Origin of the sequence: Shewanella septentrionalis (assembly GCF_025370265.1) — a bacterium.
In the GTDB taxonomy this organism is placed as follows: Bacteria; Pseudomonadota; Gammaproteobacteria; order Enterobacterales; family Shewanellaceae; genus Shewanella; species Shewanella hafniensis.
Genome location: NZ_JAMTCC010000001.1, coordinates 173,015 through 230,685, shown reverse-complemented (window position 1 = coordinate 230,685; position 57,671 = coordinate 173,015). Strand labels below are relative to the sequence as shown.

General features: G+C 46.3%; 51 protein-coding genes (2 of these 51 running past the window's edge). 28 read left to right on the top strand and 23 right to left on the bottom strand.

Annotated features, from left to right (window positions below):
* A protein-coding gene (locus NE536_RS01060; RefSeq protein ID WP_261271513.1) for a glutathione peroxidase crosses the window boundary here: on the top strand, positions 1-232 show its end. Its footprint begins 308 nt before the window's first position; only the last 232 of its 540 coding nucleotides appear in the window; its start codon lies beyond the left edge, outside the window; it ends in the stop codon at positions 230-232.
* 32 nt (positions 233-264) lie between these two features.
* Positions 265-1,278 (top strand): ferrochelatase, encoded by a 1,014-nt coding sequence (hemH, locus tag NE536_RS01055; RefSeq protein ID WP_006085703.1) that lies wholly within the window; start codon positions 265-267, stop codon positions 1,276-1,278.
* A gap of 88 nt (positions 1,279-1,366) precedes the next feature.
* On the opposite strand, the gene ruvX is transcribed toward hemH, so the two are convergent.
* The 4 genes from ruvX to NE536_RS01035 all read right to left on the bottom strand — a co-directional run bounded on the left by ruvX (position 1,367) and on the right by NE536_RS01035 (position 3,277).
* The gene (ruvX, locus tag NE536_RS01050; protein WP_006082513.1) at positions 1,367-1,792 is read right to left on the bottom strand and encodes a Holliday junction resolvase RuvX; all 426 of its coding nucleotides are present in this window, start codon (positions 1,790-1,792) and stop codon (positions 1,367-1,369) included.
* 29 nt (positions 1,793-1,821) lie between these two features.
* Positions 1,822-2,385, bottom strand: coding sequence for a YqgE/AlgH family protein (locus NE536_RS01045; RefSeq protein ID WP_006082512.1), 564 nt, complete (start codon positions 2,383-2,385; stop codon positions 1,822-1,824).
* A gap of 66 nt (positions 2,386-2,451) precedes the next feature.
* Positions 2,452-2,781 carry a stress response translation initiation inhibitor YciH gene (yciH, locus tag NE536_RS01040; protein ID WP_261271512.1) on the bottom strand — a complete coding sequence of 110 codons (330 nt, stop codon included), beginning with the start codon at positions 2,779-2,781 and terminating at the stop codon, positions 2,452-2,454.
* Positions 2,782-2,959: 178 nt separating this feature from the next.
* Positions 2,960-3,277, bottom strand: a complete 318-nt coding sequence (locus NE536_RS01035; protein WP_063884591.1) for a hypothetical protein — start codon at positions 3,275-3,277, stop codon at positions 2,960-2,962.
* Positions 3,278-3,455: 178 nt separating this feature from the next.
* On the opposite strand from NE536_RS01035, the gene NE536_RS01030 reads away from it, so the two are divergent.
* Positions 3,456-4,016 carry a DUF4136 domain-containing protein gene (locus NE536_RS01030; protein ID WP_220592407.1) on the top strand — a complete coding sequence of 187 codons (561 nt, stop codon included), beginning with the start codon at positions 3,456-3,458 and terminating at the stop codon, positions 4,014-4,016.
* A gap of 361 nt (positions 4,017-4,377) precedes the next feature.
* Positions 4,378-5,019 (top strand): trimeric intracellular cation channel family protein, encoded by a 642-nt coding sequence (locus NE536_RS01025; RefSeq protein WP_106649937.1) that lies wholly within the window; start codon positions 4,378-4,380, stop codon positions 5,017-5,019.
* Between the two features lie 72 nt (positions 5,020-5,091).
* Here the strand turns inward: NE536_RS01025 and tpx are convergent, their stop codons facing one another.
* The 3 genes from tpx to NE536_RS01010 form a co-directional block, all read right to left on the bottom strand.
* Positions 5,092-5,685 (bottom strand): thiol peroxidase, encoded by a 594-nt coding sequence (gene tpx / locus NE536_RS01020; protein ID WP_261271511.1) that lies wholly within the window; start codon positions 5,683-5,685, stop codon positions 5,092-5,094.
* A 123-nt stretch (positions 5,686-5,808) separates the two neighbouring features.
* On the bottom strand, positions 5,809-6,636 hold the full coding sequence (locus NE536_RS01015) for a mechanosensitive ion channel family protein (RefSeq protein WP_261271510.1): 828 nt from the start codon (positions 6,634-6,636) through the stop codon (positions 5,809-5,811).
* A gap of 32 nt (positions 6,637-6,668) precedes the next feature.
* Positions 6,669-7,259: an OmpA family protein gene (locus NE536_RS01010; RefSeq protein WP_261271509.1), complete on the bottom strand. Its 591-nt coding sequence runs from the start codon at positions 7,257-7,259 to the stop codon at positions 6,669-6,671.
* A gap of 343 nt (positions 7,260-7,602) precedes the next feature.
* Between NE536_RS01010 and ltaE the strand changes: the two genes are divergently transcribed.
* Positions 7,603-8,616 (top strand): low-specificity L-threonine aldolase, encoded by a 1,014-nt coding sequence (gene ltaE / locus NE536_RS01005; RefSeq protein WP_261271508.1) that lies wholly within the window; start codon positions 7,603-7,605, stop codon positions 8,614-8,616.
* A 191-nt stretch (positions 8,617-8,807) separates the two neighbouring features.
* Positions 8,808-10,283, top strand: coding sequence for an HDOD domain-containing protein (locus tag NE536_RS01000; RefSeq protein WP_261271507.1), 1,476 nt, complete (start codon positions 8,808-8,810; stop codon positions 10,281-10,283).
* 143 nt (positions 10,284-10,426) lie between these two features.
* Here NE536_RS01000 and NE536_RS00995 read toward each other — a convergent pair whose 3' ends face one another.
* From NE536_RS00995 to NE536_RS00970, 6 genes are all read right to left on the bottom strand, one after another.
* Positions 10,427-11,077 carry a nuclear transport factor 2 family protein gene (locus tag NE536_RS00995; protein ID WP_261271506.1) on the bottom strand — a complete coding sequence of 217 codons (651 nt, stop codon included), beginning with the start codon at positions 11,075-11,077 and terminating at the stop codon, positions 10,427-10,429.
* A gap of 24 nt (positions 11,078-11,101) precedes the next feature.
* Positions 11,102-11,926 (bottom strand): M90 family metallopeptidase, encoded by an 825-nt coding sequence (locus tag NE536_RS00990; RefSeq protein WP_261271505.1) that lies wholly within the window; start codon positions 11,924-11,926, stop codon positions 11,102-11,104.
* 133 nt (positions 11,927-12,059) lie between these two features.
* The gene (locus NE536_RS00985; RefSeq protein WP_261271504.1) at positions 12,060-13,799 is read right to left on the bottom strand and encodes a GGDEF domain-containing protein; all 1,740 of its coding nucleotides are present in this window, start codon (positions 13,797-13,799) and stop codon (positions 12,060-12,062) included.
* Positions 13,786-15,189: an ABC transporter substrate-binding protein gene (locus NE536_RS00980; protein ID WP_261271521.1), complete on the bottom strand. Its 1,404-nt coding sequence runs from the start codon at positions 15,187-15,189 to the stop codon at positions 13,786-13,788. The genes NE536_RS00985 and NE536_RS00980 overlap by 14 nt, the downstream gene beginning before the upstream one ends.
* A gap of 250 nt (positions 15,190-15,439) precedes the next feature.
* Complete coding sequence (locus tag NE536_RS00975) at positions 15,440-15,907, bottom strand: CopG family transcriptional regulator (protein WP_261271503.1); 468 nt, start codon at positions 15,905-15,907, stop codon at positions 15,440-15,442.
* Complete coding sequence (locus NE536_RS00970; RefSeq protein WP_261271502.1) at positions 15,867-16,709, bottom strand: AAA family ATPase; 843 nt, start codon at positions 16,707-16,709, stop codon at positions 15,867-15,869. The genes NE536_RS00975 and NE536_RS00970 overlap by 41 nt, the downstream gene beginning before the upstream one ends.
* Positions 16,710-17,236: 527 nt before the next feature.
* On the opposite strand from NE536_RS00970, the gene NE536_RS00965 reads away from it, so the two are divergent.
* The 5 genes from NE536_RS00965 (at position 17,237) to NE536_RS00945 (ending at position 19,874) form a co-directional block, all read left to right on the top strand.
* Positions 17,237-17,707, top strand: a complete 471-nt coding sequence (locus NE536_RS00965; RefSeq protein ID WP_106649948.1) for a GNAT family N-acetyltransferase — start codon at positions 17,237-17,239, stop codon at positions 17,705-17,707.
* A gap of 155 nt (positions 17,708-17,862) precedes the next feature.
* Positions 17,863-18,072 (top strand): DUF3820 family protein, encoded by a 210-nt coding sequence (locus NE536_RS00960; RefSeq protein ID WP_006082494.1) that lies wholly within the window; start codon positions 17,863-17,865, stop codon positions 18,070-18,072.
* A 125-nt stretch (positions 18,073-18,197) separates the two neighbouring features.
* A complete protein-coding gene (locus tag NE536_RS00955; protein WP_006082493.1) occupies positions 18,198-18,500 on the top strand; it encodes a hypothetical protein in 303 nt (100 codons plus the stop codon).
* Positions 18,501-18,672: 172 nt separating this feature from the next.
* Complete coding sequence (locus tag NE536_RS00950; protein WP_261271501.1) at positions 18,673-19,182, top strand: GNAT family N-acetyltransferase; 510 nt, start codon at positions 18,673-18,675, stop codon at positions 19,180-19,182.
* Between the two features lie 167 nt (positions 19,183-19,349).
* Entirely contained in the window at positions 19,350-19,874 is a 525-nt protein-coding gene (locus tag NE536_RS00945) for a GNAT family N-acetyltransferase (protein WP_006082491.1), read from the top strand.
* A gap of 238 nt (positions 19,875-20,112) precedes the next feature.
* Here the strand turns inward: NE536_RS00945 and NE536_RS00940 are convergent, their stop codons facing one another.
* Positions 20,113-20,823: a pirin family protein gene (locus NE536_RS00940; RefSeq protein ID WP_261271500.1), complete on the bottom strand. Its 711-nt coding sequence runs from the start codon at positions 20,821-20,823 to the stop codon at positions 20,113-20,115.
* Between the two features lie 12 nt (positions 20,824-20,835).
* Positions 20,836-21,279, bottom strand: coding sequence for a DoxX family protein (locus tag NE536_RS00935; RefSeq protein ID WP_261271499.1), 444 nt, complete (start codon positions 21,277-21,279; stop codon positions 20,836-20,838).
* Between the two features lie 230 nt (positions 21,280-21,509).
* Here NE536_RS00935 and NE536_RS00930 point away from each other — a divergent pair, with 230 nt between their 5' ends.
* Positions 21,510-22,403: a LysR family transcriptional regulator gene (locus NE536_RS00930; protein ID WP_259513595.1), complete on the top strand. Its 894-nt coding sequence runs from the start codon at positions 21,510-21,512 to the stop codon at positions 22,401-22,403.
* Positions 22,404-22,573: 170 nt separating this feature from the next.
* Here the strand turns inward: NE536_RS00930 and NE536_RS00925 are convergent, their stop codons facing one another.
* Both NE536_RS00925 and NE536_RS00920 read right to left on the bottom strand, forming a co-directional pair.
* Positions 22,574-24,319, bottom strand: coding sequence for a bifunctional metallophosphatase/5'-nucleotidase (locus NE536_RS00925; protein WP_261271498.1), 1,746 nt, complete (start codon positions 24,317-24,319; stop codon positions 22,574-22,576).
* Positions 24,320-24,463: 144 nt separating this feature from the next.
* Complete coding sequence (locus tag NE536_RS00920; protein ID WP_261271497.1) at positions 24,464-25,555, bottom strand: CNNM domain-containing protein; 1,092 nt, start codon at positions 25,553-25,555, stop codon at positions 24,464-24,466.
* Positions 25,556-25,705: 150 nt separating this feature from the next.
* Here NE536_RS00920 and rlmN point away from each other — a divergent pair, with 150 nt between their 5' ends.
* The 8 genes from rlmN (at position 25,706) to der (ending at position 34,695) form a co-directional block, all read left to right on the top strand.
* A complete protein-coding gene (gene rlmN / locus NE536_RS00915; RefSeq protein WP_006082485.1) occupies positions 25,706-26,827 on the top strand; it encodes a dual-specificity RNA methyltransferase RlmN in 1,122 nt (373 codons plus the stop codon).
* A gap of 32 nt (positions 26,828-26,859) precedes the next feature.
* Positions 26,860-27,648: a type IV pilus biogenesis/stability protein PilW gene (pilW, locus tag NE536_RS00910; RefSeq protein ID WP_261271496.1), complete on the top strand. Its 789-nt coding sequence runs from the start codon at positions 26,860-26,862 to the stop codon at positions 27,646-27,648.
* The gene (locus tag NE536_RS00905; protein WP_261271495.1) at positions 27,645-28,715 is read left to right on the top strand and encodes a RodZ domain-containing protein; all 1,071 of its coding nucleotides are present in this window, start codon (positions 27,645-27,647) and stop codon (positions 28,713-28,715) included. The genes pilW and NE536_RS00905 overlap by 4 nt, the downstream gene beginning before the upstream one ends.
* A gap of 48 nt (positions 28,716-28,763) precedes the next feature.
* Positions 28,764-29,879, top strand: coding sequence for a flavodoxin-dependent (E)-4-hydroxy-3-methylbut-2-enyl-diphosphate synthase (gene ispG / locus NE536_RS00900; RefSeq protein WP_006082482.1), 1,116 nt, complete (start codon positions 28,764-28,766; stop codon positions 29,877-29,879).
* 145 nt (positions 29,880-30,024) lie between these two features.
* A complete protein-coding gene (gene hisS / locus NE536_RS00895; protein ID WP_006082481.1) occupies positions 30,025-31,305 on the top strand; it encodes a histidine--tRNA ligase in 1,281 nt (426 codons plus the stop codon).
* Positions 31,306-31,329: 24 nt separating this feature from the next.
* On the top strand, positions 31,330-31,950 hold the full coding sequence (locus NE536_RS00890; protein ID WP_261271494.1) for a tetratricopeptide repeat protein: 621 nt from the start codon (positions 31,330-31,332) through the stop codon (positions 31,948-31,950).
* 11 nt (positions 31,951-31,961) lie between these two features.
* Positions 31,962-33,149, top strand: coding sequence for an outer membrane protein assembly factor BamB (gene bamB, locus NE536_RS00885; RefSeq protein ID WP_006082479.1), 1,188 nt, complete (start codon positions 31,962-31,964; stop codon positions 33,147-33,149).
* Between the two features lie 79 nt (positions 33,150-33,228).
* Complete coding sequence (gene der / locus NE536_RS00880; protein ID WP_106649962.1) at positions 33,229-34,695, top strand: ribosome biogenesis GTPase Der; 1,467 nt, start codon at positions 33,229-33,231, stop codon at positions 34,693-34,695.
* Positions 34,696-34,777: 82 nt separating this feature from the next.
* Here the strand turns inward: der and xseA are convergent, their stop codons facing one another.
* Positions 34,778-36,124: an exodeoxyribonuclease VII large subunit gene (gene xseA / locus NE536_RS00875; RefSeq protein WP_261271493.1), complete on the bottom strand. Its 1,347-nt coding sequence runs from the start codon at positions 36,122-36,124 to the stop codon at positions 34,778-34,780.
* Positions 36,125-36,244: 120 nt separating this feature from the next.
* Between xseA and guaB the strand changes: the two genes are divergently transcribed.
* Both guaB and guaA read left to right on the top strand, forming a co-directional pair.
* Complete coding sequence (gene guaB, locus NE536_RS00870; protein ID WP_106651111.1) at positions 36,245-37,711, top strand: IMP dehydrogenase; 1,467 nt, start codon at positions 36,245-36,247, stop codon at positions 37,709-37,711.
* Between the two features lie 119 nt (positions 37,712-37,830).
* Entirely contained in the window at positions 37,831-39,408 is a 1,578-nt protein-coding gene (gene guaA / locus NE536_RS00865; RefSeq protein ID WP_220590772.1) for a glutamine-hydrolyzing GMP synthase, read from the top strand.
* Between the two features lie 49 nt (positions 39,409-39,457).
* Here the strand turns inward: guaA and NE536_RS00860 are convergent, their stop codons facing one another.
* Positions 39,458-40,105, bottom strand: coding sequence for a GGDEF domain-containing protein (locus tag NE536_RS00860; protein ID WP_261271492.1), 648 nt, complete (start codon positions 40,103-40,105; stop codon positions 39,458-39,460).
* 393 nt (positions 40,106-40,498) lie between these two features.
* Between NE536_RS00860 and tadA the strand changes: the two genes are divergently transcribed.
* Entirely contained in the window at positions 40,499-41,017 is a 519-nt protein-coding gene (gene tadA, locus NE536_RS00855) for a tRNA adenosine(34) deaminase TadA (protein ID WP_261271491.1), read from the top strand.
* Positions 41,018-41,434: 417 nt separating this feature from the next.
* On the opposite strand, the gene mltF is transcribed toward tadA, so the two are convergent.
* Complete coding sequence (gene mltF / locus NE536_RS00850) at positions 41,435-42,865, bottom strand: membrane-bound lytic murein transglycosylase MltF (RefSeq protein ID WP_006082473.1); 1,431 nt, start codon at positions 42,863-42,865, stop codon at positions 41,435-41,437.
* Positions 42,866-43,145: 280 nt separating this feature from the next.
* Here mltF and purL point away from each other — a divergent pair, with 280 nt between their 5' ends.
* The 4 genes from purL to cydX all read left to right on the top strand — a co-directional run bounded on the left by purL (position 43,146) and on the right by cydX (position 51,146).
* The gene (purL, locus tag NE536_RS00845) at positions 43,146-47,027 is read left to right on the top strand and encodes a phosphoribosylformylglycinamidine synthase (protein WP_261271520.1); all 3,882 of its coding nucleotides are present in this window, start codon (positions 43,146-43,148) and stop codon (positions 47,025-47,027) included.
* Between the two features lie 1,271 nt (positions 47,028-48,298).
* Positions 48,299-49,855: a cytochrome ubiquinol oxidase subunit I gene (locus tag NE536_RS00840; RefSeq protein WP_106651106.1), complete on the top strand. Its 1,557-nt coding sequence runs from the start codon at positions 48,299-48,301 to the stop codon at positions 49,853-49,855.
* A gap of 15 nt (positions 49,856-49,870) precedes the next feature.
* A complete protein-coding gene (gene cydB, locus NE536_RS00835; protein ID WP_261271490.1) occupies positions 49,871-51,010 on the top strand; it encodes a cytochrome d ubiquinol oxidase subunit II in 1,140 nt (379 codons plus the stop codon).
* Between the two features lie 19 nt (positions 51,011-51,029).
* Positions 51,030-51,146 carry a cytochrome bd-I oxidase subunit CydX gene (gene cydX / locus NE536_RS00830; RefSeq protein WP_006082469.1) on the top strand — a complete coding sequence of 39 codons (117 nt, stop codon included), beginning with the start codon at positions 51,030-51,032 and terminating at the stop codon, positions 51,144-51,146.
* A gap of 263 nt (positions 51,147-51,409) precedes the next feature.
* Here cydX and NE536_RS00825 read toward each other — a convergent pair whose 3' ends face one another.
* Entirely contained in the window at positions 51,410-53,413 is a 2,004-nt protein-coding gene (locus NE536_RS00825) for a methyl-accepting chemotaxis protein (RefSeq protein WP_261271489.1), read from the bottom strand.
* Positions 53,414-53,672: 259 nt separating this feature from the next.
* On the opposite strand from NE536_RS00825, the gene NE536_RS00820 reads away from it, so the two are divergent.
* Positions 53,673-53,918, top strand: a complete 246-nt coding sequence (locus NE536_RS00820) for an HP1242/YdcH family protein (RefSeq protein WP_107948475.1) — start codon at positions 53,673-53,675, stop codon at positions 53,916-53,918.
* Here NE536_RS00820 and NE536_RS00815 read toward each other — a convergent pair.
* Both NE536_RS00815 and NE536_RS00810 read right to left on the bottom strand, forming a co-directional pair.
* Positions 53,915-56,983: an efflux RND transporter permease subunit gene (locus NE536_RS00815; protein WP_261271488.1), complete on the bottom strand. Its 3,069-nt coding sequence runs from the start codon at positions 56,981-56,983 to the stop codon at positions 53,915-53,917. The two genes, NE536_RS00820 and NE536_RS00815, sit on opposite strands and share 4 nt — an antisense overlap.
* Positions 56,984-56,985: 2 nt before the next feature.
* On the bottom strand, positions 56,986-57,671 hold the 3' portion of the coding sequence (locus tag NE536_RS00810) for an efflux RND transporter periplasmic adaptor subunit (protein ID WP_261271487.1). 421 nt of this gene lie beyond the right edge of the window; the window shows 686 of its 1,107 coding nt (coding positions 422-1,107); its start codon lies off the right edge, out of view; the stop codon is at positions 56,986-56,988.

The window sequence follows — 57,671 nt, the reverse complement described above, 5'->3', positions numbered from 1 at the left end:
TAAGGTGTGTTACATCAATTATGGTGTCACTTTCACTATGTTGTCGACTTCAGCTGTGCGTGGCAGTGACGCCAATAGCGTATTTAAATACTTAGCCGAAAAAACCGGTGCGCCTAAGTGGAATTTTTATAAGTATGTCGTTAGCGGCGATGGCGCAGTTGTGCAACAGTTCAATTCTAAAGTGAAGCCAGATAGCGAAGAGCTTAAGCAAGCAATAGAATCTGTACTTTAATTTTATAAGTATTTATTAATTAAGAGGCTGTTTTGGCTAAATTTTCAGGCTTATCCAAAGAAGTTGGACACGGACAGCGCGGCAAAGTGGGCGTGCTGTTATTAAATTTAGGTACGCCAGATGCACCCACAGCATCGGCTGTTAGGCGTTATCTAGCTGAGTTCTTAGCAGATCCCCGCGTAGTCGAAATTCCTAAATTAGTGTGGATGATGATTTTACACGGAATCATTTTGCGGGTACGCCCAGCAAAATCGGCGGCGTTATACCAGAAGGTATGGACAGCGGCCGGCTCACCGTTAATGGACATTAGTTTGCGTCAAACGGCGAAGTTAGCCGATAAACTTAACGCCGATAACCATGATGTTTCTGTCCATTTAGCAATGCGTTATGGCAGTCCATCGGTCGCCAGTACATTGCAAACTATGCATCAAAATGGCATTGATAAAATCGTGGTGTTACCTCTGTATCCCCAATATGCGGCGCCAACTACGGGTTCTGCTTTTGATGCGATTGCGGCTGAGTTGTCCAAGTGGCGCTATATTCCATCGTTGCATTTTATTAATACTTATCATGATAATGCTGATTTTATTAATGCGTTAGCGAGTTCGATCACGGCTGATTTTGAAGCCCATGGTAAACCGCAAAAATTGGTGTTGTCTTATCATGGTATGCCTGAGCGTAATTTGCATTTAGGCGATCCGTATTATTGCTTCTGCATGAAAACGACTCGACTGGTTACCGAAAAGCTTGGGTTAGGTAAAGATGAGTTTGTGATGACATTTCAATCGCGTTTTGGTAAAGCCAAATGGCTACAACCTTATACCGATGCGACTTTGAAAGCGTTGCCGCAACAAGGTGTGCGCGATATTGCTATCGTTTGCCCCGCTTTTAGCGCCGATTGTTTAGAAACGCTGGAAGAAATTGTTGGTGAGAATGGTCATCTCTTTGCCGAGGCGGGTGGTGAGAAGTTCCGTTACATTGCTGCACTAAACGATGATGATGCACACATTACTATGATGGCCAACTTAGTGAAGCCACATTTTTGATGCGATAATTTATCGGGTTAAACATCAAACTGAAAAGGATAAGGAAACTTATCCTTTTCTTTTTTCTGTGGTTTTATTTATTGTGGCATTACTTGCTGAAGTTATTTTCGAAGTAGCTTTCAATAATCAGTACGGCAGACACAGCATCGACTTGGCCTTTGGTGAGCGCCTTGAATCCGCCTAACTCGAATAATCTCGCCTTAGCATCGGTAGTGGTTAATCGCTCATCTTGAGTGGCTATTTTGACTTTGAACTTAGCATTGATACGGTTCGCAAATTTACGCGCCCTGTGGGTCATATCTTGCTCAGTGCCATCCATGTTTAAGGGCAGGCCAACAACAACTAGGTCGGGTTGCCACTCTTTGATTAAATCGCCTATCTGATCCCAGTTGGGGATCCCATCGACGGCTTTGATTGACAATAATGGCGTGGCGCTAGCGGTGATTTCTTGGCCTATAGCCACACCAATACTTTTAGTGCCAAAATCAAAGCCTAATACGGTTTTCGAATTCATAGTGTGCTGACTTATATTAAGAAATAGGCTTAAGCGTGACCCGCTTGAGCTGAAACCTGCCAAGCATCAAATCCAAGAGCTCGGCTGGCCTGTGGCCAACGGTCTTCGTGTTTAATGTCAAACAAGAGTGCATTGGTTGCTGGAATCGTTAGCCAAGAATTATCGGCAAGCTCTTGTTCGAGCTGATCTTTGCTCCATCCAGCATATCCTAATGCGACGAGGAATTTCTCTGGCGATCTGTTGCTTCCTATCGCGGTTAACACATCGCGTGAGGTAGTTAGCATTAAACCACAACCCAGATCTGTGCTGTTGGCCCAATAGGGCTGAGAGGTATGCAGTACAAAGCCGCGATCTTGGGAAACGGGTCCGCCCATCATGACATTGGCATTGAACGCTAAATCGGTGGAGACTTGCTCAGCTGGCAAATCCATTTGTTCTAATAGCGAATTAACTTCGATACCGAGCGGTTTATTGATCACCAGTCCCATGGCGCCTTTGGCATCATGTTCACAGATATAGATGACTGAGCGTTCAAAAAACGTATCGTGCAGTGAAGGCATGGCAATTAAGAAATGGTTCTGCAAACTCTCCATTAAACTACTCCGTTCGATGTGGCTAAGTTGATCTAGCATGCTGCTATATTGCTAAGTCGGGCGAGATTAACCGCCAGCTAATTTAACTTTGTAGTTCTGCTTCTCAAGCAATAGCTTTAATTGCTCGCGGTTATCGGTTTGGACCTCAATAGTGAAATCTTTAACCGTGCCACCACAACCACATTGTTTTTTAAGGGTTTGAGCCATTGCTTTTAACGCGGTTTCATCGAGACCTAGGCCTGAGATAATCGAAACGCCTTTGCCTTTGCGGCCCTTACTGTCTCTATGGATCCTGACTATACCGTCGGATTCAGGAATCGCTTTAGTGACGGGCTCTACATTAATACGGCCTTTGTCGGTGCTATACACTAAGGATACATTAGGATCTGCTTTCATAGGTTTCATTCATAGGTGTTTAAAGATGACTTACACCCGTTGAGTTTATCAAATTTGCAGGGGTTCTGGGAGGTAAAAAAAGACCACTTGAGGATTATCCTTAAGTGGTCTGAACAAAATGCTAACTCTTTGCAGGGAAGTAAGCATATTTTTGAAAAAGGGAGCGTTATCAGCCGTTTTAATTTATACGCATCAAGACCATGACGACCAGTGCTACTGCGGTCACTAAGGCGCTTGGCATAATAAATTTATGCAGTTTAGGTAACGCAATCAAACAAGCGGTGGTCACAAAGCCGAATGCGGCGACTGTCGCATAGTTAGTGCCATTCGCGACGGTATCTATGACCAACCAGCCAAGTACAAGGAGAGGTAAAATCAGTAAGCTGACAGGCAAATGACGCTTTATCTTGGCGTTATTGGCCTCGAGTGAGATTTTTTCTGGCGCAAGGAAAAAAATAGCTGTTGCAACCAAAAACGCGCTAATAAACCAGTACATTTCATTACTCCCTTAATCTCAATTGATAATCATTATCATCTTTGATTTTGCTGAAGTCAAGCTGAATGAGATGCTGCTTTTTAATCAATTGAGTTGTAGATCAGATGATTGCTCTGTAAGCTAAATTCATATCTCTGATACTTGTCTTTGTTCAGTTTGAACATCTGAGGAAATTAAGATGAAAAATATTTTTGTAGCTTTAGCCGTGCTGGCATTAAGTGCCTGTAGCTCGATGAAGTCAGGTTGGGACTATGATCCTAGCGCCAATTTTACTCAATATAAAACCTATGCCTGGGTTGCTCAGAAAGCTGATTCTGCCGGATATCATCTTGATGGCTTGATGGATCAAAGAGTAAGAGAAGCGGTGAATAGTCAGTTAGCGAGTAAAGGCATGACATTAGTCGATGCGAAAGACGCTGATGTATTAGTTAACTACCTGACCAAAGTCGATAAGAAAATCAATGTTGATACCTTCAATAGTAATTTTGGCTACAACCCATACTATGGTCCTGGATGGGGGTGGGGCGGCAATATGCAGACCCAAACAACAGTAAGAGAATATGAAGTCGGTACTCTGATTATTGATTTAGTCGATAATAAAACCGCTAAACTTATCTGGCGTGGTTCTGTTGCCGATACCATTCGCGACAAAAATACCCCTGAAGAAAGAGTACAGATCATCAATCAAGCTGTGGGAAGTGTGATGGCAAATTATCCCCCTAAGCCTGACACTAAGTAGTGCTAATTCTGTTTGAATGAAAATTAAGCGGCCTGAGGGCCGCTTTTTTGTGGCTGATTTTTATGCGTTTTGCCCATTCGATTAGATGATCTGCAGTTATTTATCATCTGATTGAATTTACGTTATTAATACTTATCAAAAATTTTGGTTATCTAAATAGTCGTGGGATGTAGTTGCGTGCATAACTGGCTATTTTATTTGCAATTTACACAGTAGATTTTTACGGCGTTGGGGCTCAAAGAACTATTATTTATTAAATGATGAATTAATTTTTCTAATGATTAATTCAAAATAAAATCATTATAGAACTGAGGGTTTCTCAGGCAGAATCTGTTTCTTTACCTAGTTGGCAGTAGTAAAGATGCATGAGACGCAAATTATTGGATTACTTTGGCTGATTGGTATTATTGCCGAGGCTATGACGGGTGCTCTGGCGGCGGGTCGTAAGCAGATGGATTTATTTGGTGTGGTAATTATTGGCTGCGCAACGGCGATTGGCGGCGGCACACTAAGGGACATGATGCTCGGTAATTATCCGTTAATTTGGGTTGAGCATGTGCACTACCTCATTGCGATTGCGTTTGCTTCGTTGCTCACTGTCGCTATCGCCCCTGTGATGCGTTATTTATCCAAGTTGTTTTTGGCTATCGATGCCTTAGGCTTAGCCGTGTTCTCTATCGTGGGGGCGCAGAAGACCTTAATGCTGGGATTTAGCCCAACAATTGCAGTGGTGATGGGATTGGTGACGGGTGTCTTTGGTGGTGTTATCCGCGATATCCTGTGTAACCAAGTGCCTTTGATTTTTAAGAAAGAACTCTATGCGGTGATTTCACTACTGACGGCAGGCTTGTATATCGTTTTAAAAGCCTATCAATTAACCGAGTGGATTAATCTGGTTATTTGTCTGAGCGTTGGTTTTAGCTTGCGGATGTTGGCGCTGCGTTATCATTGGTCTATGCCGACCTTTGATTATCAGGCCAATGGCGATCAGCACACACATTAGATCGTAAAAAATCGTAGATAGACAATCGTAAAACAAAAGGGCAGCAAAGGCTGCCCTGTTTTTAGTGGTAAATTACTGCTGGGCTTGAAGGGTTTTCAACGCTTCAAGTGCAGCATCATAGTTAGGATGCTCGGTGATATTAGGAACTAACTCTTGGTATTGGAGTTTACCTTCGGCATCTATGATGAAAATGGCTCTCGCCAGCAAACCGTAATCTTGAATCAACAAGCCATATTTTTCACCAAAATCACGCCAGACAGAATCGGATAGCACTTTGATTTTATCTACGTTTTCTACTTTGCAGAAACGTTTTTGTGCGAAGGGTAAATCGGCACTGATGGTTAGCATGACCACGTCATCAGAAAAATGGCTCACTTCGCTGTTGAAACGTTTAGTCTGTAGTGCACACACGCCCGTATCTAAGCTTGGTACGGCACTTATCAGCACGGTTTTACCCTTAAAGTCACTCAGCATGACTGGCGAAAAATGATCATCAACCACTTTGAATCCTGGTGCCATTTGCGACAGCTTAGGTAACTTGCCTTCCAAGGTGACGGTTTTTTCACCCATAAGAACCTGAGTTTTCTCACTGGCAAGCGCATTGGGACTCATCAGCACTAAGCCATAAATGCAGCTGGCGGCTAAAAATGAAACGTATTTTTGCATTGGATTTCCTCGCACATGAATATCTGTGCCTTCGCTAATATCTGTCCTTTAAGGTACGCTAAAATGCGATGCAGAACCATAAAAAAAGGCCGGCAATTGCCGACCTTTGTTATTCATTTAGAGTTATTTGTTGAGTGGCAATTCTTTGACATGAATATCCATTTGTGGGAATGGAATACCGATATCGGCTGCATCTAATGCATTTTTGATTTGCTCAAGCAGTTGGAAACGAGCCGTCCAATAATCAGCCGTTTTTACCCAAGGGCGAACCACGAAATTAATTGAAGAGTTCGCTAATTCAGCCAGTCCAACTGTATATGATGGATCTTTTAACACATATTGGTTGTTGTCTAAAATCTCAGTTAAGATTTTCTTCGTGAGTGCGATATCGGCAGAATAAGACACGCCAATCACTAAATCGATACGGCGAGTATCCATTGCCGAATAGTTAGTGATAGTGCCATTCATGATGGATGAATTTGGCGCCACAATAACCTTGTTGTCTGGTGTGCGAAGTTTGGTTGAGAATATAGTAATTTCATCAACAGTACCGGCAATGCCAGCGGCTTCAATATAGTCACCAACGCGACAAGGGCGGAATAACACCATTAACACGCCTGATGCGAAGTTAGACAGAGAACCCTGTAGCGCTAAACCCACAGCTAAACCAGCGGCACCGATAACGGCGACCAACGATGCGGTTTGTACGCCAATTTGGCCTAAGGTGGCAATCACTGCGAAAACAAACACAATTGCCCAAGCGAGGTTTGCGACAAATGAAACAACGGTCGGATCAACTTTACGGCTGTTAAGTAATTTACGAACCAGCTTTTGCGCTACGCCAGCAAAGTATTTACCAACAAAGAAAATGATAATGGCAAATAAAACTTTTAAGCCATAAGTCACAATCAGATCCGGTGCTTGCTTTAATAAACCTTCAAGGTTTTCCATTAAATAACTCCCTAAATATACGCTAACTAAAACTATTTATTATTGACGATAAATTGTACTCGTCGATTTAAACTGCGCCCTTCGCTAGAACGGTTGTCCGCTACAGGTTCAGATATACCTTTACCCATTACGGTAAAGCGATTTGGATTAAAGCCATAATCTTCAACCAAAATACGTTTCACATTTTGAGCGCGCTGAAGTGACAGCTGATAATTAAACTCAGGCGTGCCAACGATATCCGTGTGGCCCACTAAGGTTAATGTGACATCATTCGCTGCTAAATATGTTTTCACTAAGGCTAAAGTTTTCCATTGCGAAAAGTCAACTTCGGCAATGGCAAATTCAAAATACACCACAGCGGTAGAAATATTATGACAATCTGCGCTGAACTCAGCATTGGGATTACTCGAACTACAATCTGCTGATGCAGTCGCTTCCACCTCGACCTCTTCAACACAGCCATTGGCCATTACTTGCGTGTCTGGCGCTGTGTTAGGGCAGGCATCTTTGATGTCAGGCACGCCATCTTGGTCAGTATCAGACCAAGCGAATACCTGCGATGTCAGGCTTAAACTTAATAGTAAAAGTACCAGCTGGATCCATCGAGATTGGGAGTTTTTCACTACAAATCACCTATTGAACGATAAGTACTAGTCAAAATTACTAAAGTGATCGCATGGTTGTAGCATGACCATCTTAGTGCGGCATTCTATCGACTTAGGCGCATTTCGCCAAGTGAAACGCGCTCACGTGTCGACTCGTCGACAGACATATATCGGCAATATCTTGAGTATGTTTATGTTTTTATGAGTTGAAGCCAATATTCAGATCATCACTTCGCCCATGTATTCACGTTTGGAGTCAGTAACATGATGAATAAGCATGATGATAAACTATACAAAATAAGCCTTTGGCGCTAGAGTCTTGAGCCCATTAAGCGCCAACCAAACCTAAGTTGAGGACGAGATGATAGATTTACGCAGTGATACTGTTACCCAGCCAACAGCAGCGATGCGATTAACCATGTCCAGAGCCGAAGTAGGTGACGATGTTTACGGTGATGATCCCACGGTAAATAGTCTGCAGGATATGGCCGCAGAGATGTTTGGCTTTGAAAGCGCATTATTTACCTGTTCAGGTACGCAGGCGAATTTATTGGCTTTGATGGCCCACTGTGAGCGTGGTGATGAGTACCTGTGCGGCCAGCAGGCCCACAATTATAAATTTGAGGGTGGCGGAGCCGCCGTCTTAGGCAGCATTCAACCCCAACCTTTGTTGAATCAAGTCGATGGCACCATTGCCTTGGCCGATATTGAAGCCGCCATTAAGCCTGACGATATCCACTTTGCCCGCACGCGTTTGCTCAGTTTAGAGAATACAATTGGCGGTAAAGTGATCCCGCAAAGCTATTTAGCGGACGCGCAGGCATTGGCCTTTCATCGCGGATTAAAAATCCATCTCGACGGCGCGCGAGTTGCTAATGCTGCGGTGGCGCAGAATATCGCGATAAGTAAGATTACGGCGCATTTTGATTCTGTGTCGATTTGTCTGTCCAAAGGGTTATGCGCGCCAGTTGGCTCATTACTCTTAGGTGACGAGCGTTTGATTAAGAAGGCGATACGCTGGCGTAAAATGCTCGGTGGCGGCATGCGTCAAGCTGGGATACTTGCTGCGGCAGGTAAGCTCGCCTTAACTGAGCAAGTGCAACGACTGAGTGAAGATCATGACAACGCGGCGTATTTGGCTCGTCAGTTGGCCGAGTTGAGCGAGTTCGACGTCGATTTAGCCGCAGTACAAACCAATATGTTATTTGCCAAATTAGCGCCTAAAGTTGATGCGGATTTATTGGCGAAACACTGTCGAGCTGAAGGCATTCTAATAAGCCCTGGGCGCACGATTCGGCTTGTGACTCACAAAGATGTGAGCCGTCAGGACATAGATAAAGTGTTGCGGGTTATGAAGCAGCACTTCACCGCCTAAGCGCTGCTTGTTTTAAAACCTCTAAATGCCCGGGCTTTGTCTCGGGCATTTTTATTTGCGGGTATAACTTGATGTTGAATTATTGAGCAATTAACTGTTGATTGGTGAAAACAAGCCTTAGACCACGGGCGAAATATGTGTGCTTATCTATACTCAAAACAATAAGGTTTTATTGCTAAGGTAAATTTGGGTTGAAGCCTAATAACAATACTAATAAAGGGGTCGATTATTGGACAAATCGGATCAGTGAATTAGAAATGCCCGCACTGTGTTCGACTGTTAAATCGCTAGAAAAGCTCGCCAAGGATGACGTTTCCTCTCTCGCATTACTTGGGCGTAGCGTGATGCACGATAACGCCTTAACCTCTCGTATTCTTCGAGTCGCCAATAGTGCTATTTATCATAAGGGGAGTAGCCAAATCTCCACCGTTAGCCGCGCCGCCATAGTGCTGGGTTTCGATGCAGTGCGAAATATCTGTATCACAGCTAAGTTACTCTCAAGCTTGTTGGAGAGTAAAAATCTCGCGCCCAATGTCTATCAAAGGTTAATTAAGTTGATGGCCAAGGCATTTCAAGCGGCCATGATTGCGCGGATGATGTTGAGTCATCATGACGAGGAAATGCAGGAGGAAGCCTTTATTGCCTCTTTGTTGTATCACATCGGCGAGAGCGCTTTTTGGAGTATTGGGGGCGAATTTACCGAAGAATTAGATTTAACGCTTTGCCAATGTGAAACGCCCGCCGAAGAGAGAAGTGCTACCCGCGAAGCCCTTGGTGCTTCTTTTTTGCAGCTCACCCAGAGTATTTCCCGCAATTGGGGATTGGGAGAGTTGCTGATCCAAGCGTTGAATTATCCAGAGGATCAGCGGCCAGATATTCGGGCTATTTTTCTTGCCGATAAGCTCTGCGACATTTTATCGCAACCCGTTCTCGATAAGCTCGAGTTAGCGAAACGTATGACTCAAGCTGCGAGTTTTACTGGGCTAGAAGAGAAAGAGTTTTTGGTACGAATGCAACGCTGCGCGAATGCGACCCATAAGTTGGCAGAAGTGTACGGTGCTAAAGTGTTACTCGATTACTTGCCCGATCCTAAACGTATTGTCGCCGCTGAACCCGATCTACCTCCCATTCCGTTAGATATGCCAGTCTATCAAGTTAACTTGAATATTCAGTTAGCTAAGTTGCGTGAATTGACAGGTTTTGCCATTAATAAAGCAGATTTCAATCAGATAATGCAGACGGTTCTTGAAGGTATTCTTGAGGGCGTGGGTGTTGACCGCTGCGGTGTTTTGTTGTTATCGCCAAGCCGTAAACAGCTCCAGCCTAGGGTGATATTGGGCCGTGATGCCGATGCGATAAAACAAGAGTTTATTATCGATTTGAGTGACAAACGTGGGCTATTTCATCAAGCGATGGAGCATAAGGCACCACTTTGGGTGGACGATCCCTGTTCTAAAAAATGGCAGGAGCAGTGCAAAGAATTACAGGCACGGCACGTGTCAAGGCAGGGCTTTTTACTTGCGCCTTTGTTGGTTGATAGCAAAGTGATCGGGTTTTATTATGCTGATAGGGGCCCTTCGGAAAGGGCATTTGAAGAAGTGGATTTTCAAAGTTTTATCCACTTCTCCCAATTGGCGAATGTGTGTTTTACCGTGTCCTTGAGATAGCGTTCGCTGTTAATTGTTTTATCTTAACGCTGCTTTTTTGAAACCGTACTCTTTGAAACTGTACAATTTGAAACAGCGATGCTATCGAAATCTCACTTTTATAAATTGTACGCTTTCGAAACTGCATTCTGGGGAGTACGTCATTACTGCTTGTTTGCGGCTTTGATCTCGGTGGTGATCTGTTTTGCTATCTCATTGGGGATTGGGAAACTTAAATGATATTGTGCAATTTTCCAGTAGCCATCGGTTTTGATCAAAGTACCGGTTCCTCGACTGACACCATAGGCGGGGCTATTTAATAACTCGTCGAACAATATGACGTCGCCATGTTGGATTAAATGCCGCTCCGTTAAATCATAGCGCCAACCTTTTGTAGGGCGGGAGTAATGTTCAAATTCCGCCATTCCCCAACGTTCACTCGCATCCGTACCAATAAAAATGCCGTCTTTTCGGTACAGGGCAAAATACTTATCCCAATTGGCATCGCTTGAATATTGGTTGAGTAAATCCAACACCTGAGCTGCCGCTTGTTGGTCTGAACTCGATGTTGTTTGAGCGCTTTGGACTTGAGTATCTTGTGTTTGAGCGCTTTGTGTCGGCGAGTCCTGTGCCTGTGCGCTTACAATAAGTCCACCAAGCATTAATACGCTGAGCAGTAACCCCAAGCTAGCGCGATTAACACTAGTGGCACGACTGGCATTAGTAGCACGACTGACATTAGTCGCGCGACTCATAATAGCGGCGTGATTAACAGTGGTGCCTTTAACTGCAAATGCATGAGTGTCTTTGAGCATTTAGTGTGCCTCTACTTTTATGGGTTAATGCCAGTTTATCGGATCGAGTTGATAAAAGCGGCTCAGTTCCCGATACAAGTCTGGGTGTTGTTGGTAGAAATCCTCTGGCTTTTCAAAAAAAACTTCAGTAATAACGGCAAAAAATTCAGCGGGATTCGTCGCACCATAGTAATTAAATAATGAGGGCGTGCCAAAGTTTGCGCTGTGCTGTAATTGGGTGAAAGCCTTGCTTAGCACTTCTGACCAAGTGCTGTAATCGGCAAAATGTTGCAGTATCGGCGCGCCATTGGCTTGGCCGTCTTCTTGATCGAGCTGATGGGCAAACTCGTGGATCACGACATTATTGCCATCGTGGGGATCGGCGGCGCCGTCTAAGGTATTTTTCCACGAGAGCACCACTTTGCCGTATTCCCAAGATTCGCCCGCCAGCACATTGCGCTGTTCCCACACAATACCGCTGGTGTCTGTATGTTGATTATTAACGATAAAGGCATCGGGATAGACTAAAATTTGTTTCAGTTTGGGGTAAAAGTCTGTTTTTCGATTGAGCAGCAGGAGGCACGCCTGTGCTGCGATAGTGACTCTCACTTCATCGGTGATCTCGAAATCATCGCAGCCAACAAACTCCTTTTCATCGATGAAGATTTGGATAAGCCGTTTGAGCTGTAGCTGTAAATCTGTCGGTAACGCATGGAAGTAAGGCAGTCTTTTTTTAAGAATGTTGCGCCATTCTTTTGGGAAAGGTTTGGCCGTGATCCGGCGGCGGTGCAAGGTTTTACGCCAACGACTTGAAAGTAGCCAAGCAATTGCCCCGACTCCGAGGATAAGCGTGATAACAATAGCGAGCATACTTTCCCTGTTCTAATCCTGATTATCTTAATATTAGCTAATGGGGATGAAGAGGGCTTAACTCAATCCTTTGCTGAAAAAAGAAGCGCGGTTGTTGCCGCGATTGGCGGCTAAGGGATAGACGAACCGGGGGTTAGGCATAGTGAATGGGTTGGCAGAGGAGGGCCTCGGTGCGGTTACGCCCCGTCAGTTTGGCATGATAAAGGGCTTCATCGGCTCGATTAATTAAACTATTCGCATCCAGTAGTTGCGGTAGCTGCCAACAGGTAATCCCCGCGCTGATGGTAAGTATGCCCGAATGGGGAGAGTCTTCATGGGGGATTTCTAAGCTGATGATTTTCTCACGCAACTGTTCGGCAAATTGATAGATATCCTCGAGATGACTCGATGGCAGCACTAGCATAAACTCTTCACCACCATAGCGGGCAAGTATGTCAGTTGGGCGTTTTAAGAGGGATTTTGCGGCGTTAACAATTTTCTGCAGGCATTGGTCGCCAGCGACATGGCCATATCTGTCGTTAAATTGTTTAAAGTTATCAATATCAAACAAAATGATGCCCAGAGGCATATTATGATCCCTGGCATACTCGAGTTCTTTTTGGAGTTGCATGTCTAAATAGCGACGGTTGTAGCAGCCCGTTAGTCCGTCGGTTTCCGCCATTCCTTTAACTTGCGCCGCATAGCTTTTGAGTGTTTCTAATGAACTCACCATTTGCTGCAGCTCTAGGTTATCGGTGACAGGCATACGGGTGTCGAGTTTTTCATGGGCGATGGCATTCATGGCATCTCGCGTCGCCATCACAGGCTTGATAATCCCCTTAGTGATAAAGTGCCAGCTGGTGAGCCAGATGAAGAAGCAATACAAAATGCCACTGCAGAAAATCAATATGATAAATGCGGTGCTGTCACTTTTAAGCTCGCCGCCCGTTTGTTGGATTTCATTTTCGACTTGGTTAACCAGATTCTGGGTATAGGTCGCAACTATTTGCGCGGCATCGGCTTGGTACTCTAAATGCGCATTGGCTATATAGGTACTTTTAATGGCCTTGCGGGACAGTTCAAATAGGTTATCTTCACCGACCATGGTCTGCTTTATTTGCGATAACAAATTGAAATATAAACCGGTATCCCCGTTAATCCCTTCGAGAATCGCCTCCATATTTAACAGTAGCCGCATCGCTTCTCTTTGGGTGTGGTTAAGCTCAACTAGATTGTCGATAATTTTTACTTGAGAGAGGCTGGTAAATAAGTGTTCTCCCAAATGACTAAATTGAGACAATTGCTGATTGGTATTGATGTTCACCGAAATCTTGTCAAAATTTTTCAGCTTAAGTTGACGTTCAGAATCGGCATTGATACGGTGAAATTGGGTTTGCATTTCATCGGTAAATCCCGATGCCATTGAAGTTAAATTGGCTTGAATATTTGCCGCTTGTAAATTGGCTTGAAGGGCGGAATCGGTTAACTCGTCAAGTAATGGCAACTGTTGTAAATAGTAAAGTTGAATATCTAACGCGTGATTCAATTCTTGCTTACTGACAGCAGAGGTTTCAATGGACGTCAGTAATCGGGAGTCATTAATTAGTCGTTCCCACTGCGCCGAGAGTTCACTCAATAGACGAAGTCTTTGTTGTTCATTATCATAATGATTTAGACGCGCTGTGATGATTTGGAGTTTTTCACTGTTTTTTGCCAGTTGTAGCGCAGTGGTGACTTTTACCACATCGACGCCCACCAGTTGCTCAATTTCTGATTTCAGTTGCTGAGACAGTAGTATCGCAACAACACCATTAAACAGCGCCATGCCCACTATGATATAGAAGGCTAAAGTTATTTTTTGTTTTAGGCTTTTCAGCGGCTTAGTGCTTGTCATTAGTTTTCTTGTCAATCGCAGGTACCTCTCCATAGGTATTTTGGAGGTGTTTTATCTCTGCACTTAATTTAATAAAAATATCCTCGCTGTCAGCGGGCATGCGGCTAGCGCGATAACATGCATGGCTGAGTTCAGGGTAAATCTGTCCCATGGCTGTACTGGTAAAATGCCCAAGTTCTAGCACTTTAGTTGACCAAAACATATTAGCGATATGGCTTGCTTCGAATGCCCCCGCTATGGTCCTTAATGATTCACTTTTAAATTCGGGGGCGGTCACGACATCCATACGACATGGATTACCGCCGCCGAGAGCATAAGCGTGTTGTGCTTCATAGGTGCCCATGTATTTGATGAGCCAATAGGCCGCTTGGGGATTTTTGCTGTCATAACTCACGGCAAAAGCATAGGCGCCGTTATAGGGATAACCGCCGGGTACTTGACTTACAGCAAGGCGTGCGCCGGGAATATTTTGCTCAACTTTGAAGGACTTATGCCACAAATTATTGTAAGCGAAAGGCCACATTGCCGCTTGCCCTGTGGCGATTGCATTGGCAGCCTCATTGAAGGCAAATTGCTCGTTGGCAGGCACGGCATAGGGCATTAATTCGCGATAAAGCTTGGCGGCTTTGATGGCCTCATGGTTGATAGTCGGCACCTCAAAATGACTGATCTTTTTTTGTTCATTATAAATTGGCTGCATCCAATTGCCGCCTAAGCTCCAGATCATGCTGGAAAATTCATCGTTAATATGTGGCTTATCACCCGACATTAGCGCCAAGCCATAAAAGTCGTGGGTTAACATTTTATCCGCCAACATAGTGCCCGCTTTACGGGTGAAAAACTGGGCTTGATCCCGTAACTCGGTTAAGGTTTTTGCTGGTGCGAGCGGGTAACCGAACTGGCTCTGAAAATGTGTTTTTTCAGTGTTATTATCAAAGAGGTCGGCTCGGTAATGATTACCCATCACATAGTTATTGTAGGGAATAGCATGGATTTCTCCATGGTAGGATAAGATGTTCAGTAGCGATGGGTAATAGGGTTCTAGGTATTTCTCCATGGCCTTTTCACCGTCGGGATCGTAGAGTTTTGCGAGTTCGACTAAAGGGACTGTGTAGCCATTGGCTGCCCATTCTTTTGCCCAGCCAGCTTCCATCGTCAGCAAGTCGTATTTGCCTGAACCTTGGAGTAAATCTTGGGTCTGCAAATTAAACATACTATCAAGTTCGGTGCTGATCACTTGCACTTTTACACCAGTTTTTTCAGTGAATTTAGGCAACATTTCTTGCGTTAAATAGTCGGTCCAAAATCCCTTTTCTGCGACTAAGGTGATGGGCGCTTTGTTCGTGAGCGGCGGGATTTGTGCCAATGAAAACTCAGCATAGCAGGGCATTAGAAACGCAGCGCTTAAACAAAGACAGATAAGTTGGTTTGGCTTTCGCAAAAAATACACCTTAACGTTACTGATTCACTGTGAATAAATAACACTTATTTATCATTCTGTACATTTAAGGATAGGTGGGATCAGCACTTATGCCGCGATTATATTGTGGTTTTTATCTTGGTTTTTTGTTCTTGAGTAAAAAAGCCGATAACCCGAGCTTAGCTGAGTTACCGGAAAAGGGTGGGAGTATTGCGAAGTGTTAACTGTTTTGGCGCTGTTGTTCTCGTAATTGCCTCAGGGCAATGGGCAGCTCGTAATGTTGTTCAATCAAGAATCGGAGCAGTTTCGATTTGGAGAGCGTGCTGTCTTGCGACAAGGTCGCGAGCTGGCTAATAGCCGCTTCGCTGAGTGAAAAGGTTGCCTTGCGATAGTGAGTTTTCGCCTCAACGTTTGCTGGCGATAAGACTTCTGTCCCTAAGCTCTGTTTATGCAAGATCAGTACATTGGAATGATTCAGCCCAGTGTCAGTTGTTATGTTAGTGAACGTTTGGTCAGCGGTTTTAGCGTTCGTTGTCGCTGTTTCAAAAGCGAAATGACTGCCTTTTGTCTTATTAGGACTTTGTCCCATTGCATATAAGTTGGCTGCCTCAATAAACTCATCTAACGAAAGCGACGGCTGTATGTTGCTAGATGGCATAGCGTTTTTCTTGAGGTCGCTGAGTCCCATTTTGCCCCCTTTGTTGAGTGGTAAGGTGAGAGGGTTGAGCTTGATGGTGTAAGCCATTATTGACCAAACAATTATTTATCAAACCATTGTGCATCTGACCTTTACCAGTACTCTGAGCAAGCTTTGCAGGGTGTAGGTTGTCTTCTAAACTCGCGGCGCAATCGACTTGGAACAATTCACAGGCAATAGTACGGATTTCTTCTGCGGCCTTTCCGCTAGGGTCGATTTCAATCACTGATAGTCCTGACTCTTCGCTGTCATCATACACATTACGGCAGTAGGTTATTGCATCAAGGACGTTGATATCATAGGTTTTACAGACTTCTTTGGCTTCTAAAATTCGGTTAGCTTGATTCGGTAAACTTGGGCATTGGGTAATCACAAATGAAGCCTGTAGCTTTGGATTTATCATCTTACAAGTCGCGACGATATCGTCCATGTGGCTAACGGTTTTCAAATCGCGACGCTTAGGTCTTAAGGGCATTAAAATGTAAGCGGCGACAGACATGGTTGCACGTAGCGCTAAGTTATCTTGACCACCACAGTCGACTATGACGACATCATAATGTTGTTCAAGACTGAGCAAGTCATTACGGATCTTGCCGTAAAGCTGCACGCAATTGATGCTGGCCAATTTGGGATTATTATTCCTTGCCTGGATCCAATCTGATGTGGTGCGTTGGGGATCGCAGTCCACCATAATGACTGAGGCATTGCATTCTGTGGTTAGAAAGACAGCTATGTTTTGGGCTAAACAACTTTTACCGCTGCCGCCTTTTTCTCCGCCGATTAACACTATCATGACGCATTCCTTAATTCTTTTGATGACCCTTGGGCAGCGAGTTGATGAGTTGGGAGCCACACCGTTTTTGTGCTCGAAATCGAATGTAAACCTTATGTTAACCTCAGTCAATTGGCTGATTTTTTGACGGTTTTTGATTAAATTGTCAGCAATGGTTTTTTGTCAGTATCTGGTCACGTGCCGTTAATTTGACAAGTAATAGTTGAGGAATAATTTGTGAGTGATATTTTTAAGTTTTTATTTTTAAAAGGTTTAATTTGAGTGGTATCAAGTTGCAGGCTTGTTTGTTGCAATCTATGCCTGTTCACAAAATCTGAATTCTGACTTTTTATTTCTCTATCGGTATAAATGTTAATTTTATATTGCTAAATGTTATTAATGAATCCGTGTAAAGAATCGACTTCTCAGTCGAAAGTGGTCTTGTTTGGTGAGGAGCTTGTCATCAAACTGCCAAATGCTGGCTTTATCATCTCTTAGACTGCCGTCTAAATCGCTTGCAATTTCAACCATGAGAGAAGGGATGCCAAATGGATATCAAAACTATTATGCCTATTAAGTTTGAACTCGTTGAAACAGCACCGCTATTCCATGAATTACTCAATCTGCGTAGTGCCGCTGGCCGCCCTTCGATCGGTGTTGAGCTTGCGGATGTGCAGGCACTGTTTTGGGTCTCTATCCGATTGAGTGACAATGCTGAAATGGAGCATGCTGGCGCGGGAGTCGCTAAGTCTAATCTGTTAGCTACGGCGTGTGTTTACGGTAATAAGCCTGGGCATTTGGCCATTGAAGATTTTATCGTGTTGCCCGAATACCAATCCTATGGGCTGGCGAAGATCATGCTTGAGCGAGTGATGGACTTTGTCGATGGACACGCAAGTTCTGGGACTTGTATCAGCATTACCGCCTATGGTGAGTCTGAACGCTTATGCAGTGAATATGGTTTTCAATATGCGCCATGCGCTAATTTAGGGCCAAATCTATTAAAAATTGTTGCTTAGGATTCAGCTGGAAATGTAGTTTGTGCGTTTATGGTACTCACCTTAAGTATTGGATGACTTATGTGGGAGTGTTGTATGAGTTAACGGCGACATTGATTGGCTTATGTTGTAGCATCCTTGGGATAATCGGGACGACCTGCACGAGATCACAATCTATGGATCAGCAACTACTCATCGACGCTGTAAATCAAAAAATGCCCTTTGGTAAGTACGCTGGGCGTAAGTTACTCGAATTACCCGAACCTTATTTGGTGTGGTTCCATAAGCAAGGTTTCCCCCAGGGAAAACTCGGTGAGCAATTAGCCCTAATGTACGAAATCAAGCTTAATGGTTTAGAAGGCATGCTAAAACCGCTGTTGAAATGAGTTCCCCTCTTTGAAGAAAAATACTGCTTTTGCGATAAGTGTTGTATTTCGTGATAGAGATTAGCGATTTATTGTTTTTAGCGTGCTTTAATGCAGCATATTAGCAAAACAAAAGGAACGCAGGCATGATGGCAAAATGGGTAAAATTAGCGGCGGTAGCGACTTTAGCGTTAGGCATGTCAAGTGCTTGGGCTCAGGGTGTCACCCACGAAGGTACTGTTGTTGATACGATGAACGGTGGTGGTTACACCTACGTACAAATTAAAGAAGCTGACACCACTTTTTGGGCTGCAGGTCCTCAAACTGAAGTGAGTAAAGGCGATAAAGTGGCTGTGGTTGAACAAATGTGGATGAACGAATTCACTAGCAAAACCTTAAACCGCACCTTTGATAAACTGTTATTTGTTGGTCAAATCGATAAGAAGTAACAGTAACGAGTGCGCTAACCTGTGCGCCTCTTTAATCCAACGGCTTCGATACTTTCGAGGCCGTTTTTGTTTCTAGCCTCCAATGCCGCAAAATTTGAGCCTATCTCGATTAAGCGAAACGCGGCAAAATAGCGCTATTGCTAGCGGTTATTACTTAACAGAGAACACTTAAGTGACGGCGTTTGAACAGTTCGAGATCCAGCCTTATCAGCCATGTTATGCCCGTGAGGTGAGTGAGTTATTTCATCTTTGTGTGCATAACATTACCCATGCTCGTTATTCACAAGCGCAACTTGCAGCTTGGTCTGCGGCGCCAAGATCGGCTAAACATTGGGATTTGCGCTTAAACCGCTCGAAGGCGTGGGTAGTATTAGTCAAAGATGCAGCGACAGCTTCTTTAATTTGCTGCGGTTTTATCAATGTCGAAACCCATTTTGCGCACCAAGGTTATGTAGACAGCTTATATATCCATCCAGATTATCAAGCTAAGGGATTGGGTGAGCGTGCCTATCGTGTTTTAGAAGCGTGGGCTAAGGCGCAAGGCTATGCGCGCTTGAGTGTGGACGCCTCTTATCTCTCTAAAGGGTTATTTACCCGTATGGGATTCATTCAAATACAGCGCAGTTATCAGCAAAAACTTGGGCAAGTGATCCCGGGCTTCTATATGGAGAAGAATATTTAACGTTAGCTTACTAGGGGTTCAACCAAAAAGTGATGTAAGGTATTCCACAGTAAAACATTAGCTTAACGCCGTTGAGTGACACTATTTAAGTTAAATCAGTACTATTTAACTTAAATTAGAATACGGTTAATCTTAAGCGATTAACAATTCAAGATGGAGGGCAGAGAATGAAGATCCGACTATTTACGCCATCGGATGTCTCGCAGCTGGCGGCGATCTTTGAGGCGAGTGTAATGCAAGGCTCTGGCGAGTTTTACTCGTTTGCCGAACGCTCTGCATGGGCTTATATCGAAGGTGAGATCCGCAGTGAGAACTATTGGCTCGAACGCTTAAAGGGCACCACGATTTGGGTTGCTGAAGCGGATAACATGCTGGTGGGATTTATCAATCTTAAGATAGGTGCCGACAGTGAAGTTGAAGCCGCTGCCGAAGTGGAATGTCTGTTCGTGCATCCCGAATATGCCCGTTCTGGGGTGGCCACCTCTTTGTATTTTGCGTTGTTTGAAGAAGTTAAAATTTTAGCGCTGAAACGATTAACGGTTGAAGCATCCTATCTCGCGCGACCATTTTTTGAAAAACAAGGATTTCGCAGTATTCGCCGTAATGAACATAAGCGTTTTTTGAATGCGGCGGATAAAGCACAGGGCCAAGCCCAAGTGTTGGTTAACTTCAGTATGACACTCGCGCTTTAACTCAGCTTATTAAAGTGCTGGTCTGGTTCGCTCAACGAGGCCGTTAGCACTGCTTTTATAACATCGCTTTATAACATGGCCATCAAAACGCCAATAAAAAACACTGCCAAAGATGACTTGTGGCAGTGCTTCTAGGTTTTCTAGGTGAGTGCTTATCAAGCTGGCATGTAATCACTTGCTCAATGACTTGCTTAATCGTTAAGCGGCTGTACTGAGTGGTTCAGTTAAGCCGCTCGTATTACGCATTAGCCGACAAGTCGAATACTAGTGCGGTGACTTGGCCGCTTGTTGCCGTAAAGTCGACACTCGCAAGTTGGGTCAGATGTGCGCCGTCCCCAGTCGTGAGTGTTGTACCATTGATATCCAGCGTACCTTCAATCAATTGAACATACAGATGACGACTCGCTTGTTCGGCGGTTCTGGCCATCGTCACTTTTTCGCCTTCGCTTAACACTAAACGATATAGGGTCGCATCCTGTTGCACTTTCAGCGTGCCATTTTCACCGTTTGGTGTCACCACTGCTGTCAGCGGTGAGCTCTGCTCGAATGCCTTTTGCTGATAACCCGCATCTATGCCTAAGGTATCTGGGCGGATCCAAATCTGTAAAAAGTGTAGCGGCTCAGTATTAGAAGCATTGAACTCGCTGTGGTAAATGCCTTTACCCGCCGACATCAACTGAAACTCACCAGCAGGTAAAGTTTTGATATTTCCGAAACTGTCTTTATGGGCGATAGTGCCAGATATCACGTAACTGATGATCTCCATGTCTTTATGTCCATGGGTATCAAAACCTGCACCCGGTGCAACGCTGTCATCGTTGATGACTCTTAGGGATGAAATCCCCATGTGCTCTGGGTCATAGTAGCTAGAGAAAGAGAAGGTATGTTGACTCTTTAGCCAGCCTAAATCTGCTTGACCGCGATCCTGTGCTTTTCTTAATGTGATCATCTTGCTTCCCCTTTATTTGATGCGGTTAGCGAATACGTTATCGACAGCGAACTTGCCTGCACCTGAAACCGCCAATGACACTGTGGCTGCGAGTAGGGCGAGACCAAATTCGTAACCGTTGTTGGCAAGGAACAGACCGTTGCCTATGTGTACTGAGAAAATCGCTATTATCATAGTGAATGACAATACGAGGGCGGTTGGGCGAGTCAGCAGGCCGAGTAACAGGAATAGGCCGCCGAAGAATTCACTTGAACCTGCCATCAGTGCCATTAAGTAACCTGGCGTCAAACCTATGGATGCCATCCATTGTCCAGTGCCTTCTAAGCCGTACCCACCGAACCAGCCAAACAGTTTTTGTGAACCATGGGCGATTAAGATAATCCCGATAGGAAGACGCAGTGCCAGTGGGGCAAGACTAGGGGCTGATTTGAGTGTTTTTGCGATGAGTGCTTTCATGGGCTATTCCTTATTTCAAATTATTTGACAAGTGTTTAGTGTATTGTTCAATCAGTTTTAACTCAGTTTTTAAATCTGTTCTAACTTAACTTTACTCAGTGTCTACATCCGATTTCGGCAGTGAGTTCCGCAGAACCTCTCCATTGCTAAGCAGTGTAGACTTGACCTTTGGCAAAGAAAATCGGAACATTTTCAATGTCTACTTCAAATAATTTGAATATGAGGTTTTTATGTTGCCATCTATTAGTCTCGATGGATTAATCGTACTCGATGCCATTGATAGAAAAGGCAGTTTTTCCGCAGCGGCCGAGTCCTTGTTCCGAGTGCCGTCGGCGCTGACCTACACAGTGCAGAAACTGGAAAGCGATTTAGGCACAAAATTATTTGAACGTAAGGGCCAACGCGCCGAACTGACCTTAGTCGGCCAACTTGTGCTGCGCCAAGGTCGAGAAATCCTTTCGGCAACGTCTAGGCTCGAAGAAGCGGTGCGTCAACTCGAGACCGGCTGGGAGTCTTCGTTAACCTTAGCAATTGATACTGTCGTGCCGGATTTACCCCTATTGCAGTTGATCGGGGAATTTACTGAGCTGGGTAAGCAAGTGACGGTGAACATCAGTGAAGAGTCCTTAGGTGGCGGCTGGGATGCACTCTATTCGGGCCGTGCCGATATTGCCATCGGCGTAACGGGTGAACTGCCAAAAGGTCAATATCATGTGGTCGAAATCGGTGAATTGGAGTTTGTGTTTGCCTTAAATCCTGCCCACCCATTGGCGCAACATGCGGGTCCTATTCCGACCGAGGCATTGCTGCAATTCCCTTCCATTGTGGTGGCTGACAGTTCGACTGCCTTAGCGCAGCGCTCGAGCGGTTTATTTGATAGTCGCCAAGTGATCCGGGTGCCAAATATGCAAACCAAGATTAAGGCTCAGCAATTGGGACTCGGCGTAGGCTACATTCCAAAACACTTGATTTTAGATGCGTTGGCGACGGGGAGCTTAGTGGCTTGTCATGTGGAAATGCCGCGCCCACCCCAAGCTGTGTTTATGGCGTGGCGTAAAGACGCGCAGGGCAAGGCAAAGGATTGGTTTACTGAGCGCTTGCCACAATGCGACTGGCAATTTTAAGAGCCTAGCAATTTTATAATTCTAGCAATTTTGATGACAGGCAATGAGAGCAACGTTTGTTTTGCATCACTGCCTATTCAACGCTTTGTTAGGAAGACAGTTCCCAGTCACTCATTAATTTACTTTGCTCCTCACTGCATCAATGTTGACGCCATGAGGAGCATTGGCACTTAACCCATACGTTGGCTGTGGCTGGTGTAATGCACGTGCTGTGACAGTAAATCAGACAGATTCGGTGAGCGATTTAAGAATCGAATAAAGGCCTGTGGCAACGTCAGAGACTCCATCGACTCCTGCCAGCGAGCTTGCAGCAATGGATGATAGCCTTCCTTACCTGCCGCTGTGTAAGAGGTCGATACCCCCACATACAGTGACTCAGGCTCAACCGGATACCAAAGGGATTGGCTGTCCTGCTGCATCATTTCTAGTCTGAATAAACGTTCACCCAGTGGGCGTCGCCCATCGTAGTAATACCGTAGGCCGTAGGTGTACGGGAAACTACCTGCTCCTGTACCACGGACACTGTTGTTGGTTGCCGCGTTAATCGCCGATTCGAGCGCTTGATAGAGGAATTGACCTTGAATTTCATATTTAACTAATGGCAATTCGAAGGGCAGCAACTGCCCCATCACATCCGCTAGCGTCAACTGACCTTGGGCCACTGATTGGCGTACACCGCCGGCATTATGCAGGGCAAAGTTCACCCTAGGGTCGACAAGCTTAGCTTCTTGGAACATGCTGCGGCTGACCCAAGGCGCAATTTCACTGCCGTGGGGCAGGGCCTTAGACGGCAGGCGCGTATGGACTAAGTTTTTTGGCACCAGTGCTAAGACTTTGTTTTCCATCTCTGCGATGGCGGGTTTGTAGATGTCTCGAATAACGCCATCAATATCGGTATCGGCATCATCCCAAAGGACATTTGGATGCTGACTGAGCTGTTGGCGCACCGCTTGGTAATCTTGGTTATCGACGGTTGTGTTAGCACTTAAGATAAAGTGTTGATCCAGCATGAAGTAATTGCCGCCAGTTAAGCTCTGCACTTTACCTTCAGCATCAAATGTTATCTCGGCTAAGCCGACGACTTCGGCATATTTCCCCGCGTGCACTATCGGTGTGTTATTGATGACTTCACCGTAGGGTAGGTTGCTCAAACCTAAGGCGCGAAAATCGCCCTGTAGCGTATGCGTGTGACCGCCTACGATCAGGCTAATACCCTCTACTTCGGCCGCAAGGCGCTTATCTTGATCTAGGCCTAAGTGGCTGAGCACGATAATATGTTTGATGCCTTGATTTTTAAGGTGCTCAACCGTGCGTGCGGTTGTGGCGATAGCATCGACAAAATGAGTGTCGGGATCGGGGCGAGCGATCTCTTTCATTTGATCTAACGTAATACCGACAATGGCTAACGTCTTATCGTGGAAAGGCTTAAGCAGATATTTCGCGCGTTTTTGCTCATGATCATAATCCAAGATATTAGGCAAACCACGCAGACAACCGGGTTTGTTGAGATCTTCTTGGCTTAAATCCATGTTGCCCGCAAGCAATGGGAAATCAATCTGCTTAGCAAACTCGGCAAGTCTGGCGTTACCTTCATCGATATCGTGGTTGCCAATGACCATAGCATCGGGCGCTAACAGATTGAGTAAGTGGGCGTTGGCCTTGCCTTTAAAATGGCTGAAATAAAGCGTGCCTTGGAAGCTGTCGCCACCGTGCAGGAAAACAAACGGCGTATTGGTTTGTGCAGCAGCTTGACGTGCCTTAGTGATGTGGTGGCCGATGCGGGCATAACCACCGCTATGGCTGGTTACATCAAGCTTATGCTGGCCGAGGTTAAGACTAAATTGGACGCGGCAGGGCTCAAAATTCGAATGGGTGTCATTAATGTGCGCGAGTGAGAGTGTGTAGCTCTGTGTCATAACTTACCTCTATTACGGCGGGTGAGTATATACCCAAGCGACCTCAAAATGCGAGGCTCAGAGGGTTCTGAGTTATCCGCATTCTAAAAGAATAAAGGGAGCTAGGCTCCCTTTATATTAACAAGCACTAAACTGGCTTAGCCTTTAACCGGATTTGGCTTCGTCATCATCGGATGCGGCTTCAAAATCACCGTCATCGGATAGGCGAATGCCTTTTTGCTTCATGCGCTTAGTCCAAAGTTTACGTGCTAATTGCTGCATATCGGTCGCGGGATCGTTTAAATCGACAATCTCTAATCCTAGCATAGATTCGATAATATCTTCTTGAGTCACAATACCTTGGCTACTGCCGTACTCGTCGACCACCATAGCAATTTGGGTGTTACGTTTAATCATACGCTCAAACAGTGGCAGAATTTTGGCGGTTTCAGGCACCACAAATAAACTCCGTTTAAGCTCACCAATCGGTGCTTCTGGTGTGTAACGCTCAGCCAGCAACACATCGGTACGGGTGATATAACCGATAATATCGTCATGATCCTGATCGTATACTGGAATACGGGTAAAAGGCTTGTCGCGATATTGACGTACAAACTCATTTTGAGTCAGATCCACTGGCAGCGAGAACATCACAGTGCGCGGTGTCATGATTGCTGTAACGGGCATATCACGTACCTTGAGCATTTGCGTCAGAATTTTCGACTCTTGCTCGTCAAGCTCACCGGATTCATGGCCGATTTTTGCCATCGCGCTCATTTCTTGGCGGATATAATGGCCTTCATCACCTTTGCCCATCAAACGAGTGACTTGCTGCGACATCCAGATCAGCGGTCTAGTGACACGCTTCATCCACATCACGGCAACAGACACGCTCGGTGCGAGGCGACGCCAATGGTTGGCACCCAATGATTTAGGAATAATTTCTGAGAAGAACAGAATAATAAAGGTCAATACGCCCGAGAAAACACCCAACATATCGTCACCAAATATTTTCGCTGCTTGCGCACCCGCAACGGCGGCGCCGACGGTATGGGCGATAGTATTCAACGTAAGGATTGACACCAAAGGGGCTTCGACATTTTCTTTCAGTTTACGCAAGCGCGTGGCTGCGGCACTGTCAGTTTGTTCGAGTGATGCGATATAACTTGGGGTAACCGATAGCAGAACAGCTTCGAACACACTGCACAGAAAAGAAACTCCGACAGCGACAAGCACTATAATGATGAGGGTTAACATATAGGTGGAATTACAACTCCGTATTTTAGGCCAACATTAGCCCGTGGAGATTCTAGCATAGGTTAATTGAGTTACTGGCTAAAATTTATTTGCGTCTGTATAATTCGCCGCCCTGTTACAGGATCCGGTTTTGGTGTTGAGGTTAGCTATATGAGTGAAAAGAAGATCAATTTATTAGACCTTGATCGTAAGGCGATGCGCGCATTATTTGCGGACATGGGAGAGAAACCCTTTCGTGCCGATCAGCTCATGAAATGGCTATATCATTTCGGTGTCAGTGACTTCGAAGAGATGACCAACATCAACAAAGTGTTACGTCAAAAATTGGCGGCACGCTGCGAGATCGTTGCGCCGGAAATTTCGAGCTTCCAAAAATCGACCGATGGGACGATTAAATTCGCGATCAACGTTGGTCAAGGCCAAGAAGTTGAAACGGTTTATATTCCTGAGGATGACCGCGCGACTTTGTGTGTCTCATCCCAAGTGGGTTGTGCCCTCGAATGTACTTTCTGCTCAACGGGTCAGCAAGGGTTTAACCGTAACTTAACGGTTTCTGAAATCGTCGGCCAAATTTGGCGTGTATCGCACTTTTTAGGTTTTGCTAAAGACACGGGCGAGCGTCCGATCACTAACGTCGTGATGATGGGCATGGGCGAGCCATTGCTCAACCTAGCCAATGTGATCCCAGCAATGGACATCATGCTCGATGATTTTGGTTTTAGCTTGTCAAAACGCCGCGTGACCTTATCAACATCAGGCGTAGTGCCAGCGTTAGATAAACTGGGCGATGCCATCGATGTGGCACTTGCCGTCAGTATCCATGCGCCAAATGATGAGCTGCGTGACATTCTGGTCCCAATCAATAAAAAATATCCGCTGGATGAGTTTTTAGCGGGTATTCGTCGTTATATCGCCAAATCTAATGCAAACCGTGGCCGCGTGACGGTTGAATACGTGATGCTAGATCACATCAACGACAGCACAGATCAAGCCCATGAGTTAGCTAAGTTGATGAAAGATACACCTTGTAAGGTAAATCTGATCCCATTCAACCCGTATCCAGGCTCGCCTTACGGCCGTTCGTCTAACTCACGTATCGACCGTTTTTCTAAGGTGCTTATGGAGTACGGTTTTACTGTGATCGTGCGTAAAACCCGTGGTGATGATATTGATGCCGCCTGTGGTCAGTTAGCTGGTGATATTCGCGATAGAACGAAACGTTTAGCAAAAAAACGCATGCAAGAAAACCAGATTTCAGTCACAATGAATTAACTCTTTGTTTGCACAGATTTATAGGCTTGCCCATGAAGCATGGATTGCCAAGGTTTTCGTTGATTTTAACCCTGTCATTATTGATGACAGGGTGCGTCACTGAGCGTACTTATACCGGGACAGATATTCCTGTTTCGGAACGAAAGTTAGACAAAGTCGCCGCCGCGCGCGAACGTTTGCAGCTCGGCTTAACCTATTTAAATCGAGGTAACTCGGAACAAGCCAAATACAATCTTGATAAAGCATTAGAATATGCTCCAGAGCTCGAAGATGTGCATACTGCTTTGGCTTATTACTACCAAACCGTGGGCGATCTAGTACGTACCGAAGAGTCGTACATGAATGCCATTAGTACCAAGGACGCCTCTGGCGATTCCATGAATAATTTCGGGGTGTTTTTGTGTCAACAAAAGCAATACGACAAAGCTGAAAAAATGTTTTTGGCCGCAATCGAGATGCCTAAATATACGCGAACGGCCTCAAGCTACGAGAACTTAGGTCTCTGTAGCCGTGAAGCAGGACAAGCAGAAAAGGCACAACAGTATTTTCAGATGGCGTTAAAGTATGACCCGAGAAGATCGGTGTCGTTGCTGGAGATGGCAGAGTTAGAAGTCGACCAAGGTGATTTTATTCAGGCGCGAAACCAATTAGCGCGATATCACCAAGTGGCTGAGCAAACTCCAGAAAGTTTAGCGCTCGGAATCAAAATAGAGCAGGCAGTGAATGATGATGCCGCTGTGAAGAGATTTGGTATTTTATTGCTTGCCAAATTCCCAGCATCACCTCAGGCCAAGCAATACAGAGTTAATTTGCATCAATGAAAGATCATGAAACCAATGCGCCAGTTGAGTCAGTAGCTCCGCAATCAGTCGCGCTAGATGTAACGCTTGGAACCTTATTAAAAGACGCCCGTGAAAAAATGGGCCTTAGCATTCAAGATGCGGCGGTTAAACTGCATCTACGTCCTCGCATTATTGAAGACATTGAAGCTGACAATTTTACCAATATAGCTTCATCCACTTATGTTCGTGGTTATGTGAAAAACTATGCCCGTATGGTCAGTGCCGATGCGGCCTTGATTGAAGCGTGTTTAGTGCGGCAAGTGCCGGTGGTGACTGAGCCTGCGATGCAAAGCTTTTCACGTAAGACGACTTACCAAGCTAGCGATACGCGCTTAACTTGGCTGAGTATTTTTATCGTTATTGTGTTACTCGGCTCGTTAGTCGTCTGGTGGATGCAAAAAACGACCTTATTAAGCACTATCGATGTGTCACAGCCTACGGCCGAAGAGGTCGCTGCGGTGAATCAAACGCTGCCCGGTGACGTGCTATTGACCGAAACTGATGCCAGCCAGCAATTGACTGAAATAGCGGCTAACGGCTCTATGTCAATCGATGGTCCGATTAAAGATACCGATGCCAGTACTATCGACGTGAGCACTGGGCCTACTGACAACAATTATCCTCAAACGGCGGATACGAGCAATGAAGATGGTGGCTCAGCTATCGCTGCCACCACTGGGCCGCAAACGGCCGCGACTGTAGCTCAACAACCTGTAGCTCAACAGCCAGTTGCCACCGCAACGCCTTCACCCGCCTCAACATCGCCAGCCACCTCAGTCAACACTCTGGTTGCTGTTGCTGGACAATCGATTATTGATGTTCAGTTAACCGGTGATTGCTGGATAAACATTGTCGATGCTAAAGGCAAAGCCTTAGTCGATGGTGTGAAAGGCGCCGGCGCTGCAGTGCAAGTGAGCGGTGTGCCACCGTTTAAAATTATTTTAGGGGCGCCCCATGTGGCGACCTTAAGCTTAGATGGTCAAATGGTTAGCTTAGCGGATTTCCCCAAGGGACGTGTCGCACGTTTAACCTTGCCGAGAGCCTAACGACCGCGTAATGATCTGCAGCACGTACCGAAATAGAGCGTATTAAGCATGTATAATGAAACTCCCATAAAAAGACGTCCTTCCACCCGCATCTATGTGGGTAATGTACCGATTGGTGATGGGGCGCCGATTGCCGTTCAGTCAATGACCAATACTAAGACCACAGACGTTGAAGCGACTATCGCTCAAATTCGTGCCTTGGAAAAAGTCGGTGCCGACATAGTACGTGTCTCAGTACCGACTATGGATGCGGCTGAAGCTTTTAAACTCATTAAGCAAGCGGTCAACGTGCCTTTAGTGGCCGACATCCATTTCGATTATCGCATTGCCTTAAAAGTTGCCGAGTATGGTGTCGATTGCCTGCGTATTAATCCGGGTAATATTGGCAATGAAGAGCGTATTCGCAGCGTGGTTGAATGCGCCCGTGACCACAATATTCCCATCCGTATTGGGGTGAATGGCGGTTCATTAGAGAAAGATCTGATGGACAAGTACAAAGAGCCCACGCCACAAGCATTGCTTGAATCAGCCATGCGCCATGTGGATATTCTGGACAGATTGAACTTCGACCAATTCAAGGTCAGCGTGAAAGCCTCCGACGTGTTTTTAGCGGTTGAATCCTATCGTTTATTGGCAAAGCAAATTCGTCAGCCTTTGCATTTGGGTATTACCGAAGCGGGCGGCGCACGCGCAGGTTCTGTTAAATCGGCAGTGGGTTTAGGCATGTTATTGGCCGAAGGTATCGGTGATACCCTGCGTATTTCCCTTGCCGCCGATCCTGTCGAAGAAATTAAAGTCGGTTTTGACATTTTAAAATCGCTGCGGATCCGCAGTCGTGGCATTAACTTCATCGCCTGCCCATCTTGCTCCCGTCAAGAGTTTGATGTGATAAGCACAGTCAATGAGTTAGAGCGTCGCCTCGAAGACGTGACTACTGCTATGGATGTGTCTATTATCGGCTGCGTAGTGAACGGTCCAGGCGAAGCCTTAGTGTCGCACATCGGGTTAACCGGCGGACACAATAAGAGCGGATATTACGACGAGGGCGAACGTCAAAAAGAACGTTTTGATAACGACAACATTGTCGATTCCCTCGAAGCGAAAATTCGCGCTAAGGCCAGTCAAATGGCGAACCGGATTCAAATAAAAGACACAACTGAGTAATATGCATCTGCATTTGGGCATAGATTACGCCTAATGATTTTGAGCTAGGCCCCGAAACCGACGGGGTCGTTTTACGTTTTACGTTCAAAAGCCTATAATGCGTGACATTTTTTATTAATTTAGCTAAATCGGACGAGTCGATACAGTGGCAAAACAGATCCAAGCGATTCGCGGAATGAATGACATTCTGCCAACTCAAAGTCCTCTATGGCAAAAAGTGGAAGCGGTACTACGTTCGAGCGTCAGTGCTTACGGTTACAGCGAAATCCGCACTCCAATAGTGGAAAATACCGATCTCTTTAAACGCTCTATCGGTGAAGTGACTGATATTGTTGAAAAAGAAATGTATACCTTCGCAGATAATAACGGTGACAGCTTAACGCTGCGCCCAGAAGGTACGGCATCGACAGTGCGTGCGGGTAACGAAAACGGTCTGTTGTATAACCAAGAACAACGTCTTTGGTATATGGGTCCTATGTTCCGCCACGAGCGTCCACAAAAAGGCCGTTATCGCCAATTTAACCAATTTGGTGTGGAAGTCTATGGCATAGGCACGGCGGATATTGATGCTGAAGTCTTGATGCTATCAGCCCGCCTGTGGGAAAAACTCGGTATTAGCGATCACGTATCGTTAGAGCTGAACACCTTAGGCGATCCTGCTGAGCGCGCGGTTTACCGTGATGCCTTGATTGCGTTTTTAGAGCAGCATAAAGATGCGCTCGATGAAGACAGCAAGCGTCGCATGTACAGCAATCCGCTGCGGGTATTGGATTCAAAAGATCAAAATGTCCAAGCGATTTTGGCTGGTGCACCTGAGTTGATGGATTTCCTCGGTGAAGAATCGAAGACACATTTTTCACAATTGCGTGAACTACTTGACGCAGTGGGTATCAAATACACCATTAATCCGCGCCTTGTTCGTGGTTTAGATTACTATAATCGCACTGTATTTGAATGGGTTACATCGAGTTTAGGCTCGCAAGGTACAGTACTTGCGGGTGGTCGCTACGATGGCTTAGTTGCCCAATTAGGCGGGAAAGATACCCCAGCGGTGGGTTTCGCTATGGGCTTAGAGCGCATTGTCTTGCTGCTTGAAACCTTAGAGCTAAACAAAGATATTCCGTCAGAAGTGGATGTGTATGTCACTGCCATGGGCGATAGCTGTCTGGTTGAAGCGATCAAAATAGCGCAGGAATTACGCAGCGCGCTGCCAAACCTTAAAGTGATGAGTCACTGCGGTGGCGGCAACGTGAAGAAACAAATGAAACGTGCCGACAAAAGCGGTGCGAGTGTGGCGTTACTGATAGGCGAAGATGAACTTGCCGAAGGTATGGTGACGGTTAAACATTTACGCAATGACATCGAACAACAACGGGTAGCTCGAAGTGCCTTAGGCGCATTTTTAGCTGAACTGGCCATTAAGTAATAGATCATATAAGGGGACGTGCGCGTGGAAATTTATAGCACAGAAGAACAACAAGTTGATGCTATCAAGCAGTTCTGGAAAGATTACGGAAATTCAATTTTAATCGGTGCCGTCGTCGGTTTAGGCGGGCTGTATGCGTGGAATTATTATTCTGACGTTAAAGTGGCCCAAGCGGAAGAAGCCTCAAAAGCATTTCACGAGTTGACCACTAAATCAAGCGACGAAGCCGCTATGCTGGCGGGCGTCGCCGAGTTTTCTAAAAGTCATGATCAAAAGGGCTATCAAGCGCTGTTAGAACTGATCGTGGCAAAAACTGCGGTAGAAGCCAAGGATTATCCTAAAGCAATCGAAGCCTTGAGCAAGGTTATTGCGGCTAAGCCAGGTGCTGGTTTAGATGTGATTGCCACTTTACGTGTAGCCCGAATCCAAGCCGAACAAGGTCAAATTGACGCCGCTCTGGCGACCTTAGAACAAGTTACAGATAAAGCCTTCTTCGCCCAGCGCGATGAATTAAAAGGTGATTTCTTAGTACGTCAAGGTGAAGTTGAGAAAGCGAAAACAGCTTATCAAGCTGCCATGGACAATGGTGGTGTGGTCACAAGCCCAGCGCTTAAAATCAAACTTGATAGCCTAAATCAGGCATAAGGGATCCCTTGATGAAGTCTTGGTGCAAAAACCTGCTAGCCGCCGGATTAAGTCTGGCCATGTTATCCGCCTGTTCGTCGAGCGATGTTGAAGACGAGCCTGTCAGTGAGTTAACTGCAATTCAGGCGACAGTGTTCCCTGAAGTAAGTTGGAGCGCCTCTGTCGGTGATGGTGTGGGTGATTATTATTCTCGCCTCGCTCCCGCAGTCCGTTATGGAAAAATCTTTGCTGCCGATCGTTATGGCGAAGTCACCGCGTTTGATGAAGCGACTGGTGAGCGCGTTTGGACTAAAGATTTCAGCGAAGAATTTCGTGATAACGCGTTAGCAAAAAACAAAGGTGCGCGTATTGCCGCCGGTGTGACTGCTGCGCGTAATAAAGTCTTTTTAGGTGGTGAAAGTGGGCTGTTAGCTGCGCTGAACGCCGAAGATGGCCAAGTGTTATGGCATGTGATTGCGGGCGGAGAATTATTATCAGCACCAACGGTTGCCGATGACGTCGTGGTTGTCAGCACCAGCTCAGGTTCACTCGAAGCTTTTAACGTCGATACTGGCGCTAAGTTATGGGTGTATGAAATGCAATTGCCGAATCTGACCCTGCGCGGTACAGGTTCTGCAGCTTATGAAGCGGGTGGTTTCTTCATCGGTACTGCCGATGGCAAAGTGGCTGTTGTGATTAAAAACAATGGTCAAGCTGCATGGGAACAGGCGATTTACAATCCAACTGGCGGTAACGAGTTTACGCGTATGGCCGACGTGGATATGACGCCGCTGATCCTTGGCGACAACTTATATGCGGTGAGCTACAACGGCAACTTAGTGTCGATGGAACTGCGCACGGGTCGAGTTGTGTGGACACGTAAGTATTCTAGCTTTAACGAGTTAGCATCAGCGGGCTTAAGTTTGTTCGTCGTTGACGACCACAGCCGTATCTACTCAGTTGATAAACGTAACGGTCTAGAACTGTGGAGCAACTCTGAGTTAGCTAACCGCACTCTGACGTCACCAGCTGTGTATAAAGACTATTTAGTTGTGGGTGATTTCGAAGGTTATTTACACTTCATCGATCGCAGTACAGGGACGATTGTGGGTCGTGTCCAAGTGGACAGCTCTGGATTATACAGCCAGCCATTAGTGGTTGACGATAAAATCTATGTTCAAGGTCGCAGTGGAAAGTTAGCTGTTGTAACACTTCCATAGTTAAAAGTGTTATCCTTGTAGAGCCCCTGGAAGTGTGTTCCGGGGGCTTTTTATTGAAAAGTTTTTTAGAGGCAAAATCATGATCCCTGTAGTGGCCCTTGTTGGTCGGCCGAACGTCGGTAAATCCACCCTATTTAATCGCCTTACGCGCACGCGTGATGCGCTGGTTGCTGACTTTCCTGGCCTAACACGTGACCGTAAATATGGTCGAGCATTCTTATCCGGCTATGAGTTCATTGTGGTCGATACCGGCGGTATCGATGGCACTGAAGAAGGGATCGAGACGAAAATGGCCGAGCAATCCCTTGCCGCCATTGAAGAAGCCGATGTTGTTCTATTTATGACTGATGCGCGCGCAGGTTTAACCTCTGCGGATCTGTCGATTGCACAGCACTTACGTAGCCGTGAAAAAACCACCTTCGTCGTCGCTAACAAGGTGGACGGTATTGATGCCGATTCTGCCTGCGCCGAGTTTTGGTCTTTAGGTCTAGGTGAAGTTTACCAAATGGCAGCGTCTCAAGGACGCGGCGTGACCAACATGATCGAATACGCGCTGACTCCTTATGCCGAAGCGATGGGCATAGTGCGTCAAGACGAAGGCGAAGTGACCGAAGAGCGTGAATATACCGAAGAAGAAGCCGAAGCTGAACAAAAGCGTCTGCAAGATTTGCCTATCAAGCTGGCGATCATCGGTAAACCGAACGTCGGTAAGTCAACCCTGACTAACCGTATTCTAGGTGAAGAGCGCGTTGTGGTATTTGATGAGCCCGGCACAACCCGTGACAGTATTTATATTCCAATGGAACGTGAAGGTCGCGAGTACGTGATTATCGATACCGCGGGTGTTCGTCGCCGCAGTAAAGTACATCAAGTCATTGAGAAATTCTCAGTGATCAAAACCTTGAAAGCGGTTGAAGATGCTAACGTGGTGTTACTTATCATCGATGCCCGTGAAGGTATCGCCGAGCAAGATTTGGGTCTGTTAGGTTTCGCGCTCAATGCGGGTCGCGCTTTGGTTATTGCCGTCAACAAGTGGGATGGTATCGACCAAGGTATTAAAGATCGCGTGAAGAGCGAGCTTGACCGTCGTCTTGGCTTTATCGACTTTGCTCGTATTCACTTTATTTCGGCGCTGCACGGTACTGGTGTTGGCCATTTATTTGAATCGATTGAAGAAGCCTACGACAGTGCCACACGCCGCGTCAGTACTTCTATGCTGACACGTATCATGCAAATGTCGCAGGATGATCACCAGCCGCCATTAGTGAATGGTCGCCGTGTGAAGCTTAAATACGCGCACGCAGGTGGTTACAATCCACCAATCGTGGTGATCCACGGTAACCAAGTTAGCAAGCTGCCAGACTCGTATAAGCGCTACATGATGAACTACTTCCGTCGTTCATTGAAAGTGGTGGGTACGCCAATCCAGCTGCGTTTCCAAGAGGGTGATAACCCATTTGAAAACAAGACTGAGAAGTTGACTATGAGCCAAGAACGTCGTCGCAAGCGCGCACAAAGTCATATCAAAGACAGAAAAACCAAATAGTGTTTTTTACTAGACACATTTGAAACAAAAGGAACCTTAGGGTTCCTTTTGTGTTTTAAGACTATTTCAGCGTCATGTAGATTTATTCGAGCGGCTTTATCTGAGTGACGGTTGAAATCACTTGTCCATGGCGCAAGCGGGTTTGCAGGCTATCACCGATTGTCAGTTTATCGGCAGAGTCGACCACTTGATTGTGGATGTCAGTGGTGATGCTGTAACCACGGCTCAAGGTAGCAAGCGGACTGACGGTTTCGAGTTGATGGGCCGCGTATTTTATCCGTTGCTCACTTTGGCTCAGTTTGTCCTGTAATGCATCCTGTAAGCGACTCGCAAGATAACTTAGGCGGTTACCCTCAATGGTGAGCTTATGCTTGGGAGATTGCTGTTCAAGGCGACTTGCGAGTAACTGCTGACGGCGGCTGAGTATGTGCAAGCGATTCGACAGCGCCGACTCCAGTCTTAATTGCATCTCATCGAATCTTTGTTCGAACTGCTGCAAGGTCCGTTTGGGATCTTGGCGTTGCAGTCTGTGCTCAAGCAAGCTGAGCCGTCTTTCTTGCTTAAGTTGATAATGTTTCGCACTTTGTTGCAGGCGAGATAAAGCTGTTGCGAGTTTTTGCGCCTTATTGTCGCTATCTTGGGATAACAACTCTGCACCTGCAGATGGTGTTGGGGCGCGAATATCGGCAACGTAATCACTGATGGTGGTGTCGACTTCGTGGCCGACGGCGCTGACCACGGGCAGGGCGCTGTTATAAATTGTGTGGGCGAGGGCTTCGCTGTTAAAACACCACAAATCTTCAAGCGAACCGCCACCACGGGTGAGCAGTAATACGTCGACCTCTAAACGCTGGTTGGCGATATTGATTGCCTGACAAATACTCTGCGCCGCAGTTTCACCTTGAACCTGAGTCGGATAGATAATGACTTCGATTGAAGGGTCGCGCCTTGCGAGTACGTGTAAGACATCGCGAATCGCTGCGCCGGTTGGCGAAGTAATAACGCCAATGCGTTGGATGTTTTTTGGCAGCAATCTTTTGGTATCGGCGGCGAATAATCCTTCGGCGGCGAGCTTCATTTTGAGTGCATCGAATTGCTGGGCGAGTAGTCCATCCCCTGCTGGTAGCATGGACTCAATCAATAATTGATAGTCGCCTCTGGGTTCATACACGCTGATCGCGCCTTTGACTAACACTTGCTGACCATTGATGGGCTTAAAGCTGACCGTTTGGTTACGGCCTTTAAACATGGCACAACGGATCTGGGAAGAGTGGTCTTTTAAGGTGAGATACCAATGACCTGAGCTGGGAGAGGAAAAGTTGGATATTTCGCCATTGAGCCAAATTTTACCCAATTGTCCCTCGAGAATTTGTCTGACTTCACCATTGAGTCGCGAGACAGTATAAATATTGTTTTTGGCGCCTTGCATCGAATTACTCAATTAAATGGGGATATTTGCTATTTTCCATTTACCAGTGCCGATATGCAAGGTATAATCCCGCCGCAATATTTCACCTCTAAATCCTACTCAACTGGGGAGATGTTGCATATGCTACGTTTAATTAAAGAAGCGCTTACTTTTGACGATGTGTTGCTTGTTCCTGCGCATTCGACTGTACTCCCAAATACCGCCATTCTTAAAACTCGCCTGACCAATACCATTGAATTGAATATCCCACTTGTGTCTGCCGCTATGGACACAGTTACCGAAGCTCGTCTTGCGATCGCTATGGCGCAGGAAGGCGGTTTAGGTTTTATTCATAAAAACATGAGCATTGAAAAACAAGCCGAAGAAGTGCGTAAAGTAAAAATTTACGAAGCGGGCGTGGTTCAACAACCTGTGACTGTGACGCCATCTACGACCTTAGCCGATCTGAAAGTATTGACACTGAAGAATGGTTTTGCCGGTTATCCCGTGGTTAACGAAGCAAACGAGTTGGTTGGTATCATTACTGGCCGTGACGTACGTTTCGTCACAGATTGGAGCAAAACGGTAGAAGAAGTGATGACGCCTAAAGCGCGTTTAGTCACAGTTGCCGAAGGCACTAAATTAGATGAAGTGCAAAAATTGATGCACTCACACCGTATCGAAAAAGTCCTTGTTGTCGATGATAACTTTAAACTGAAAGGTTTGATCACAGTTAAAGACTTCGAGAAAGCCGAACGTAAACCTAACGCCTGTAAAGATGAGTTAGGTCGTCTACGTGTTGGCGCCGCCGTTGGCGCGGGTGCTGGTAACGAAGAGCGCGTTGATGCACTCGTTAAAGCTGGCGTTGACGTATTACTTATCGATTCTTCCCACGGCCATTCTGAAGGCGTTTTGCAACGCATTCGTGAAACGCGTGCTAAACACCCAACATTGCAAATTATCGGTGGTAACGTAGCTACGGCTGAAGGTGCATTAGCACTGGTTGAAGCTGGCGTTAACGCAGTTAAAGTGGGTATTGGCCCTGGCTCAATTTGTACGACGCGTATTGTAACCGGTGTTGGCGTGCCACAAATCACAGCAGTTTCAGATGCAGCCGCAGCCGTAAAAGGCTTAGGTATTCCTGTTATTGCCGACGGTGGCGTACGTTTCTCTGGCGACTTAGCTAAAGCATTAGCGGCCGGTGCATCTTGCATCATGGCAGGTTCAATGTTTGCAGGTACCGATGAAGCGCCGGGCGAAACTGAACTTTATCAAGGCCGTGCGTATAAATCTTATCGCGGCATGGGTTCACTAGGCGCTATGTCTCAAGGTTCATCTGACCGTTATTTCCAATCTGACAATGCTGCCGACAAACTCGTGCCAGAAGGCATTGAAGGTCGCGTACCTTACAAAGGTAAGTTGAAGGAAATTATCCATCAACATATGGGTGGCTTGCGTTCATGCATGGGCTTAACCGGTTGTGCCACCATTCAAGAACTGAATGAAAAAGCCCAATTTGTGAAAGTAACTTCAGCTGGCATGGGTGAGTCCCACGTGCACGATGTGACTATCACTAAAGAAGCGCCGAACTACCGTTCAGGTTCTTAATCGTTTGATAAAAGGGGCGGCGATAAGCCGCCTCTTTGTAAAGCGTGTGATCCAATACTCAAGGCTGGCTATCGCCGCGTTGAGCAATGTTAAAACAATAGATAAGATAAAGGTTACCCATGAGCGATATTCATGAGCACAAGATACTGATCCTCGATTTTGGATCTCAGTACACTCAACTGATTGCCCGTCGTATCCGTGAAATCGGTGTGTACTGTGAATTATGGGCTTGGGATGTAACAGAAGCCCAAATCCGCGAATTTGCCCCGAACGGTATTATTCTTGCTGGCGGACCTGAAAGTGTCACGGCTGAAAACTCGCCGCGTGCGCCTGAATACGTCTTTACCGCAGGCGTGCCTGTACTGGGCATTTGCTACGGCATGCAAACCATGTCTGAGCAGCTGGGCGGTAAAGTTATCCAAGGTGTGGGCGAAGGTGAATTTGGCTACGCTCAAATTGAAATGCTAACAGATTCGTTGCTATTCAAAGGCATCGAAGATGCGGTTAGCAGCGAAGGTAAACCCTTACTCGACGTATGGATGAGCCACGGCGATAAAGTGTCGGCCATTCCTGAAGGGTTTGTGGCGGTCGCTAAAACGGATACTTGTCCCTTTGCCGCTATGGCAAATGAAGCCAAACAATTCTATGGCGTACAGTTCCACCCAGAAGTGACCCACACTCGCCAAGGTATGCGCATGTTATCGCACTTTGCCTTAGACATTTGTGGCTGTGCGGCGAACTGGAAACCTTCTTCTATCATCGAAGATGCAATTGAGCGCTTGAAGAAGCAAATTGGTGATGATGAAGTGATTTTAGGCTTGTCGGGCGGTGTCGATTCTTCGGTTGTAGCTATGTTGCTGCACCGCGCTATCGGCAAAAAACTGACCTGCGTATTCGTTGATAACGGTTTATTGCGTTTGAACGAAGCTGAGCAAGTGATGGAAATGTTTGGCGATCATTTCGGCCTGAATATCATTCATGTTGATGCGGAAAATCGCTTCCTCGATGCGATGAAAGGCGAAGCCGATCCAGAAGCTAAGCGTAAGATCATCGGCCGCGTATTTGTGGAAATTTTCGATGAAGAATCGAAAAAATGCGCTAATGCAAAATGGCTAGCGCAAGGCACGATTTATCCAGACGTGATTGAATCTGCTGGCAGCGCCACAGGTAAAGCACATGTGATCAAGTCGCACCATAACGTTGGCGGTTTGCCAGACGATATGGAACTGGGTTTAGTTGAGCCACTGCGCGAACTGTTCAAAGATGAAGTGCGCAAAATTGGTTTAGAGTTAGGTCTGCCATACAACATGCTTTATCGTCACCCGTTCCCAGGACCAGGTCTTGGTGTACGTGTATTAGGTGAAGTAAAGAAAGAATACTGTGACTTACTGCGCCGCGCCGATGCCATCTTCATCGAAGAACTGCATAAAGCCGACTTATACAATAAAGTCAGCCAAGCCTTTACCGTGTTCTTACCTGTGCGCTCAGTTGGCGTGATGGGTGATGGCCGTAAATATGACTGGGTTGTGTCACTGCGTGCCGTAGAAACCATCGATTTTATGACAGCCCATTGGGCACATCTGCCGTATGATTTCTTAGGTCGCGTATCAAACCGCATCATTAACGAAGTCGATGGCATTTCCCGCGTGGTTTACGATATCTCTGGCAAGCCGCCAGCGACTATCGAATGGGAATAAGTTAATTATCTGAATTAACGATTTAAAGGCGCCTAGTGCGCCTTTTTTGTTATTCATTCTGTTTGAGATCACTGGCAAGGACCACTCGATTTCTCCCGCCGTTTTTGGCCTGATATAGCGCTTTATCAGCAAGGTTAATGATCTCATCTCTATTTAGGTGTTGATTTGCAACGGTTGCGATACCAATACTGACTGTGATGCTAAGGTATTGACCTGAATAGTGAAAATCACTTCTTTCAATCAGCGCCCTGAGTTGTTCGGCTTTGAGTTGGGCCGTATGACTATCGCAGTGTTTAAGCTCAATGAGAAACTCTTCACCTCCCCAGCGGGCAACTCTATCTTGTTTTCGTAGACTCTTGCTGATGTGTTTTGCAAGCTTTGTTAATACATAATCACCCGCTGCATGGCCATAGGTGTCATTGATTTGTTTGAAGTGATCTATGTCGAGGATTAAGTAAGCACTGGGATTATTGTCGGTACTGTTTTCGACATTTTGATTGAAACTGCGTCGATTAAGCAGCCCTGTTAGCGGGTCGGTATTTGCGGCAATATTGAGTATTTGGTTTTTGGTGATTTGTTGTTGGATTAATTGATAGAGGCCGAACCAAGCGCAGAGAATGCCAAAGGTAAAGAGTAAGTCTTCGACTTCTTGATAGTAACTGGCTTCGAAGGTAGATAATTCATCCAGTATATTCATATTGTTACCTATGAATAGGCTCCCACAGCCAATTAACAGCCAAAGATAGATTTGACGGTTATGTCGCGTGTAGCTGATATAGAACATCATAAATAACCAAATGATAGATCGGATCAATTCAAGGCTGAGTTCGTAATAATTGATTTCGTTATTAATGGACTTGCCGTGCAGCATAATGCAAGAAAAGCCTGCACTTATGATCAGAATTAACCACTGCCAAAAGTATCGAGTCATTGGAGTATCGATGATAAAACCATAGGTAAAGTATAGTGTGATGGCAGTGTTATGCAGGGGGCTTGCATTGGAAATGCTGACTTTGTGATATGTAGGCGATTGGCTGTTATAATCCGGTTTTATGTTCAGGCTAATTAAATGAGCGTGTGAGTGGAGCAAATGCAGCAAGTTGAACAATCGCAGCAGGACGAACATTGGATGCAAGTGGCTATGTTGATGGCCGAGAAAGCCGAGGCCGAGGGTGAAGTACCTGTCGGTGCGGTTCTGGTCAAAGACGGCCAGCAAATTGCGACGGGTTACAATTTATCCATTAGCCAACATGATCCTAGCGCCCATGCGGAAATTTTATGTTTACGGGAAGCGGGGCGCTTGGTCGAAAACTATCGCCTGTTAGACGCGACTTTATATGTCACGCTTGAACCTTGTGCTATGTGTGCCGGTGCTATGGTGCACAGCCGGATCGCGCGGGTGGTTTTTGGTGCTCGGGATGAAAAAACCGGTGCAGCGGGGACTGTAGTGAATTTACTGCAACACCCGGCATTTAATCATCAAGTTGAAGTCACATCGGGTGTATTAGCCGACGCTTGTAGCGCGCAATTGAGTCGTTTTTTTAAACGGCGTAGAGAGGAGAAAAAAGCCCTGAAACAGACTCAAAAGGCGCTGCAAGCAATTGAGTAAACAGTGGTAAAAGCGACAGGATTAATCCTGAGACTGAATAAAAGTAAAGAAAAGTTTCTGACGATTCAAAATACGACGATGGCGAACTTTGAGTAAAGTACGACGACGCGCGACAGTATTGCTGATGGTTTTTCTTCTCATATTGACCCCATTCATTGTTATTATTGATGCCCTGCAGTGATGTATCGCAGGTCATAACCCCAAGACAGTAGCAGTTGCACTTGAGCGCAGCAATAGCACTGGTCAGATAAGCTGAACTAAGCGATGTTTTTAAGCGTAAACCTAAGTTGGTTAAGCCTGCTTGGTTCTGGCACAGAGTTTCAGATACTGAGCTCACAGAGCTTTGGTTTAGCAGTTTGACTTTTTGATTTAAGTCTCTAGAAACCTAGCTCTAACGCTTGGCTCAGGCGATGCAGATTACTTAGGTTGTTCTGGGCTCAATGTTCCAGCGGGAATGGCGGGTTCTTCCGACGCTAGATCGCTCGGTTCTTCCTCGGGGTTTTGCTGTTTCGACTGATTATCTACCCAGACTAACGTGTCGTAGTAGCGGCGAATACTGTCAACGTAATGGACTGCTTCACTGCCTCTGGCGTAGCCGTAGCGGGTTTTTTGATAGTATTTACGCTTTTGTAGTAGCGGTAGTACTTTCTTTAAATCTCGCCACGCATTGGGATTTAACTCCATCGATTCAGCCAGTTTACGCGCATCTTCAACATGGGCATATCCTATGTTATAGGACGCCAGTGCAAACCACATACGTTGACTCTCGGGAATGGATTCCGGCAAACGATTGATCATATCGTTCAAATAGGCCGCGCCGCCGCGGATACTTTCTTCCGCGTCCAAACGGTTGGTGATGCCAATTTCTTTTGCCGTAGGCTGAGTCAACATCATCATGCCGCGCACCCCCGTTGCCGATCGGGCATGGGGATTCCAATGGGACTCTTGATAGCTAGTCGCCGCAAGCTTACGCCAATCTAAATTGCCCGCATGGGTTTCAAATAACTGACGATAGCGAGGCAAAACGGTTTCGATAGCGCGGATAAATGCCCTAGTATCGACATAATCGAAGCGCTTCACATGGCCAAAGTATTTCTCGTTGAGATGATCAAGCGTACCGGCAAGCTTCTCTTGGTGCCAAAAGGCCAGTAATTGACTCATGAGTTCATCACTGCGGGTTGGTGGCAACAGCCAGACCACATCGAGCTTTTCTTCAAGTACGGGGCCTGAGCGCAGATCGGGCAAGTAGCGGCGGTTGATTTGTACGCTGCTGGAGTCTGCTATGGTGTAGTCAATTTCTTTGTTGGCGATCATGGCCAGCAATTCTTCGCTGTCTTTGTCGGTAATTTGATCCCACACCAGCGTTGGATAATGCTTTTGCAACTGAGTTAATGTCTCGACAAAGGAAGAGTCGGCGATGACAGTGATCTTACCTTTTAAGTCGCTGATGTCTTTGGGCGCTGGCATGCCTTCGCGATAAACCAATACTTGATTAACGCGGTACAACGGCGGCCCTAGGCGGAACTGTTCTCGCCTTGCGGGTGTTTCTGTCATGCCCGCAGCAATCAGGTCGATTTCATTCTTTTTAAGGGCTTCGTACAGCTCGGTGCGGTTAGTGTAGGGCACCATTTTTAAGGGCACATCTAAGTATTCGGCGAACAATACCGCCATATCGTAATCGAAACCGCTATCACCTTGGCCCGATGTCATATAAATCTGTGGGCCGTAAAGTGTGCCGACTCTTAACTCAGTTAATTTCTTCGGCACGAATTCTGTTTCGTCCACGGTCACCTGCTGACAGGCAGTCAGTAAGAAACCTAAGATAAGAGCGAACAGGAATCGAGTCATTAAATGTGCTTATAGTAAATAAAATCAATATTATAGATAGCGAGTTAACAGTGGGGCATGCGTGGTGAACTGGCCGACATTGGTGGGATTATATCCGTTTGTCTGCGATAACGTAAAAAAATCATTCGTGGGGGAAAATGGCGACTTAAAATGGTCGCGTTTTTTATATCACAGGAAACACTGTTTTGCGTAAGGTCACAGGTGATTTGTGGCAGACATTTCCTTATAATAGCGCCACCTCTGACCCCTGCAATAATAAATAATAAGGTGAATAGACGTGATGGAGATCATCCGCGGAGCCCCTGCACTCTCGACGTTTAGGGTGCAAAAGCTGATGGAGGCCTGCGAAAACGCTGCGCTTCCGGTACGCCAAATCTATGCTGAGTATGTTCATTTAGCGGATTTGAGCGAGTTGCTCGATACAAATGAACGCCAGCAACTTGAAAAAATTCTCACCTATGGACCTGCGATAGAAGCTCATATCCCCCAAGGTTCACTCCTGTTTGTCACTCCTCGCCCCGGTACTATTTCTCCTTGGTCTTCAAAAGCCACTGACATCGCGCACAATTGTGGCCTTGGTAAAGTGAAGCGTTTGGAGCGAGGCGTTGCGTATTATGTCGAGTCAGATGCACTGACAGTTGCGCAGCAACAAGCCTTAAATGCGCTGTTGCACGATCGCATGGTTGAAATCATGCTTGATGATTTTGCCAAAGCCGATGTGTTATTCAAACGCACTGAGCCTGCGCCGTTTAAAAGCGTCAATATTCTTGCCGAAGGTCGCCGCGCACTTGAAGTGGCTAACACAGCATTGGGCCTTGCCTTAGCCGAAGATGAAATCGACTATTTAGTCGAAAACTTTGTCCGTTTAGGCCGTAATCCCCATGACATCGAATTGATGATGTTTGCTCAGGCGAACTCTGAGCATTGTCGTCATAAGATTTTTAACGCAGATTGGACAATTGACGGTGAAGTTCAGCCTAAGTCATTGTTCAAAATGATCAAGAACACCTTTGAAACCACGCCAGATCACGTGTTATCTGCCTACAAAGATAACGCTGCTGTGATGGAAGGCTCGGTTGCCGGTCGTTTCTTCCCCGATCCAGATGGGGTGTACAACTACCACACTGAACCTATGCACATCCTGATGAAAGTGGAAACCCACAACCATCCAACCGCTATCAGCCCCTATCCTGGCGCTGCAACCGGTTCAGGTGGTGAAATCCGTGATGAAGGCGCAACGGGTCGTGGTTCTAAACCTAAAGCCGGTTTAACGGGCTTTAGCGTATCAAATTTAAAAATCCCGGGTTTTGTTCAACCATGGGAAGGTAACTACGGTAAGCCAGATCGTATCGTTAGCGCGCTCGATATCATGACCGAAGGCCCACTGGGCGGCGCGGCATTTAACAACGAGTTTGGTCGTCCGGCATTGGTGGGTTATTTCCGTACCTACGAGCAGGAAGTCAGCAGCCACAACGGCGTTGAAGTGCGTGGTTACCACAAGCCCATTATGTTGGCCGGTGGTTTAGGTAACATTCGCGAAGAACATGTGCAAAAGGGCGAAATCACCGTTGGCGCTAAGCTGATTGTGCTGGGTGGCCCTGCGATGAACATTGGTTTGGGTGGCGGCGCCGCTTCATCTATGGCATCGGGTCAATCGAGTGAAGATCTCGACTTTGCTTCTGTGCAACGTGAAAACCCCGAAATGGAACGTCGTTGTCAGGAAGTGATTGACCGCTGTTGGCAGCTTGGCGATAAAAATCCTATCCAATTTATCCACGATGTGGGCGCGGGCGGTTTGTCGAACGCTTTCCCTGAACTTGTGAATGACGGCGAGCGCGGCGGTTTATTCAATCTGCGTAACGTGCCTTCAGATGAGCCAGGCATGAGCCCGCTGGAAATCTGGTGTAACGAATCACAAGAACGTTATGTGATGTCCGTTGCTCCTGAAAACCTCGCACTATTTACTGCCATCTGTGAGCGTGAGCGCGCCCCGTTTGCGGTTGTGGGTGAAGCGACGGCGGAGAAACACCTGACCCTTAGCGACAGCCATTTCGATAATAATCCTATCGATTTGCCGCTCGAAGTCTTATTAGGCAAAGCACCTAAGATGAGCCGCGATGTGGTATCAGCCAAAGCGGTATCGCCAGCGCTCGAACAAAACAAGATTGATGTTAAAGAAGCGGTTAAACGCGTACTGAGCTTGCCTACAGTTGCGGATAAAACCTTCCTTATCACCATTGGCGACCGCACTGTAACGGGTTTAGTTAACCGTGACCAAATGGTGGGTCCATGGCAAGTGCCTGTGGCCGATTGCGCTGTCACAGCTGCAAGCTTTGATACCTACGCCGGTGAAGCAATGTCACTGGGCGAGCGTACACCGCTGGCTCTGCTTGATTTTGGCGCATCTGCCCGTATGGCAGTGGCTGAATCAATCATGAACATCGCCGGTGCCGATATCGGTTCATTTAAGCGTATCAAGCTTTCTGCTAACTGGATGTCTGCTGCGGGTCACCCCGGTGAAGATGCGGGTCTTTATGAAGCGGTGAAAGCCGTAGGTGAAGAACTGTGTCCAGAGCTCAGCCTAACCATTCCGGTCGGTAAAGACTCTATGTCGATGAAGACCGCATGGCAGCAAGATGGCGCGGATAAAACCGTGACGTCGCCAATGTCATTGGTGATTACTGCTTTTGGCGTGGTGCAAGACATTCGTAATACAGTGACGCCAGAGCTGCGCACAGATAAAGGCGAAACGTCTTTACTGTTAGTGGATCTCGGTGCGGGTAAAAATCGTTTAGGCGGTTCTTGTTTAGCCCAAGTCTTTGGCGAGTTGGGTGATATTGCGCCGGATCTTGACGATGCTGCACTGCTGCGTGGTTTCTTCGAAACCATGCAAAATCTAGTGGCTAAGAAATCCGTTATCGCTTACCACGACCGAAGCGACGGTGGCTTATTTACCACCTTAGTGGAAATGGCCTTTGCGGGTAATACTGGCTTAGACATAGATGTAGAAGATTTGCAGGGCACGGATTTAGAGCGACTCTTTAATGAAGAGCTCGGCGCTGTGCTGCAAGTGAGCCGCGACAACGCTGCGAAAATTGCCGCTCAGTTTGCTATCGCGGGTGTTCCTTGCCATGTGATTGGGACGTTAGCTGACGATCAACGCATCACCATTAAAGATGGCGCGCGTGAAATTTTCAGTGATAGCCGTGTTGCGCTGCGTACCTTGTGGTCAGAAACCACTTATCGTATGCAAGCCATGCGTGATAACCCAGCGTGTGCACTGGAAGAGTTCAAACTGAAGCAAGACGAAAGCGATTTAGGCTTAACCGTTAACTTAAGCTTCGATCCAAGTGCTGACGTTGCCGCGCCTTATATTCTTAAAGGCGCTGCGCCTAAGATGGCGATTTTGCGTGAGCAGGGCGTTAATTCCCACGTGGAAATGGCTGCTGCCTTTGATCGCGCTGGATTTGAAAGCCGCGACGTGCACATGTCTGACATTTTATCTGGCCGTATCAGCCTAGAGGATTTCCAAGGTCTAGTGGCCTGTGGTGGTTTCTCTTATGGTGACGTATTAGGCGCAGGTGAAGGTTGGGCTAAGTCGATTCTGTTTAATGACCGTGCGCGCGATGAGTTTTCACGTTTCTTTGAACGTGACTCAAGCTTTGCTCTCGGCGTGTGTAACGGCTGTCAAATGCTGTCAAACCTGAAAGAAATCATTCCAGGAAGCGAGCATTGGCCACGTTTTGTGCGTAACCGCTCAGAGCGTTTTGAAGCGCGTTTTAGCTTAGTTGAAGTGCAACAGAGCCCATCGTTATTCTTCCAAGGTATGGCAGGTTCGCGTATGCCTATCGCCGTATCACACGGGGAAGGTTTGGCTGAGTTTGCCAGCCCTGAAGCGTTGGCGATTGCCGAAGCGTCAGGCACAATTGCGCTGCGCTTTGTCAATGGCAAGGGCGATATCGCGACTCAGTATCCACAAAACCCGAACGGTTCTCCAAATGGCCTAACGGGCATTTGTACCACTGACGGACGCGTTACTTTGATGATGCCGCATCCTGAACGTGTGTTCAGAACGGTCGCTAACTCTTGGCATCCAGATGCTTGGGGTGAAGATAGCCCTTGGATGCGTATGTTCCGTAATGCGCGAGTGACCTTAGGTTAAGCGAGTAAACTCAGCGGCTTTTACCTGTATTGATGGGTAAAAGTGGATTTAGTTAATCGTAAAAAAGGAGCGATAATTTCGCTCCTTTTTTTATATTTAAAATGCACTTTTATGAAATATCTTGGATTTCAAATCATTAACACTTATTGCAAATAATCTAATAGACCAAAGTGAAAAAATAGCTTCTTTCATCGGTAAATACCTATTAATAGGTATGTTGCATACTTGATGCTGGAAGCGACGTTTTATGGGGTTCTAGAGTTGAAGGCAGATGTTGCGGCTTTAGAATAGAAAAAGCCCCCACTCTCAAAGAGATGGGGGCTCGTTTTGCGCTAACAAAACTTCAAATTAATGCAATAAATTTCACGAGTAATTCTGGGGATTATTTCAGCTCATTAGCTGTATAAAGTTCAACAAAAACACGCTTGTAGCTGTTAACCAGACGTTCAAATAATTTAGTCATATCGATATCTCCACACCAAAAGTTAATACCTATGTGCGCGAAGTTGGCATTGACTGGGCTACGACACCAGTTCTACCAAATTGTCTCCTTAACACAGGACATATATTAAACAACTCAGGTTAGCTTCTCAAACGAGAAAAAATACAATTATTCATTATTAAAACTAATGAATTTTAATGCCTTTTTTATATTTCTATTTCTATATGTGAGTTTATTTATTGATTTTAAAGGTTTTAAATTAATTTTTAACTAAAAATATTTTTAAGTTTTTTAGTTAATTTGTTGCAACATTATTTGTTTGTTAGCTTTTTGGTAGCTGGAGCTGATTTGTGGCGGCTAATCAATAAAAGTAGGGGTTTACACTAATTAATGTGTGCTCACTACTCCTGTTTTATGTGGTTGTCAATCCCTCTCAATGGGGAAGTGTGTGCCTCACCGCAAAACCCACCTAAACCACTGAGTTTGATTGATTTGCATCAAAGCGAGGTGGTATAAAATAGCCACAAATGAAAGCGAATAAATATCTTAACTATCTGATATTTATATCGATGAGATCATTTGATTGATTAAGTGGTAGGGTGTTGGTCTCAGTTACTTGCGATAGTGTGACTCGCGTCTCAATATGCGACGGATATTGGTACTTTTTAACCCTTGCTGCTTCGAACTAATGAAAAAGATTAAATTTAACGGTTTATACTGATGTTCAGATATAAACACAAAATGAAAACTCACTATCCTACAAAGGCACTTGCTGTGATTGACGCGGGTTTTGTCATAGCAATTGGACGCACCAAGTAAGGAGTCACCGATGATTGTTGAAGAGGTTGTTGAGCTATCGCGGTTGCAGTTTGCGCTGACAGCCATGTATCACTTCCTATTTGTTCCCTTGACCTTGGGGTTGGCATTTTTGCTGGCTATCATGGAATCACTGTATGTGATGACAGATAAACAAATTTATAAAGATATGACTAAGTTCTGGGGTAAGTTATTTGGTATTAACTTTGCTTTGGGGGTTACCACAGGTTTGGCAATGGAATTCCAGTTTGGTACTAACTGGTCTTACTATTCGCATTACGTAGGGGACATCTTTGGTGCGCCTCTGGCTATTGAAGGTTTAATGGCCTTCTTCCTCGAATCTACCTTCGTCGGTATGTTCTTCTTCGGTTGGGATCGTTTCACTAAACGTCAACATTTAGTGGTGACTTGGTTAGTGGCCTTTGGCTCTAACATGTCGGCATTGTGGATTTTAGTGGCAAACGGTTGGATGCAAAACCCTGTGGGTTCTGTGTTCAATTACGAAACCATGCGCATGGAAATGACCAGCTTCGCCGAAGTGGTGTTTAACCCTGTTGCGCAGGTGAAGTTTGTTCACACTGTGGCTTCGGGTTATGTGGCGGGTGCCATGTTTGTGCTGGCGATCAGTGCTTATTACATCCTCAAGAAACGTGACTTACCTTTTGCCCGTCGCTCATTTGCGATTGCGGCAAGCTTTGGTATGGCGGCGATTTTATCGGTTATCGTCTTAGGTGATGAATCTGGTTATAAAGTCGGTGAAGCACAGCGTGTTAAGTTAGCGGCGATTGAAGCTGAATGGCACACAGAACCTGCTCCTGCGGCCTTTACTGCGGTTGGTTTCCCAAATCAAGAAACCATGCACACGGATTATGCGATCAAAATTCCTTATGCGATGGGCATTGTGGCAACACGTTCATTGGATGAAGAAGTCACGGGGATCCGTGATTTGATTGCTGAGCATGAAGTGCGTATCCGTAACGGTATGAAAGCTTATGCTATGTTAGTGAAGCTGCGTGCGGGTGAAGAAACGCCTGAATTACGTGCGGCCTTCGAAGAAGCAAAAGTCGACTTAGGCTATGGTTTCTTGCTGAAACGCTACACAGATAAAGTGGTCGATGCCACTGAAGAGCAAATTAAAGCAGCGGCTAAAGATTCTATCCCGAACGTAGCACCGATTTTCTGGAGCTTCCGTGTGATGGTGGGTCTAGGCTTTATCATGTTGTTCGTATTTGCTGCGGCATTCTGGCAAAGCACACGTCATCAAATCGCTGAGAAAAAATGGGTACTTAAAGCTGCACTTTATAGCTTGCCATTACCTTGGATCGCGATTGAGTGTGGTTGGTTTGTGGCTGAGTATGGTCGTCAACCTTGGACGATTTCTGAGGTACTACCGACCTTTATGTCTGCATCAAGCTTAACGACTGGCGACTTATGGTTCAGTATCCTTTCTATCACCCTGTTCTACACTGTGCTGCTGGTGATTGAGATGTTCTTGATGTTTAAGTTTGCCCGCATTGGTCCGAGCAGTTTAAAAACTGGTCGTTATCATTTCGAGAACCTAGAAGCCTAAGCAGAGGATTTCATTATGTTTGATTATGAAATATTAAGAGTTATCTGGTGGGCTCTGATCGGCGTACTGTTCATCGGATTTGCGGTTACTGACGGTTTTGACATGGGTGTCGGTGCGTTACTGCCAATCATAGGTAAAGACGATACTGAACGCCGTATCATGGTCAACACTATTGCTCCCCATTGGGACGGCAACCAAGTGTGGTTAATCACAGCAGGTGGTGCGTTATTTGCCGCTTGGCCTATGGTGTATGCAGTGTCTTTCTCTGGCTTCTATGTCGCCATGATGTTAGTGCTGTTTGCCCTTTACATGCGTCCAGTCGGATTCGATTACCGTTCTAAAATTGAAAATCCAAAGTGGCGTAAGTCGTGGGACTGGGCCTTGTTTGCCGGCGGTTTTGTACCTCCACTGATCATAGGCGTAGCCTTTGGTAACTTGTTACAAGGCGTACCGTTTGAATTCGACGAGTTCCTACGTGCGACTTACCACGGTGGTCTATTCGGTCTGTTGAATCCTTTCGGTCTACTGGCAGGTCTTGTGAGCGTGAGCATGTTTATGATGCAAGGCGCTTCTTGGCTACAAATGAAGACTGACAGTGAGCTGCGTGTTCGTGCTGCGAAAGCCACGCAATTCTTCGCACTGTTAGTGGCTGTGTTGTTTGCTGCGGCGGGCGTGTGGTTAGCCAATGGTATTGATGGTTATGTCGTGACATCAGTCCTTGACCATAATGCGGTGTCTAACCCAGCAATGAAAACAGTCGCGATTGAAGCGGGTGCTTGGCTTGCCAACTATGACAAATACCCCATCACTATGCTGTTCCCTATCTTAGGTGTGGCATTGCCTCTACTAGTGATTTTGGTTAGCCGCTTTAACCGTTCAGGTTTTGCGTTCCTATTCAGCTCACTCACTGTGGCGATGGTTATCTTAACTTGTGGTGCAGCTATGTTCCCATTCGTCATGCCATCATCACTAGACCCTAACGTCAGTTTGACTATGTGGGATGCAACAGCCAGTAAAACTACCTTAGGGGTGATGACTGCTGCTGCAGCGATTTTCGTACCTATAGTGTTGAGCTACACTGTTTGGACTTACTACAAGATGTTTGGTCGTATCGGCCGTAAACATATTGAAGATAACAAAGCCTCACTCTATTAGGCATTAAGGAGCATCTGCTATGTGGTATTTTACGTGGATATTAGGGGTTTTGTTGGCCTGTTCTTTCGGGATTATCAATGCCCTGTGGCTTGAGAATACTGAGAACATGGACAGATCGGCTGATGATGCCGAGTAACGTCTAAACTCGATTTAAAAAACCTCGCACTTGCGGGGTTTTTTATTGGGATTTATTTGCTGGATTAGGCAAGGTTTAACCTGTGTTGGGTTCATCTAAAAGCTATCCTCAATAATGTTCTCCTATCACTTTCTTAAATAATGCCCCAAAACTCCCGTGCCTCGCTCCCATAAAAAATGCCACCCTGTGTGGGTGGCATTTGATACATAACTCATTAGACATTTGAGCTAGTGGTGTTAATTGAACCTGTCGAGTGAGTCTATCTAGGCCTTAAATTGGCTTATTTGGCGTTTTAAGGCCGCAGCTAAGGATGACAGTTCATTAGCTGACTGCACGGTTTCAGTGGCGCGATGTTCGCCTTCATTTGCCAGTTCACTGATCTGATGCAGATTATGAGTAATTTCCTCTGCAACACTGCTTTGCTGCTCGGTAGCTGAGGCGATATTGCGTGAACTAATGGCGAGTTCGCCAATCCGGCGGGTGATTTCCTTAAGCTGCTCGCCAGTAGCTTCACCCTGTGCTGCGGATTCCATGCCTAATTGATGACTCTGGCCCATTTGTTCTGTGGTACTTTTCACTTGCGTTTGCAGCTTTCCAATGGTTTGGCCAATTTCTAAAATGGATGATTGGGTGCGCTGGGCTAGGGTTCTCACCTCATCGGCTACGACCGCAAAGCCTCTACCTTGATCGCCTGCACGCGCCGCTTCAATCGCCGCGTTAAGTGCCAGTAAATTTGTTTGCTCGGCAATACTGTTAATCACTTCGGTAACTTTACTGATGGCTTCACTTTCGTGACTCACTTTTTCAACCGACTGATGACTATTACTGAGCTGTTCACTGAGTTTGAGTAAATCCTGCACCACTTTAGTTTGCTGACCTTGGCCTTCTTTGGCTGCGGCATCCACCTGTTGGCTCTGCACTGCGCCATCTTGGGCATGATTCGCCACATCGCGAATAGAGGTCGACATTTCTTCAATGGCAGTGGCAATTTGATCCGTTTGTAGCATTAAGGCCTGAGCTTCTTCGCCATTCTGTTTGGCAATACTTTGTGCCTTAGAAGCCTGCTGCTCTAAACTCATCACCGAATCCTGCAGGGCAATAATCAACTGTCTTAGTTCAGAGGACATGGTCGATACGCTGGTGGTGATACGATCCACTTCGTTTTGACTCTGAGGTGTTGATGGCGCTAAGTGATGACTAAAATCACCACTGCCTAGGCTTTCCATATGCACTTGCAGGGCATGTAATGGTTTAAGTGTACGAATTAATACCACTGAAAGCAGCGCAGTGATCAGTGCTATCCCGGTTAGAGCAACGATAGCGTTGATAGTGAGTAACTGCATACTTTCTTCGTTGAGCTCACTCGCCTTAACCTGGCCTACCAGCATCCAATTCCAGCCAGTTACGGTTTGACTATAGGCAAACATAGGCTCATTTTTACTATTGCTATAACGGTATTCCGCGTCATCTTTTGTGGCCTCCGCCACACTTAATCCATCGAGCATAGACTCTGTGATAACCTCGCCCGCATTAAACTTAGGGTGCGCGACTAGCACATTGTCCGCTTTGCGGACTAACAGAAAATGGCCGCTTTCTTCTAAGGTGAGCCTGTTGACTGCATCTTGTAATTGTTTTAACGAGCTAGTGATATCAAAGCCAATATATAAGATACCAATGACCTGGCCTTGGACGTCCTTTACTGGGCGATAGACTGTCATATAGTCTTTGCCGAAGAGTTTGGCGTAGCCTTCGTATTCTTGGCCGCTGATCAGCGCTTGATAGCCTGGATGGGTTTTGCCGAGGAAGGTCCCTAATGCACGGCTACCATCGGCTTTTTTGAGTGAGGTCGACACCCGCATAAAGTCATCGCCATCGCGCACGAATACCGTTGCTGTGCCGCCCGTCAGGTTTGCAAAACGATCGACTTTGCTTTTTGAAGAGTTAATTTGTTCTTGTTCGTGCATGAGGGCGGGAGAGCTGACTCCCATCAGATTAATAGTTTTATCTGGCTGACTAAATTGCCCCGGATACATTTCCTTAAACACATCGGCGTTGCGCCTAGCAAGTTGCAAAAGACTATCGTATTGCAGTTCTAACATGTCTGAAACGGCACGCATTTCGGACTTCATGGCACTTATGCCTTTATCTTCTAATACATTTGAAGCGGCTTTGTAGGAGACGGTACTGAGTATACCAAAGATGATGAGTGTGAGGATAAACGCGAGGGCACCTATTTGTTTTGCAATAGGCCAATTTTTATAATTCATCGTACGATCCTATAGGTAACGGTTACATCAATGTAGCCTAAGTTTCACTCCATGGTCTTGATATGGGTCTAGTATTTAAGCAATTGTATAGTCAATTCTTTGATATTTTACCAGTTTTAGATTTGAGTTAATGAATTCATTTGCTAGACATGTTGGCTGATAAAAAGTCCTGCTAACTGGCCGTATTGTGATGGCATGGACTAAGCTGCTTAAGGTGAATGGAGTTCATAGTGTCAGAATCGTTATAGGGGAAGTGTATATGCTAGGTGAGAATCATGCGTTGGTTTATGAGTTTCCAGATTTTGTTGATCAAATTAAGCATCTAAAAGCCAATAATAGCGCTTTTGCTACCATGGCCAGTCGTTACCATGAGCTCGACAATAAAATCAGGGCATTGGAGTTAACAAAAGTGCCCACTGCCGATGAGCACTTTTTAGCGTTAAAATTAGAGCGGTTAAACCTCAAAGATAAACTGTATCAATACCTAGTCCACGATGCGATTTAAGCTGGAATGGCGGACTGATTGTTCGCCTTACGGTTTTTCATCAACAGTAAATACATAGTCGGTACCCAAACCAGAGAGAGCAAAGTCGTTAGCAGCGTGCCGCCCGCGATAGCAATGGCAAAGGGAGGCCAAAATCCGCCGCCAGCAATGATAAGCGGGATAAAACCGCCCACTGTGGTGATGGTTGTCGAGCTGATATGGCGGCCACAACTGCTGACGGTTGAGACTATGGTTTCCATATCGCCGAGTCTGGCACTCGGCATATCCTCAAGTTCAGCCAAGATCACTATGGCAGCGTTAATGGCCAGTCCCATCAAGCCTAGTAAACCTATGATGACCGGGAATCCAAAGGGATAGCCGAACACATACACGGCTAATAGGCCAAGCCCTGCCGATTGTATCGCGCTCAACAAAATGATGGCCGTGAGCCTGAAGGAGTTGAACGACAACACCACAGTGGCCAATAACAAGGTGACGACTAACATCACATTGGAGAGCAAATTGCCGACCGCTTCGTTACGTTTTGCGCTTTCACCTCCGATTTCAATGCGATAACCCGATGGCAGCGCGAGTTGTGCCACTTTATCTTTGACATCGTTCAGCACCTGGGCGGGTAACACGCCACTGACAATATAGGCTTCTATGGTATTCACCCTTTGGCCGTTACGTCTTGGAATGGCGCCGCGACTCACTTGTACTTCGTTGTGGGCGAGGGCAGAGAGCGCGACCGACTCACCTGAAGGTGTCACTAATTGGATTTCTGAAAGGCGGGTGACTTGTTCGCGACTGCCATCACCGAGTCGCACTCGAACGGGTAATGACTCCGTTTGCTCAAGTACGCTGCCACCGATAACGCCCGTGGTCGACATTTGGATTTGCTTGGCGATATCCGTCAGACTTAAACCACTCATTAAGCTGGCATCTTCATTCACTTGCAGCCACAGCTTAGGCGCACCGGCACTTAAGGTGGCTCGGGTATGGAGCACGTCCGGTGTTTGCGCGAGGATATTGCGGACTTCGTCGCCTAGCGTTCGCAACGTATCGAGATTCGGACCGAAGATCATCAACTCTACCGGCGCATTAAAGGGCGGACCTTGCTCGAGTTTGCGAACTAGCACTTGTGCCTCGGGGAAAGCGCTATCGAATTGCTGTTGTAATTCGGGGATCAGCTCATTGGCACGTTCAAAGTCGGTCACTTTCACCATGGCCTGCGCATAGTTAGTCGCGCCCTGTTGGCGCTGCGTCAGGTTGTAATAAAATGAGGGCGTATTGCCGCCCACCACCCAATCGACTTGGGTTATCCCATTGACAGCATGGAGCTTTTTATCCATCAGTTGCACTTGGTTCAAAGTGTTTTCTAAACTCACATGGGGCGCAAGATAGACTTCAATTTGGAACATGTCCCTGTCCGATGGCGGAAAGAATTGCTCTGTCATCTTGCCCGAGGCGTAAAAACCTAATACTGGCGTAATACCAATAAGCAGCGCACTGAGAATAGGGCGCTTAAGGGCGATTCTGAGGCTGGTTTGAAAATATTGGCTCACAAGCGGGAGATTTATTCCGTGTTGATACCAGACATCATGTTTGCCTTCATGGCTAAATCGTCCCGCAAGTCCCGCAATTATCGTGTGGGAAATCAGGTAAGAGCCCAGCAGCGCAAACATCACTGACATGGCAATGCCACCGACAAACTCTCCTGCTGCACCGGGCATCAGCACTATGGGCGCAAAGGCTAAAATCGTGGTAATCGTTGAACCTGCTAAGGGCAGCCAAAGGTGGTGTATGGTTTCGCTCACTGCGGCTAGGCGACTCATCCCTTGTTGACGCCGTTGTGAGATGGCATCAACAATCACAATCGCATTATCCACCATGATCCCAAGGGCGACGACGAGTCCAGTCACCGACATTTGATGTATGGGCAGGCCGATATATTTCATGCAGGCCAAGGTAAACAGTGCCGTGAGGGGCAATGAAATCGCCACTATGATGGCGTTTCTGAGTCCGAGGGTGAGTAACAATACCAGCAAGATGATCACAAATCCTTGCAGCAGGTTAACCACTAGTCCGCCAAGGCGATCGCTGGTGTAACTGTTTTGCTCGAATAGCCATTGGATCTGGATGTTGGCGGGCACTTCGCGATTAAGTTCATCGACGACGCTATTCACTTGTGCTTGCCAGAGATCGACACGGCTATTGTTAAGCATGCGCGCGGCGACAAAAATGCCTTGTTTACCATCGACTAAGGCTATGCTGTCCGCGGGCGTTTTGGCTTGGCGCGTGACAGTGGCAATATCTCCAAGACGAATAATTTGGCCTTGGTTATCAATTTTGAGTGGCACTTGGCGAATGCGAGTTAAAGAGTCGAGTTCGCCCGAGACTTCGACTAAGGCGCGAAACTCACGATTGTTGATTTCACCCGCAGCAATTTTACTGTCGGCGCCGTTGAGAATATGGGCGATGGAAGCGGGAGTAAGTTGTAACTGGCTCATCTTGTTGCCATCGAGTTGCACTAGCATTTCTTCGGTCGGTGCGCCGTAGAGTTTGACAAAATCCGTGCCCGACAACAGCCTGAGCCTGCTCTGTAATTCCTTCGCGTAGCGGTTGAGCATATCGACTCGAACGGGCGTATTGCTATTCCACACTAAGCTTAAAATGGCGGTGTAGGCATAACCAATTTGATCATCGAGTGTCGGGGATGGTATGCCCTCGGGCAGATTGATTTTCGCATCGGCTAATAAATCCCGCGCCCGAGACCACACGGGATCTGTCTCCATGACTGTGTCTTTTAATTCTAACTGTATGACTGAAATCCCCGGCCGAGAGGTCGATTGGATCAGCTTGATTTCTTCTAAGCGTCTGAGCTGATTTTCGAGCACTTCAGTGACTAAGGCTTCGACCCGCTCAGCTGAGGCCCCAGGGTACGGGGTGATCACAGAGGCGAAACGGTTGGTTATGTGTGGATCTTCAGTGCGCGGTAGACTCGAGATAGCACCAAAGCCCGCGACCAGTAATAGTGCAATAACGAGGCTGACTAAGCGGCCGTTTTCAACAAAGGCTTTAATCATAACTACCTCGTGACTGCGGCAATGGGAGATACGGCTTGGCCTACAACCAGCTTATGGAGTCCTTGGCTGACATAGATTTCATTGGGTTGAATTGCGCCTTGAATGTAGGCCATGTCCTGGGTGGTGTAGAGTATTTCCACATCTCGGCGCTCTATGATGGATTGCTGTTCATCCTTTGCGATGACATACAGATTCCATAATCCACGAATGCCATCCGTTAATGCCGAAATCGGCACCCAATACCCAGCTTGCTCAATTTGCTGCTGTTGATGCAGATACGCAATTTCACCGTTAATCACACGGGCATCTTGGGGTAGGCTTATCCTAAGTTGTAGGGTGCGACTGACGGGATTGACTTCGGCGCTAATACCGGCAATTTCGGCGGTAAAGGTTTGGTCTTGCACGCTGACTTGTACTTGCTGTCCGGCGTGAAACTGCTCCGCTAACGCGACAGGTATGCCAATGTAGGCTTCAGGATTGATATTGCCCACTAAGGTGAAAATGGGGCTACCCGCAGCAACCACTTCGCCCAAGTTATGCAGTCTTTGGCTGATGGTGCCGTCGAAAGGCGCCACTAAGATGGATTTATCGAGCTTAAGTTGATTGGCATGCTGTGAGGCAAGTAGGCGGTTTTTCGCCGCGGCTAAGCTATTTAATTGTGAGCGGTTTTCATCTAATAGCTGCTCAG

Coding starts and splice junctions, on each gene's coding strand:
- NE536_RS00990 (WP_261271505.1), bottom strand. CDS start 11,926: ATGCTCGCTATTGTTATCACGCTTATCCTCGGAGTCGGGGCAATTGCT.
- NE536_RS01030 (WP_220592407.1), top strand. CDS start 3,456: ATGAAAAATATTTTTGTAGCTTTAGCCGTGCTGGCATTAAGTGCCTGT.
- purL (WP_261271520.1), top strand. CDS start 43,146: ATGGAGATCATCCGCGGAGCCCCTGCACTCTCGACGTTTAGGGTGCAA.
- NE536_RS00980 (WP_261271521.1), bottom strand. CDS start 15,189: ATGCCCTGCTATGCTGAGTTTTCATTGGCACAAATCCCGCCGCTCACG.
- NE536_RS01045 (WP_006082512.1), bottom strand. CDS start 2,385: ATGGAGAGTTTGCAGAACCATTTCTTAATTGCCATGCCTTCACTGCAC.
- NE536_RS01035 (WP_063884591.1), bottom strand. CDS start 3,277: ATGTACTGGTTTATTAGCGCGTTTTTGGTTGCAACAGCTATTTTTTTC.
- xseA (WP_261271493.1), bottom strand. CDS start 36,124: ATGCAAGGCGCCAAAAACAATATTTATACTGTCTCGCGACTCAATGGT.
- NE536_RS01025 (WP_106649937.1), top strand. CDS start 4,378: ATGCATGAGACGCAAATTATTGGATTACTTTGGCTGATTGGTATTATT.
- NE536_RS00955 (WP_006082493.1), top strand. CDS start 18,198: ATGATGGCAAAATGGGTAAAATTAGCGGCGGTAGCGACTTTAGCGTTA.
- mltF (WP_006082473.1), bottom strand. CDS start 42,865: ATGACTCGATTCCTGTTCGCTCTTATCTTAGGTTTCTTACTGACTGCC.
- rlmN (WP_006082485.1), top strand. CDS start 25,706: ATGAGTGAAAAGAAGATCAATTTATTAGACCTTGATCGTAAGGCGATG.
- NE536_RS00815 (WP_261271488.1), bottom strand. CDS start 56,983: ATGATTAAAGCCTTTGTTGAAAACGGCCGCTTAGTCAGCCTCGTTATT.
- ruvX (WP_006082513.1), bottom strand. CDS start 1,792: ATGAATTCGAAAACCGTATTAGGCTTTGATTTTGGCACTAAAAGTATT.
- tpx (WP_261271511.1), bottom strand. CDS start 5,685: ATGCAAAAATACGTTTCATTTTTAGCCGCCAGCTGCATTTATGGCTTA.
- NE536_RS00860 (WP_261271492.1), bottom strand. CDS start 40,105: ATGAATATACTGGATGAATTATCTACCTTCGAAGCCAGTTACTATCAA.
- guaB (WP_106651111.1), top strand. CDS start 36,245: ATGCTACGTTTAATTAAAGAAGCGCTTACTTTTGACGATGTGTTGCTT.
- NE536_RS00960 (WP_006082494.1), top strand. CDS start 17,863: ATGGATCAGCAACTACTCATCGACGCTGTAAATCAAAAAATGCCCTTT.
- NE536_RS00905 (WP_261271495.1), top strand. CDS start 27,645: ATGAAAGATCATGAAACCAATGCGCCAGTTGAGTCAGTAGCTCCGCAA.
- NE536_RS00920 (WP_261271497.1), bottom strand. CDS start 25,555: ATGTTAACCCTCATCATTATAGTGCTTGTCGCTGTCGGAGTTTCTTTT.
- pilW (WP_261271496.1), top strand. CDS start 26,860: ATGAAGCATGGATTGCCAAGGTTTTCGTTGATTTTAACCCTGTCATTA.
- NE536_RS01015 (WP_261271510.1), bottom strand. CDS start 6,636: ATGGAAAACCTTGAAGGTTTATTAAAGCAAGCACCGGATCTGATTGTG.
- NE536_RS00965 (WP_106649948.1), top strand. CDS start 17,237: ATGGATATCAAAACTATTATGCCTATTAAGTTTGAACTCGTTGAAACA.
- ispG (WP_006082482.1), top strand. CDS start 28,764: ATGTATAATGAAACTCCCATAAAAAGACGTCCTTCCACCCGCATCTAT.
- cydX (WP_006082469.1), top strand. CDS start 51,030: ATGTGGTATTTTACGTGGATATTAGGGGTTTTGTTGGCCTGTTCTTTC.
- NE536_RS00945 (WP_006082491.1), top strand. CDS start 19,350: ATGAAGATCCGACTATTTACGCCATCGGATGTCTCGCAGCTGGCGGCG.
- NE536_RS00825 (WP_261271489.1), bottom strand. CDS start 53,413: ATGAATTATAAAAATTGGCCTATTGCAAAACAAATAGGTGCCCTCGCG.
- NE536_RS00930 (WP_259513595.1), top strand. CDS start 21,510: ATGTTGCCATCTATTAGTCTCGATGGATTAATCGTACTCGATGCCATT.
- yciH (WP_261271512.1), bottom strand. CDS start 2,781: ATGAAAGCAGATCCTAATGTATCCTTAGTGTATAGCACCGACAAAGGC.
- NE536_RS00820 (WP_107948475.1), top strand. CDS start 53,673: ATGCTAGGTGAGAATCATGCGTTGGTTTATGAGTTTCCAGATTTTGTT.
- bamB (WP_006082479.1), top strand. CDS start 31,962: ATGAAGTCTTGGTGCAAAAACCTGCTAGCCGCCGGATTAAGTCTGGCC.
- guaA (WP_220590772.1), top strand. CDS start 37,831: ATGAGCGATATTCATGAGCACAAGATACTGATCCTCGATTTTGGATCT.
- der (WP_106649962.1), top strand. CDS start 33,229: ATGATCCCTGTAGTGGCCCTTGTTGGTCGGCCGAACGTCGGTAAATCC.
- cydB (WP_261271490.1), top strand. CDS start 49,871: ATGTTTGATTATGAAATATTAAGAGTTATCTGGTGGGCTCTGATCGGC.
- tadA (WP_261271491.1), top strand. CDS start 40,499: ATGCAGCAAGTTGAACAATCGCAGCAGGACGAACATTGGATGCAAGTG.
- NE536_RS00925 (WP_261271498.1), bottom strand. CDS start 24,319: ATGACACAGAGCTACACACTCTCACTCGCGCACATTAATGACACCCAT.
- NE536_RS00940 (WP_261271500.1), bottom strand. CDS start 20,823: ATGATCACATTAAGAAAAGCACAGGATCGCGGTCAAGCAGATTTAGGC.
- NE536_RS00970 (WP_261271502.1), bottom strand. CDS start 16,709: ATGATAGTGTTAATCGGCGGAGAAAAAGGCGGCAGCGGTAAAAGTTGT.
- NE536_RS00995 (WP_261271506.1), bottom strand. CDS start 11,077: ATGCTCAAAGACACTCATGCATTTGCAGTTAAAGGCACCACTGTTAAT.
- NE536_RS00935 (WP_261271499.1), bottom strand. CDS start 21,279: ATGAAAGCACTCATCGCAAAAACACTCAAATCAGCCCCTAGTCTTGCC.
- ltaE (WP_261271508.1), top strand. CDS start 7,603: ATGATAGATTTACGCAGTGATACTGTTACCCAGCCAACAGCAGCGATG.
- NE536_RS00975 (WP_261271503.1), bottom strand. CDS start 15,907: ATGGGACTCAGCGACCTCAAGAAAAACGCTATGCCATCTAGCAACATA.
- NE536_RS00840 (WP_106651106.1), top strand. CDS start 48,299: ATGATTGTTGAAGAGGTTGTTGAGCTATCGCGGTTGCAGTTTGCGCTG.
- NE536_RS00985 (WP_261271504.1), bottom strand. CDS start 13,799: ATGACAAGCACTAAGCCGCTGAAAAGCCTAAAACAAAAAATAACTTTA.